This is a genomic window from Actinokineospora alba (genome assembly GCF_004362515.1).
Taxonomy (GTDB): Bacteria; Actinomycetota; Actinomycetes; order Mycobacteriales; family Pseudonocardiaceae; genus Actinokineospora; species Actinokineospora alba.
Window position 1 is genome coordinate 3770926 of record NZ_SNXU01000001.1, and the last position, 56831, is coordinate 3827756.

The window sequence follows — 56831 nt, forward strand, 5'->3', positions numbered from 1 at the left end:
TTGGCCTTCTCCAGGGCGGTCAGCATCCGGGGATGGTTCGTGCCCGGGTTCTGACCGACGACGATGATCAGGTCGGCCAGCTCGAAGTCGGCCAGCGACACCGAGCCCTTGCCGACGCCGGTGGTCTCCGACAGCGCCGCGCCGGAGGACTCGTGGCACATGTTCGAGCAGTCCGGCAGGTTGTTCGTGCCGAACGAGCGCACCAGCAGTTGGTAGAGGAACGCGGCCTCGTTGCTGGTCCGGCCGGAGGTGTAGAACACCGCCTCGTCGGGCGTGGACAGCGCGCGCAGGCGTTCGGCGACCAGGGTGAACGCGTCGTCCCAGGAGATCGGCTCGTAGTGCGTCCCGCCCTCGCGCAACACCATCGGGTGAGTCAGTCGGCCTTGCCCGCCGAGCCAGTAGTCGGTGCGCTCGGCCAGGTCCGCCACCGCGTGCTCGGCGAAGAACTCCGGCCCGACCCGCCGCTTCGTGGCCTCCTCGGCGACCGCCTTCGCGCCGTTCTCGCAGAATTCGGCGGCATGCCGGTGCCCGGGTTCCGGCCAGGCGCAGCCCGGGCAGTCGAACCCGTCGCGCTGGTTGAGCAGGCGCAACGTCTTGGCCGTGCGCACCACACCCATCTGCTCGACACTGCGCTTCAGCGAGACCGCGACACCGGGGATCCCGGCGGCCCACTGCTTCGGGGTGGTCACGGACAGGTCGGACTCGTCGACGTCTTTGTCGGGGGACTGGCGCACCATGCGCCCATCCTCTGCCCCGCGGGGTAGGGATGCCATACGGTCGGAGCGCAAGTCACGCGAGGAGGCGAACGGATGCCCACAGCCGACGACCTGGCCACCGCCCTGAGCCGCGCCCGGGAGGCGTTCGAGGCGACCACCCGTGGCGGTGGCGCCGCCTGCGGGTCCGCTGCCGACGCCTACGCCGGGTTGCGGTCGGCGCTGCTCGCCGAACTCGACGTCTGCCTCGCGGTCCTGGACGGCGACGAATGAGCGGGCCGGTGCAGCTCACGTCGCTGGTACGCAACCTCAACGACCTCGGCGCGATGCTCAACCCCGTCAAGCTCGTGACGGTCGTGGCGAGCGTGGTCAACGAGATCAAGGAACCCCCGCCCGGCGACCCGGACGCCCTGGACGTCCTGGCAGCCGCTTACCGGGTCGCAGGCGCCACACTGACCCCGCTGGGGCCCCAGGTGGCCGCGCTGGGCGCTGAGCCGCTCCCCGCGACCGGCCGTGTCCTCGACCGGGTGGCCGCGACCATGACCGCCACCGGCGACACCCTCGCCGAGCTCGCCACGTCCGTCCGTGAACACCAGCGCAGGCACGCCGAGCTCCACCAGGCCCTCGCCGCCGCCGCGCACGACGCCACCCACGTCGGCTCCGTGCCGATGCCGGACCCGGTCGGGATCGCCAAGCTCGTCGGCGTCGTCGGCGACCTGATCAGCGGGTGCGTGGCCGTCTACACCGACGCCCTGACCGCCGCCGACCGCGCCGCGGGCAGGCTCACCGACCTGCGCGGCGCCGCCCGAGCCGCCGCGGCGGTCGACGGCGGGCTGTCCCCGAAGGACGCGGTCGCGCTCGCCGACATCGGGCTTGAGTCCGCCCGCTACGACCCCGGCCTGTTCGGGCTGACCCAGCTCGCCCGGCTGGGCGCGGCGAAGTCGGCGGAGGTGGCGGAGCTGCTGGCCTCCGCGTCCTCCGACGCGGAGCGCGCGTGGCTGTTCAAGGCGGTCGGCGCGGGCCATGGCGTCGAGGTCCTGCGCGGGTTCGCTGAGGCCATCCGCGGCCGGGACGAGACCTGGCTGCGGTCGCACCTGTCGCTGGTCGACCGGGGCGACGAGGCCGCGCAGAGCCGGATGGGCGTCGCCGTGCGCCAGTACGAGGCCACGACCTGCGGCACCACGGTCCTCATCGTCGCCCGCGCGGAACACGACCCGGTCTACGCCCTGACCCTCACCCGCGACGACTTCCAACCGGCTTTCGCCGCCGAGCGCGCGGTGGTCCACAACGAGACCAACGTCGTCTACCCGCAGGCCGTGGGCACCTCACCCAAGGGCGTCGCCGCCTACCTGACCCGACACCTCGGCACCCGGTACGACTGGCGGCTGGTCGACGACACCGACCGCCGCGAGATCTCCCGCACCCTGCGTGAGGTGATGGCCGCGGTCGACCAAGGGCACCCGGTGCCGCTGCTGGTCGGCGGGATCGTCCCGCGCCACTACGTCCTGGTCGTCGGGCACGAGCGCGGTGTCCTGCTGGTCTTCGAGCCCACCGCGGGCCGCACCGTCGCGGTCCCGGAACAGGCGTTCCTCGACGGCGACCTCAAATCCGCCCTCGGCTTCGACCACGTCCAGTCCGCGATCCTGCCGAGCTAGCTCGGGCAGCCGCTCTCAGCGGGCAGCGGAGCGGTGGGGTCGAAGTACGTGTCGCGGTCGCGGCGGGGCACCCGGTGGATCTTGTCGCCGTCGCGGAACGCCGGGGCGAGGAAGCCCTTCTTGTACTCCACGCACGAGATCGAATAGCCGTAGCCGCCGACGCCGCCGTACCAGAGGCCCTGGCTGCCCGCGGTCCACCGGCCACCGGAGCGCAGCACATAGTCGACCTCGGCGCGGACCACGACGACGCTGTCCATCGGGTCGTTGGTCTTGGGGCCCTCGAAGGCGTAGGCGAACACGTAGTTGGTGTGCACCACCAGCTCACCCGGCCCACCGGCCTCGGTCCACATCCGGCCGTTGACCTTCGGCTCGACCGGCAGCAACGGGCTGCCCTTCGACACCAGGCTCACCAACGCCTGGGCCTGTGGCTCGTTGCCGGTGCCGAAAAGCGGCGCCAACTGCTTGCGCGCGTCCGGCGCGAGCAGCGCCAGGTACCGGGACGGGTCGTGCTGGACGAGCAACTGGGGGTCGAGCCTGCTCGCCACGAGGGCGTCGCGAACCAGTGCGGTGGCCGACGCGACCTGCTCCTTGGTGAACTCGCCGATCTGCATCGGCGGCGGCACGACGATCCCCGCGGCCCCGTCGACCCAACCCGAGGCGGGGGTGTGGTCGAACGGCCGGTTGGAGTCGTTGGTGAGGCGGTCGGAGATGACCGGCGGGGCCGCGGTCCCCGGCTCCTCGGTCTTGGCGAGCACCTTGTCGAACATGCCGACGCGGACCATCAGCATGAGCACGGCGACGATCGCCACGAGCACCATCGAGGTGACGAGCCAGCGCTCCACCTTGCGGCGGCGGGTGGCCCGCACCATCGCACGCACGTCGGCCCGCGCCGACGCCCGCACACGGTCGCGCCACTCGGCGTCTCGCAACGCCGCGTGATCGCCGAACTCACGTTGGTCCACCGGCCCCCCAAGGGCGCTCCAGAACCGTTCCCGGCCTGGTTCGACTGACGACTTCCTCGTGCTCACCACATCGATGTGTCAACGGGTGGTGTTAGCAACGCGCCCACCAGCGGATCGTGCGTTGCGGTGAACGGTGGTCGAAGCCAGACCAGCGGTCATCGAGGGCAGGACGACCCGGATCCGATAGGCCGATCGGGGTCGAAGAGCGCGTCCGGAAGGCCCCCTGCACCCGTCACGGCGTCGACGCCGCCACTCTGGTGGCCGCACTCGGCGGGGTAACCCTGGGTCTCGTTGAGCCAGACGCCCCGGTCGGCCTCGGGCCTGCCCTCGCCCACGACGGTGAGGTCCATGTCCAGCCGGGCGACCTGGACCCGCGGGCCATCGTCTGTGTGCAGCGGGTAGACGACCACGAACCGGGTCTTGACCAGCAGCTTTCCCGTGCCACCCGACTCGGCCCACATCCGGCCGCGCACCTTCGGCGGCACCGGCAGCAGGGTCGTGTCGGGCCCGAGCCGCACGACGAACCGGTCGACCCGCTGGGGGTCGGCCAGGACCGCGCGCAGGCTCTCCTGGTCACCCTCGGCGAACAGCCGCAGGTAGGGCTCGTAGTCCACGCCCATGATCACCGCGGGTTCCAGCATCGCCGCGGCCACCACGTCGCGGGCGCGGGCGTAGGCGTCGGCGATCGCCTCGGTCGAGTGGGTGCCGATCGCCTCGAACGGGGGGACCACGATCCCGGCGTCGCCGTCGGCCCAGTCCTGGGCCGGAGTCCCGACGAAGGGCCGCGCGGGGTCGGCGGCCACGGTCTCGCGCCGGGCGCCGTCGCCGAACCAGCCCGCCAGGTTCGTCAGGATGAACATGAAGACCATGGCGCCGGCGAGCACCACCGCGCCGACCGGAACCCTCCGCATGGCGCGGACGCTAGAACGGCCGAAAGGCGCGCCGATGACCTCGGGATGCCGTCGAGATGACGTGCGGATGTAAGTACGGCTGATCGGCGCAACGCCCGCTTCGACCGGCCGTTTCCGACCTTCGTAGACTCTTGAACGTGACTCAGACCCCAGCCATGCAGACCACCGACCTCCCGCAGGCCTGGGAGCCTGCCGCGGTAGAGGCGGAGCTGTACCAGGGCTGGGTAGACGCCGGTTACTTCACCGCCGACAGCTCGAGTGAGAAGCCGCCGTTCACCATCGTGCTGCCCCCGCCGAACGTCACCGGCAGCCTGCACATGGGCCACGCCCTCAACCACACCGTCATGGACGCGCTGACCCGCCGCAAGCGGATGCAGGGCTTCGAGGTGCTGTGGCTGCCGGGCATGGACCACGCGGGCATCGCGACGCAGAACGTCGTCGAGCGCCAACTCGCGGGCGAGGGCCTGTCCCGGCACGACCTGGGCCGCGAGAAGTTCGTCGAGCGCGTGTGGGAGTGGAAGGCCGAGTACGGCGGCAAGATCCTCGACCAGATGCGCCGCCTCGGCGACGGCATCGACTGGTCTCGCGAGCGGTTCACCATGGACGAGGGCCTGTCCCGCGCCGTGCAGACGATCTTCAAGCAGCTGTTCGAGGACGGCCTGATCTACCGCGCTGAGCGCATCATCAACTGGTGCCCGCGCTGCCGCACCGCGCTCTCGGACATCGAGGTCGACCACTCCGACGACGACGGCGAACTCATCTCGATCCGTTATGGCGACGGCGACAACGCAATCGTTGTCGCGACCACCCGCGCGGAGACGATGCTCGGCGACACGGCTGTGGCCGTGCACCCCGAGGACGAGCGGTACAAGCACCTCATCGGCACCTACGTCGTGCTGCCGCTGACCGGCCGCGAGATCCCCATCGTCGGCGACGAGCACGTCGACCCGGAGTTCGGCACCGGCGCGGTCAAGGTCACGCCCGCGCACGACCCCAACGACTTCGAGATCGGGCAGCGGCACAGCCTGCCGTCCATCACGATCATGGACGAGGCCGCGGTCATCACCGCGCACGGCCCGTTCCTGGGCCTCGACCGCTTCGAGGCGCGTCCCGCCGTCGTCGCCGCGCTGCGCGCCGAGGGCCGGATCGTCGCGGAGAAGCGGCCGTACCTGCACTCCGTCGGCCACTGCTCGCGCTGCGACACGGTGGTCGAGCCGCGGCTGTCGATGCAGTGGTGGGTCAACGTGCAGCCGCTGGCCCAGGCCGCGGGCGACGCCGTGCGCGACGGCCGCACCGAGGTGCACCCGCCGGAGCTGGCCAAGCGCTACTTCGACTGGGTCGACAACATGCACGACTGGACGATCTCGCGCCAGCTGTGGTGGGGCCACCGCATCCCGGTTTGGTACGGCCCCAACGACAAGGTCGTCTGCGTCGGCCCCGACGAGGAGCCGCCCACCGGCGACGACTGGACGCAGGACCCCGACGTCCTCGACACGTGGTTCTCCTCTGCCCTGTGGCCGATCTCCACGCTCGGCTGGCCGACGAAGACCTCGGACCTGGCCAAGTTCTATCCGACCAGCGTCCTGTCGACCGGCTACGACATCCTGTTCTTCTGGGTCGCCCGGATGATGATGTTCGGCCTGTACGCGATGGACGGCGTGCAGCCGTTCGACCACATCTACCTGCACGGACTGATCCGGGACGCGCAGGGCAAGAAGATGTCCAAGTCGCGCGGAAACGTCATCGACCCGCTCGACTGGCTCGACCGCTTCGGCGCCGACGCCACCCGCTTCACCCTGGCCCGCGGCGCGAACCCCGGCAGCGACATGGCGCTCGCCGAGGAGTGGGCGGGCGGTTCCCGCAACTTCTGCACGAAGCTGTGGAACGCCAGCCGCTTCGCCCTGATGAACGGCGCCACCACCGCGGTCGACGTGCCGGACCGAGCCGAGCTGACCGACGCCGACCGCTGGATCCTCGACCAGGCCGACGCCCTGGTGTCCGAAGTGGACACCCTGTTCGACGACTTCCAGTTCGCCAAGCTGTGCGACGCCCTCTACCACTTCACCTGGGACCTGTACTGCGACTGGTACCTGGAGCTGGCGAAGGTCCAGATCGCCGAGGGCGGCGCCCGCGCGAACGCGACCAGGGCGGTCCTCGGGCACGTGCTGGACAAGGTGCTGCGGCTGCTGCACCCGGTCATCCCGTTCGTCACCGAGGTCCTGTGGAAGTCGTTGACGGGCAAGGAATCCATCGTCATCACCGACTGGCCCACCACGTCCGGCGCCACCCCGGACCCGGATGCCACGCGCCGGGTCGAGGGCGTGCAGAAGCTGATCACCGAGATTCGTCGCTTCCGCGCGGACCAGGGATTGAAGCCGGGCCAGAAGGTCCCCGCGCGTCTGTCCGGTGTGGACGGTGCGGGCCTGTCGGCCCACGCGTCCGCCGTGACGGCGTTGGCCCGCTTGGATGCCCCCGGTGAGGCGTTCGAACCGAGCGCGTCCCTGGAGGTCCCGCTGGCGGGCGGCACGGTGACGGTGGAACTGGACCTGTCCGGCACGGTCGACCTGGTGGCGGAACGCAAGCGCCTCACCAAGGACCTGACGGCGGCGGAGAAGGAACTCGCCCAGTGCGAGGCCAAACTCGGCAACCCCAAGTTCACCGACAAGGCGCCGGCGGATGTGGTGGCGAAGATCCAGGGCCGTCGGGACGTCGCGGCCGCGGAGATCGAGCGCATCACGGCCCGGATCGCCGCCCTGCCGGCAAGCTGAGATAGGGACACCCAACTACACGAAACCGCCCCCGCGGTCGCCGTCGAGATCGGTACTGTCGATCGCACCGGACGTCGATCTTGTGGGGAGCGGACCTTGACCGAGCCAGTCTTCGGCGTCGACGCGGCAACCACCAACGCGGGCCTCGACCAGTGGGCCGCCGACATCCAAGCCAAGGCCGAACGCTATTCGGCCATGGAGCGCGAGGTCACCGCGGTCACCGCCACCGAGTCGTCCAGCGACGGCTCGATCCGGGTCACCGTCGACTCCGCGGGCGCGATCAAGGATCTCCAGTTCACCGAGGACCTCAAGCGCCTGCCCGCCACCCGGATGGCCGAGCTGGTGCTCACCACCATGCGCAAAGCCCAGGCCCGCATCTCCGACCAGGTCGCCGAGATCGTCCAGACCCGCGTCGGCGACGACCCGGAGACCACCGAGGCGGTCGTCGGCGCCTACCGTGCGCGGTTCCCCGATCCGGAGCCCGAGCAGGACGAGGCCGACGGGACCATGCGACTGGGCCAAGTCGACGAAGATGACCAACCCGGGGAACGGCCCCGCCCGCCGCGGCGTCCCAGGCCCGAGGACGACGACGATTTCGGTGGCTCGATCTTCCACTGATTCCTGGGGGTGTCATGCCGGACGACAAGTACGACGTCGTCATCGACGAGCTGCGCGCGCACGCGGCCCGACTCGATGGCTTGTCCGCGCGGCTCAACACGGCCGCCAACGCGGGCAATGAGGTGACCATGGGCACCGAGGCGTACGGGAAGATCTGCGCGTTCTTCGTGCCCATCGTCCAGTCCGTCTCCATGCCGGGGCTGGACGCGCTGGCGAGCACGGCGGGCCGGATGGCCGAGACGGCGCAAGGCGTGAAGGCCACGGCCACCGCCTACGAGGAGACCGAGCAGGGCAACACCAGCGCGCTCGGTGGTCCCCGATGACGAATCCCCTGATCGCGCAACGACAGGACTCGACCACCGCCATCAGCGGCATCGGCATCGCCGAGTCCGCCGTCGACCTGCACAACGGCATCGAGTCGAAGTCGTGGGTGGAAGCAGGCATCGGCGGTGTCGGCACCGGCCTGGAGATGCTGTCGCTGGCTCTCGACCCGGTCGGCACCCTGCTCAGCTACGCCGTGTCATGGCTGATGGAGCACGTCAAACCGCTGTCGGACGCCCTCGACTGGCTCTGCGGCGACGCCGACCAGATCGCCGCCTACGCCCAGACGTGGGCGAATGTGGCCAAGGAGACCGGAAAGGTCGCCGAGGACTTCGGCAACGAGGTCAAGAACGGCACCGCGGGCTGGGCAGGCGAGGCCGCCGACGCCTACCGCGCCTCCGCCGCCCTGCAGAACGAACAGGTCTCCGCGGCCGCGACCTGCGCGGACTCCATCGGCTCCACAGTCCAGGTCGTCGGCGTCCTGGTCGGCGCGGTCCGCGAGATCGTCCGCGACCTCGTCGCCGAGTGCGTCGCCACCCTGATCGCCCGCATCCCGCAGTGGATAGCCGAAATCGGCGGCACCCTCGGCATCGCCACCCCCCACGTCGTCGCGTCGGCCACCGCGCTGATCGCCAAGTGGGTCAACCGGATCAAGGACTTCATCAAGGCCCTCACCAAGTCCCTGGACTCCCTTTCGGGCCTGCTGAAGAAACTCGACGAGATCTGGGCGGGCATCAAGAAGTCCCTCCCCGGCACCCGCAGCCCTGACGTCACCCCCACCCGAGCATCGGACGGGGTTACCTCCCCGAACGCCTCGACCACGACGCCATCCGGCTCGACCTCGCCCAGCAGCGCCAGTCCCGACGGCTCTTCGACCAGCCCGTCCAGCACCACAACCCCAAGCGGCACAACGTCACCGGACACGTCGACCACCTCGCCGAGCAGCACCTCGCCGAGCGGCACGACCTCCCCGAACGGTTCATCGAGCACCAGCCCCAACGGCTCGCGCAGCCAGGTGGGCGACGACCCCAAGGCCAGCGCCCGGCCCGAGCCGAACCGGAAGACCTGCGGCGACCCGATCGACGTCGCGTCCGGCGAGATGCTGCTCACCCAGGACGATGTCCGCCTGGGCGGCGCTCTTCCGCTGGTGCTGTCGCGAACGCACCTGTCGACCTACCGGATCGGCACCCGGTTCGGCGCGTCCTGGGCGTCGACTCTTGATCAGCGTCTTGAGGTCGACGACGAGGGCGTCTGTTTCGTCACCGAAGACGGCATGGTGCTGGTCTACCCGCATCCAGGCGACTCGCCGGTGTTGCCTGCCGAGGGGCCCCGGTGGCCGTTGCTGCGCTCCGCGGACGGCGGATACTCGGTCACCGACCCGGAGTCCGGCCACACCAGGATGTTCGCCGCGGCGACCGGCCCCATCCGGCCGATCATTTCGATCAATGACCGCAACGGACACCGCGTCGACTTCGATCGCGGTGCGGATGGCGTGGCCACCGCGGTGCGTCACTCCGGTGGCTACCGAGTCGACGTGCGCAGCGAAGCCGGGCTGGTCACGGCACTGGTGCTGGCCGGGGCCGACGAGATCACCCTGATCCGGTACGGCTACGACGCGGCGCGCAGGCTCACCGAGGTCATCAACTCCTCTGGAGCCGCACTTCGGTTCGACTACGACTCCGCGGGCCGCATCACGCGGTGGCAGGACCGAAACGAGATGTGGTATCGCTACGGCTACGACGAGCGCGGCCGGTGCGTGCTCAACGAGGGCGCGGACGGTTACCTCTCCGGCGCTTTCGAGTACCGCGAACGGCTGACCGTGTACACGGATTCCCTCGGCCACCGCACGGAATTCCACCTGAACGACGCCTACCAGGTAGTCCGCGAGGTGGACCCGCTCGGTGGCGTGACACTGTCCGATTGGGACCGGCACGACCGGCTGCTGGCACGGACCGACCCGCTCGGTCGAGTGACGCGCTACCGCTACGACGACGACGGCAACCTCGTCGGCATCGTCCGCCCCGACGGTACGGAGTCTTCCGCGACCTACAACGCGCTGGGGTTGCCGCTGACGGTGACCGAGGTCGACGGCGCCGTGTGGCGACGCACCTACGACGACTGCGGCAACCTGCTCTCCATCACCGACCCGATGGGCGCGGTGACGACGTTCGATCTCGACGCTCATGGCAATGTCACCGCGATCACCGACCCCCTCGGCGCCGTGCGTCGGGTGGAGTCCGACCAAGCGGGTCTTCCCGTCGTGGTCACCGATCCGCTCGGTGCGAGTACCCGATACAGCCGTGACCGGTTCGGGCGCATCGCCGCCATGACAGACCCGCTCGGTGGCAGCACCCGACTGGGCTGGACGATCGAGGGCAAGCTCATCTCCCGCACCCAGGCGGACGGCGCGGTCGAGCGCTGGCGGTACGACGGCGAGGGCAATCTTGTCGAGCACATCGATCCCGCCGGGAACACCACGAGGACGGCGTACACGGGGTTCGATCAGCCCGCTTGGCAGGTCGGCGCCGACGGAGCGCGCTTGGAGTTTGGCTACGACACGAACCTGAGGCTCACGTCGGTCACCAACCCGCAGGGTCTCGTCTGGCGCTACACCTATGACGCTGTCGGCAATCTTGCCGAGGAAACCGACTTCAACGGCAGGCGGCTGACGTACTCCTACGATGCCGCGGGCCAGCTGGTGGGCCGCGCGAACGGCTTGGGCGAGCTCGTCTCCTTCGACCGTGACGTGCTCGGACGCTTGCGCGCCAAGCATTCCGGGCCCGCGACGACGTCCTACGAACACGACGCGCTCGGGCGGATGACCAGGACGACAAGTCCGGACGCCGATGTCCACTTCGAGCGGGATGTCCTGGGCCGGGTCCTCGCGGAGACCACCAATGGTCGAACTGTTCGGTCGGTGTACGACCCGCGGGGCAACCGAATCCGCCGCGAGACCCCCAGCGGCGCGGTCAGCGAATGGGAGTACGACGCGGCCGGCAACGCCGTGGCACTGTTCACCGGCGGCAGGCGGATGTCGTTCGGCTACGATGCGGCAGGTCGGGAGGTCCACCGCACGCTCGACTCCGGTACGGCGCTCGCCCAGGATTGGGATGCCAACCACCGCCTGCGGTCGCAGACACTCACCGCACGTGGCATGAACGTCCAGCGACGGGACTACCAGTACCGGCTGGACGGGTGCCTGACCGCGGTCGACGACCGGATCGCGGGCGCACGCCGCTACGACCTGGACCCGGCGGGTCGTGTCACCGCGGTGCACGGCGCCGGGTGGACCGAGCGCTACGCCTACGACGCCGCGGGCAATCTCACCCAGGCGGCGTGGCCCGGCGAGCATCCCGCTGAGGGAACACGGGAGTACACGGGAACCAGGGTCCGCCGGTCGGGCACCGTCCACTTCGAACACGATGTGCAGGGGCGGGTCCTGCTTCGGCGGCAGCGTGCTCTTTCCGGCCAGATCCGGGCGTGGACCTACACCTGGGACGCTGAAGACCGCTTGGTCGCCGTCACCACCCCGGACGGCGCCCGGTGGCGCTATCGCTACGACGGTCTGGGAAGGCGCACCGCCAAGCAGCGACTGGCCTCGACCGGCACCGAGGTGGTCGAGCAGGTCGACTTCGCCTGGGACGGTCTCGTCCTCGCCGAGCAGACCACGTCCGGAGCGGTTCTCGACGGACCCGACCCGGCGGAACGCACCACCACGTGGGAGTTCGAGCCGGGCACGTTCCGGCCGGTCGCGCAGCGGGAACGGGTTCGCACCTCACCGCAGACGTGGATCGACGCGCAGTTCTACGCCCTGATAACCGACCTGATCGGCACGCCGACGGAGATGGTCGACTCGGACGGCGCACTGGCGTGGCGTTCGCAGACCACGCTGTGGGGTGCCGCCTTGGCTGGGCTGGGTGGGGGTCCGTACTGCCCGCTGCGGTTTCCCGGTCAATACCACGACGTGGAAACCGGGCTCAACTACAACGTCCACCGCTACTACGACCCGGCCACCGGGCACTACGGTTCCGCCGACCCGCTTGGCCTGCTGGCGGGACCGAACCCGTTCGCCTACGTCGGCAACCCGACGCTTCGGTCGGACCCGTTGGGCCTCACGGATTGCGCGCGGGCCAAGAAGCTGGCGAACAAGACCAGCGAGCGCGCGCGGAACGGCAGCGTCCGGGAGGCGCCGAACTATCATGGGCGGCTTTCGCGGGAACGCGAACTCGAGATCCTGTCCAACCCGGACGGCGTCTACCACTCGACGGGTTCGGGCGGCCGGTTCATCTACCGCCAGGGCGACGACATCGTGATCACCGAAGGTCCTGGAAGCAAGGCGGGCCAGTTGGTGACCAGTTACGGGCCATCCGGTCCGCGCGGTGACAGCGGTGCGGCGATCTTCGGCGGGTCCTCGGCTGATCCTGGGATGCCTATCACCCACGACATGATCGTCAACGGGACGATCCCGACACCGGATGGCGGGACCGTTCCGCCCGCCATCCAGATCCTTCCCTAATAGGGTGGAGCCTGTGTCGGAATCCATCGGTCGGTTCGAAGTACGCCCAGGTCGCGGCCTCGCGGTCACACCACGTCTGATCATCGGAAGCCGGTCGCTGATGGTGAGCCCGTGCCAGGACGGAGCGGCCCACGAGCGGCACGTGCTGGCCACTGTGGGCAGCGGCAACTGGTACCAGTCCGAGCATGACGAGCTGCGGTTCTCGCCGTCGGAGCGGGTGCTGGAGAGTGTCTGGCTGCACATCCCCGAGGTCAACGCCGATCTCGCGGAGCCGCTGGCGCGGTGGCGGGCCCTACCGTCGACGCCGGGCACTCTCGGGTTGGTCGGATCGGACCCGTTCGACCAGGTTCCAGCGACGACGCGCATGTTCGGTGCCGACGGGACACTCGTGTGCGCCTATGGGGCCATCGCGTCCGGGGCGGAGACTCGGCTTGAGGTCGCCGAAGGCTGCTCGGTGGTGGTCGGCGATGGTGACCTGGTTGGTTGGTTCATCGAGGATGCCGAGCGGTTCGTGGTGCGGTCGTGGGAGTTTCCGGGATCGGCGGTCGAGGACCGTGAGTTCCAAACACGCATGGCGGAGTTCTTCGACCTCGTCGCGGAACCGAACCTCGAGGCCCTGGAAGACGGCGAACCGGACGTGATCGAGCGCCTCTCCGTGTTGCGCGACGGGATCGATCTCGGCGGTGGGGTTCAGGCCAGGCGGGCCGCGCTGCGGGAAACGGTCGCCGAGTTGGTCGACTTCTTCGGATGACCACAAGGTCATCGATTCGAGAGGCAGGGGATGGGCGACAGCGGACGTGCGGCCATCCTCCGCTCTGCCGGTTTCGAGGTCGTCGGCACCGTGGAGTCCGCGGGAGGCCTGCTTCCGGAGCAGGCCTGGCGCCGCGTCATCAATCTGGACGTGGTCCCCGTCGCCGAGGTCGACGACGATGACCTGGACCGCGTCGACGCCGAGTGGCGCGGGCTTGCCGACGAGAGCGGGCTGTTCGCGGACGACGGCTCGTTCCTCATCAGCCCGCCCGGTCCCGGCGCCATGCGGTTGCCCTGGGTGCGGGTCCGGTTGACGGCCGCGACAAAGCTGGCCGGGCAGCTCCACGCCAGTCCCGGTCAGCCCGAGTTCGTCACGGCGGCGTTGGACGGGCACGTGGTGCTTGGCGTCACCAGCGAAGAGCATGGAGTGTGGCTGGTCCGGGGCTAGCGGCCCAGTGGGATCTCGAAGTGCACCGTCTGGAACCCGATCGGGTCGCCGTCCCGGTTGTCGTACACCTCCGTGGCGATCGACCGCCAGAACGGCTCCGCCCCCGGCACCCGCGTGTCCGTGTGCAGGTAGAGCACCGAGTACGTCGGCTCGTTCGCCACGAACTCGGTGGCCGCCCGGACCAACTCCCGGGCCAGCCCACACCGCCGGTGCTCCGGCCGCACGTACACCCGGAACAGCTGCGCCGTCGCCCCGCCCGCGTACCGCTCAGCCAGCCACCCCGGGTGCGGCGGGCTGGCGGGGGCGACAGCGCGGACGCCGGTGGTGGCGACGATCTCGTCACCTTTCGCCGCAACGAAAAGGGCGTGTCGCGGCGGTTCCAGGTAGGCACCGCGCAGGTCGATGGCGTCGGCGTGCCATTCGGGGCGGTAGCCGTAGCCGAACTCGCGGTAGAAAGTGTCGAGCATGACGCCGCGGGCGCCGTCGAGGTCGGTTTCGCGGGCCTGGCGGATGTCGTATGGGCTCATGGGTGCGCTTCCTTGATGGTGTGGCCGAGCAGGCCGATGGTCACGGGGTGTTGCGGGTCGCTCAGGACGTCGTGGGCGTCGCCATGTTCGACGACTTTCCCCTTGTCCAGCACGACGATCCGGTCGGCCAGTCGGGACACGACGCCGAGGTCGTGGCTGATCAGGACGACCGTGCAGGGTAAGCCTGCCAGCAGGTCGAGCAGGCCTGCTTGGGTGATGGTGTCCAGCCCGGACGTGATCTCGTCGCACACCAGCACGTCCGGGCGGGCCAGCAGCGCCCGGACGAGCGCGGCCCGCTGCAGTTCGCCGCCGGACAGGCCAGCCGGGCGTCGCCTGGCTGTCTCCGCGCTGACGCCGACTTTCGCCAACTCGTCCAACGCGAGAGCGGACGCCTCAAGCTTCGAGGCGCCACGCAGGCGCACGGCGGTCCGGGAGATCTGGTCCAGCACCGTACGGTGCTCGTCGAACGAAGCGCGCGCGTCCTGGAAGACGTACTGCGCCTGCGTAAGTCGGGGCCGGACGCCGTCGACCAGAATTGAGCCGTCCCAAGTGGAGTGCAGGCCCACCACGCACCGGGCGAGGGTGGTCTTCCCACTGCCGGAACGGCCGACCACGCCGAGACATTCGCCGACGCCGGCCGCGACCGTCACCTTGTGCAGCACCTCGGCCGACCGGTGCCGGGCGCTGAGGTCCCGCACTTGCAGCCGAGGCCCTCGGTCCGCGGCGGCGGGTGGCACCTGGATCTGGGGCTGGGCCTCGATCAGCGCCCGCGTGTAGTCGTCGCGCGGCGAGGTCAGCACCTCGTCGGCCGGGCCCGCCGCGACTACCCGACCCGCCCGCAGCACGACGATCTCGTCCGCCAGCGCCCGCACCACCTCGAGGTCGTGGGTCAGGATCACCACCGCCACGCCTTGCCGGGCGACCTCCGCCAACTCGGCGACGATCTCCGCGCGGGTGATGGCGTCCTGGCCGGTCGTCGGCTCGTCGGCGATGATCACCGCCGGTTCCCGGACCAAAATCTGCGCCAGCACGACCCGCTGCTGCTGTCCGCCGGAAAGCTGATGCGGATACCGGTCGAGCAACTCCGCGGGCACCCGAGCCCGCCGCAGCGCTGTGGCGATCGCCGCTTCGTCGCCGATCTCGCGGAACACCGCGCCGATCCGCCGAACCGGGTTGAGCGCGGCCGACGGGTGCTGCGGCACGAACCCCGCGTTCCCGCGGACGGTCACGCTTCCGCTGACCCGCACCCCGGCGGCGTGCTCGCCCAGCAGCGCGAGCCCGGTGGTCGTCTTCCCGCTGCCGGACTCGCCGACCAGCGCCAACACCCGCCCGGCCGCCAACGCGAAACTCACCCCGTCGACCAGGGTCCGGGTGTCCGTCTCGGCGCGCAGACCCTCCACATGCACGACGGTCACGTCCGCGCCTCCTTCCGCAAAGCCTTGTCGAACACCAGGTTCAGCCCGATCGACAGAGCCACGATCAGCAGCGCGGGGACCACGACGGCCAGCGGCTGCAGGAACAGCCCGCCGCGGTTGCGGTCGACCATCACCGCCCAGTCCGCCGCGTCCGGCGCCACCCCGATCCCGAGGAAGCTCGCCGACGCCACCAGGTACAGCGCGCCGGTCAGCCGGACACCCACGTCCGCCGCGAGCGTGCGCGCCATGGACCGTCCGATGTAGACGATCGATTTCCGCCACCATGACTCGCCTTGCAACCGCATCGCCTCCAGTGCGGGCCGCCCGGCGATCTCCAAGGCAGCCGCCCGGGAGATCCGCGCGACATCAGGAAAGTTGATCAGCGTCACGATGCCGACGATCACCGCGATGCCCTGTCCGGCGATCGTGGCCAGCAGGATCAGCACCAGCAGCGACGGGATCGCCAACAGCAGATCCAACGGCCGCATCAGGAGCTCGTCGACCGCCCGCACCCGTGACGTCGCCGCCAGCACACCCCACGGCACACCGACGACGTACGCGCCCGCCGTGGCCAGCAGCGCCACCAGGGCCACCGACTGGCCGCCTGCCAGCACCTGGTGCCACACGTCCCGCCCGACGAAGTCGGTGCCCAGGAAGTGGTCCGGCATGAACGGCGCGCCCCGGGTCTGCGTCTCGGGCACGAACAGCGGCCCGAGCAGTGCCAACAGCAGCGGGACCGCGATCAGCAGCCCACCCACCCCGAACCGCTTCATCGGATGCCCACCGCCCGCGGCGAGAGCCGGAACGCGACGAGGTCGGCGATCAGGTTCACCGCGACCGTGGTCACCGCGAACACCACCGCGAGCCCTTGCACCACCGGGAGATCACGGCTCGCGACCGCGTCCACGAGCGTGGTGCCAAGCCCCGGGATGACGAACACCGCCTCCACCACGATCACCCCGCCGAGGAGCCAGTCCGTGGTCCGCGCGACCTGCTGGACGGCGGGCGCGAGCGCGTTCGGCAGCGCGTGCGCGAACCGGACCCGGCCGACACTGAGCCCCAGCCTGCGCGCGTGGCGCACGTAGTCCGACGACAGCGCCTCGATCATGCCCGCGCGCACCAGCCTGCTGATCGAGCAGATCGGCCGGGCCAGCAGCACGACCAGCGGCAGCACCAGCACCTCAGGGTGTCCCAGCAGGTCTCCGCCGACCCCGACAGCGGTCGGCGGGAGCCAAGCGAGCTGCACGCCGAACAGTGCGATCAGCACCACCGCCAGCGCGAACTCCGGAATCGAGTGCAGCCCCACGCTGATCGACGTCAGCACCCGGTCCAGCCTGCTGCCCTCCCGCAGCGCCGCCAGCACCCCGACCATGACCGACAGCGGAACCAGCAGCACCAGAGTCAGCACCGCGAGGACCGCCGTCGGTGCGAGACCGTTGGAGAGGAACGCCGAGACCGGTCTGCCGGAGACGATCGAGACCCCGAGGTCCAGGTGCGCCAAGCCCCACAGCCACGCGCCGAACCGTTCCAGCGGCGGCCGGTCGAGACCCATCACGGTCCGGATCTGCTCGATCCGCTCCGGGTTCGGGTCGTCCCCGGCGAGCGCCACCGCGGCGTCCCCCGGCAAGGCCTGCACCAGGAGGAACACCACGGTGGCGACGGCGATGACCTGGATGACCCCGAAGGCCAGCCGTTTCACCGCGTAGCGGCCCAGACTCACCCGAGCCACACCTTGTCGAACCTCGCCCAGTCCAGCGTGTTCGCCGGCGCGGTCGCCACACCGCTGACGTTGCGGGCGGTGCCGACGATCCAGTCCGCGAAGCCCCACATCAGGTAGCCGCCCTCGGCGTGCAGCGAGCGCTGCATCTCCGCGTACACCGCGCCGCGCGCCTTCTCGTCCGCCGTGGACACCGCCTTCTGGTACAGCGCGTCGAACTCGGGCCGGGTCCACTTGGTGACGTTGGTTCCCGACGTGCTGAGCAGCCGCTGCGCGATGTGCGTCTCGATCGGCATCGCGCCGGAGCGGAAGCTCGACATGGAGCCGTTCTTGAGCGTGTCGGCCCAGTAGGTGTCCTTGTTGCCGGTGACGACCTCGATCGTCAGCCCGGATCCCTTGACCTGGTCGGCGAAGATCGTGGCCGCCTCGACCATCCCGGCCGCGGCGGTGGACGTGTCGAGTTTGATGGTCATGCCCTCGGCGCCCGCCTTGCGGATCAGGTGCTTGGCCTTGTCCAGGTCGCGCGTGCGCTGCGGGATGTCGCCGGCGTAGTACTGCGAGCCCTTGCCGAACAGGTCGTTGCCGATCTGCCCGCTACCCGCCAGGGTCGACTCGACCAACTGCGGCCGGTCGGCCAGCAGGAACATCGCCTCGCGCAGGTCCGGGTTGTTGAAAGGCGCCCGGTCGAGCTTCATCGCAAACGCTTGCACCGCGCTGTTGGGGGAGCGGACGATCGTCATCCGGTCACTCGCGCCGTGGGCCCGGGCGGTGGTCGGGGTGAGGTCGTGGGCGTACTCGACCTGCCCGCCGAGCAGCGCGTTCGTCCGCGCCGACTCCTCGTTGGCGATCACGAACTGCAGCTCGTCGAGGTGCGGGGCACCCTCCCAGTACTGCGCGTTCTTCTTGAGCAGTACGGACTTGCCCGGCTCGAACGAGACGAAGCTGAACGGGCCTGAGCCGACCGGTTTGGTGAAGTCCTCGGTGCCCTCGGGGACGATGTAGGTGCCGAAGGCGGCGAGCGCGTTGGGGAATTCGACGAACGGCCGCTTGAGGGCGAACTCGACGGTCCGGTCGTCGATCGCCTTGCTGTTCGCCAGGTCGATCAGCGACAGGCTCGACTTGGCCCGGAAGGCGCGCTTGGGGTCGAGGATGCGGGCGTAGCTGGCGAGCACGTCCTGCGCGCGCACCGGCTTGCCGTCGTGGAACACGGCCTGGCGCAGCGTGATCCGCCAGCGGGTCAGGTCGCCGTTGGGCTCCCACTTCTCGGCCAGGCGCGGCTGCGCGGAGACGTCGGCGCCGAGGTCGGCGAGCTTGTCGAACATCGCCTTCGACCGTGCCGCCTCGACGAACAGGTTCGCCAGGTGCGGGTCGAGGACCTCCTTGGCGCCGCCGCCCGCGAACGCGGCCCGTAGTCGCCCGCCCGCTTTCGGGGCGGCCGTGGTGGCCGACGGTGTCGAGCAGCCCACGAGGCCGGCAGCGGAGAGCCCGGCGGTGATGGCGAGGAAGCCGCGGCGGCTGAGTTCGGGGAAGTGGGTCATGGGGGAGATCCCTTTCAGTGGTGCGGGCGCAGGCGCGCCACGACGTGCAGGCGGTCACCGGACAGCGAGCCCCCGAGCTCGGCGTCCGGCGTCCACGGGGTGTCCGTGCGCGGTCCCGGTTCGTCGAACAGGGCGAGCACGTCGAATCCGGCGAGGTCGAGCAGGAGGCGGAGTTCCTGGGGGAACAGCAGTCGCCACGCGGAGCGTTGGACCAGCGGCTCGGTGCGGCCGGTCCAGGTCCAGTCGCGTCGGCGGCGCAGGAGTTGGGCGGCGTGGTCGATCCACAGGGTGGTGTGGGAGGTGTAGTCGACGCCTTGCCACGTCACCGTTCGGGTGCGGGTGTCGTGGAGCAGCTCGGTGTTGCCGAGGAAGAAGGCGCCGTTGCGCATCTCGGCGACGAGCAGGCCGCCTGGGGTGAGGTGTTCGCGGCAGCGGGTGAGGAACGCGCTGAGGTCGGCGTTGGTGTGGCAGTAGAGGAAGGCGCTGTCCAGGCAGGTGATGACGTCGACCGTGCGGCCCAGCGCGAAGGAGCGCATGTCGCCGACGACGAAGTCGACCTGCTCGTGGTGGCGGCGGGCGTGCTCGACCATCGCCTCGGAGCTGTCGAGGCCGGTTGCCTGGTAGCCGTTTCGGGCCAGGTAGCCCGCGTCGCGGCCGGTCCCGCAGCCGATGTCCAGGAGCTTGTTGCCGCCGTCGAAGCGGGTGACGAGGTCGTGGACGAACCGGGCAGCGACGTGGTCCGGGTCCGGGAACTGCTGTTCGTAAAGCTCGGGGTTGTCGGTGAGCAGGTTCATCCCACGGTCTCCTTCGTCAGTGCGCCCCGCCGATGCAGCACCAGAACGGCACCGGCGCAGACCAGCCCGATGGCCACGCACACCAGTGAAGCGAGCGTGTTGCTCACCTCGCTGGCCCAGCCGATGGCCGCGTTGCCCACCGCGGCGACGACACCGGAGGCGAGGTAGAACATGCCGAAGTACGTGCCCGCCAGGTTTTCCCGGCCGAACGTCGGGATGAGTTCGTAGACGAACGGGTGCGTGATCATCACCCCGAAGGCCAGCGCGAGCGTCGCGACCAACACCCCGACGACTCCGAGATTCAGGGCTGTGGCGACGAACCCGCCGCCCATCAGCGCGAGCCCGAGCGCGATCGCCCGCCCTCTGGCCAGCTTGGCGCTGAGCAGGCGGGTGATCCGGACCTGGAACAGCAGACTGGCCACAGTGGACACCAGGAACACGGCGGCCACGCTGCTCGCGCTGCCGGTCGCGCGTTTCGCCTCCATCGGGAGGACGAGGTACAGCTGGTTCTGCAGGGCGAACATGCCGGTCAGCGCCAGGGTGAACGCGATGAACCGGCGGTTGGCCAGGCATTCGCGCCAGTCCCCGATGACCGTGCCGTCGTGTGGCTGCACGGCCCGGGCGGGCAGCACCATCGCTTGGGCGATCGTCAGGAGGGCGAAGATGCCGGCCGCCACCAGGGCGGACACCCGGAAGTCACCCCAGAGGAGCAGCACGCTCCCGAGCACCGGACCGAGGAGGGCGCCCGCCTGCGCGAACACGTTGAACAGCGCGAACGCTCCGGCCTTGTCGTCCGCCTCGACCGCGATGTAGGCGCGAACGGCGGGGTTGAACAGGGCCCCGGCCAGTCCACTGAGGACGGACGCGGCCAGCAGGATCGCCAGGGACTCACCGGCGGCGAACATCCCGAACCCGAGCGTGCGCAACGCACACCCAGAGATGATCACCCGCCGCGGCCCGAGCCGATCGGACGCGGAGCCGCCGACGAGGAACATGCCTTGCTGGCTCAGCGTGCGAACCCCGAGAACGATCCCGACCATGGCGACGGACATGCCGAGGTCGTCGGTGAGGTGCGTGGCGAGGTAAGGGATGAGCAGGTAGAAGCCGGTGTTGACGCCGAACTGGTTGATCAGCAACAACCGCACCGAGAGCGGAAAGCGCCTCACCGCGCGACCACCCCGAGGCCGGGCGTGTCGGTCAGTCGTAGGGTGCCGTCTTCGCCGCCGATGCCCTGCCACGGATCATCGGCGAGCAGCAAGTGTCCATCGAGGTCGATCCAGCGGGCCTGGCCGCTCAAGTGCACGGCCGGGGCGATCCCCAGCGAACTCGCCACCAGACAACCCAGCATGACGTCCATCCCGCCCTCACGGGCCGCGGCGATGATCTCCTGGGCCGCCCGGAGGCCGCCGCACTTGGCGAGCTTGATGTTGACCCCCGCCACCGCCCCCGCGAGCGCCCGCACGTCCGCCACCGTCGCGGCGTCCTCGTCGGCGATCACCGGCACCGAGACCCGCGAGCTGATCCAGGCCAGCGAGTCGATCTGCCCTGGCGCGATCGGCTGTTCCACCGCGGCGATCCCGTAGTCGGACAGCCGGTCCATGACCCGCACGGTGTGCTCGGGGGTCCACCCGCCGTTCGGGTCGAGAAGCAGCCGCGCGTCCGGCGCCACCGCCCGGATCGCGGACAACACCGCTTCGTCGTGCTCCGACCCCAACTTGACCTTGAGCACCTGGAAACCCCGGGCCACCAACAAAGCCGCCAGACGCGCCGCTTCCTCCGGCGCCTCGATCCCGATCGTGTAGGCCGTAGGCGTATCGACCCAATCCCGACCGACCAGTTGCCACACCGGCACCCCGAGCCGCTGTCCGATCAGGTCATGCAGGGCCGCGTCCACCGCGGCCGTGACGCCGGGAGCATCGACCGGAGGCAAAGCGGCAAGGAAGTCCGCCGGGTCGGAGAAATCAGCCGCGACGGCCTGGAACTCCTTGAGCAGCACGATGATCCGCGCGACGTCCAACCCGTAGTAAACGCTGGTCACGACCTCGCCATGCCCCACCTGCCCATCGCACGACACGACCACCCGCACCGCGTCGCGGCGGGACATGGTCGAGCGCGAGATGCGCAGGGGAGTGGTCAGCTCCAAGCCGTAGACAGTCCAGTCGAGCTTCACGCGGGCACCGCCAACCGGGCGCTGGGCACGGTCACCGACCGGCACCGCGCCCAGCCCGTGACCTCGACCGACTCCGCGTGCCCGATCTCCACCGGACGATCCGCCGCACGACCCAACAGACCCCGGTCGCGACAGAAGCCGTCATCGAAGATCGTGCCCAGATACCTGTGCGGTCCGTCCGGGAACACGGTGGCCACCACCGCGCCCGCCTCGACCCGGGCCACCCACGCCGACACCAACGCCACCGCGCCCGTGCTCCAACCGCCGGTCACAAAGCAGTCCCGCGCTAGCCGCCTGCACGCGTCGACCACCTCGGTCGGTCCGACCCAGTGCACCTCGTCGAACTGGTCATAAGCCACATTGCGCGGATAGATGCTGCTGCCCAACCCACGCATGACCCGGGCCCGCGCCGGCTGGCCGAAGATCGTCGAGCCGATCGTGTCCACGCCGACCAGCCGCACGTGCGGCCAGTGCGCGCGCAGTGACTCGATGATCCCGGCACTGTGCCCACCCGTGCCGACGCTGCACACCAGCACGTCGACCCGATCGAGCTGCTCGACCAGCTCCCGAGCGAGCGTCGCGTACCCGGCCGGGTTGTCCGCGTTGTTGTACTGGTCCGGCCAGAACGCGTCCGGCAGGTCCCGGCACACCGCGCGCAGCCGGTCCAGCCGCGCCTGCTGCCACCCTCCGGTCTGATGTGGACGGTCGACGACCTCCAGCCGTGCGCCGTGGGCGTGCAGCAGCGCGCGCATCGACGGCTCCAGCTCCGCGTCGACCACCAGCACCACCGGGTGCCCGAGCGCCTGACCCGCGAACGCCAAGCCGACGCCGAGCGTCCCGCTGGTCGACTCGACCACCGCCGCCCCCGGCCGCAGCTCACCGCGGGCCCGCGCGGCCAGCAGCATCGCCACCGCCGACCGGGCCTTCATCCCGCCCGCGCTCAGGCATTCCAGCTTCGCCCAGAAGCCGCCGTGCCCGTGCGGCAGCGGTGTGTCGATGTACGCGACCGGAGTCTTGCCTAAGAGTTCGAGCAGATGCGCGTTCGCGCGGATCACTTCGGCTCCCCGCGGTAGAGGTGGATCGTGGTCGGCCCGCCGTCGAGCCAGAAGAACGGGAACGGCTCGGCCGACACCGCCGACACCCCGCCGCCGATGAACCACGGCAGCACCGCGCTGCCGGTCTGCGCGAACAGCACGACTTGGCGGCCGAAGCCCAGCAGCCCTTCGAGGCTGCCGTTGCCCACGGTCATGCCCGACGCCAGCACGATGTCGCAGTCGCCCAAGGCGCTCGAGGCGTCGGTCGCCACCGGCTCGTCCCACTCCGTCCGACCGCCCTTGAGGTCGCAGGGGACATAAGGCAGCCCGCGTTCCCGCAGGTGGTGCAGCAGGGAGTTCACGACCCCGACGACCAGCACCCGCGAGTCGGGGGTCGCCTCGATCAGGTCGACGACAGCCGACGCGCGCGCCATCGACTTGTCCAGCGAACTGCCCGCGGGGATGGTCACCTGCTCGGCGCCGGACGTCTCGTGCGGGTGCGCGTTCATCAGGTACGCGTCGAGCGCGGCGAGGCGGATCGCGGAGTTCGCGTGGTCGAGCAACTCGGCCACGCTCGCGCCGACACAGTCGTAGACGTCGCCGTCGTCGAGGGTGCCCGGCTCGACCGCGCACGAGCCGACGGCCTGCCCGATCCGCAGGCTGACCACGCTGTTTCGGTAGGACTGGTCCCGCGAGGCATGCCGCACGCCCTGCTGGGTGCTGAACCCGACACTGATCCGCTCACCGGCCGGATCAGGTCCGAGTTTGCCCGCGCGGACGTGGTCGACCAGGTCGGCGAGTGAAGTGAAGGCCCTCACGCGGCGTCCTCGGCGTAGCGAACGTCCAGGCCGTTGACGATCTTCTCGGCGGTCGAGCGCGCGCCGAGGCCGTCGTGGTCGACCACCATCACGTGCCCGAGGTAGGTGTTGTTGCTGGTCGGCTCGCCCGCCCGGTGCCCGGGGGACTTGAGCTTGCACTCCACGACGCCGGGAGCGGCGACCTCGCCGACGATCTCGGCGACCAGCCCCGAGCGCGGCGGCAGCAGGAACGAGATCGCCGCGCTGCGCACCCCGGTCTCCGCGTGCGTCAGGTCGGGGCGCTGACCGACCGCGAGCTGCGCGTACACGGCGGGCAGGTCGATGCCGGTAACCCGGCGCACCAACTCGGTGATCTGGTTGCCCGCCGGTCGCGGGTTGACCTCGATGAGCTTGGGTCCGGCCGAGGTCAGCTTGATCTCGGTGTGCGCGACGATGTCGTCCAGGCCGAGCGCCTCGATGGCCGCCACCGCGACCTGAGCTGCGTCGGTGCCGTCGAGGTCGGCGGGGAACATGTGCCCGCTCTCGACGAACCACGGCTCCCCGGCGACGCTCTTGTCGGTCACGCCGACGACGTGCGTCACGCCGCCCACCGTCACGGTTTCGACGCTGACCTCCGGGCCGTCGAGCAGCTCTTCGAGCAGCACGGTCGGCAGCCGGGGCTGGTCGCGCGCGTTGACCGGGAAGGCCTCCAGAGCGGCGAACGCCTCGCGCAGCTCCGCCTCGCCCGCGACCTTGCGCACGAACATCCCGCCGCACAGGTCCACCGGCTTCACCACGAGCGGGTAGCCAAGCGACCGCGCCGCGTCAGCGGTCTGCGGCCAGCCCGTGGCCAGGGCGTATTTCGGCCCCGGAACGCCCGCCGCGCCGAGCGTGGTGCGGGTGCGGTCCTTGCGGTTGGCGCTCTCCACGGCCTCCGGCGTCGGCCCTGGCAGCCCGAGATGGGCGGCGACCTTGGCGACGGTCGGGAGGTAGTAGTCGCAGGAGGAGATGACGCCGTCGAACCCCAGCACGGCGTGCATACGTTCCACATAGGACAGCAGGCCGGGCACGTCGTTGGTCTCGGTGGTCAGCACATTCTCGGCCGACAGCAAGGGATGCGTGCCCTCGGTGGGCGCGGAGCGCAGGTAGTGGTGCAGGTCTCGGGTGAGGAAGGTGAAGCGATGACCGGACTCGCGGATGGCCCGGGGGAGCAGCGAACTCATCGCCCCTACCCAGCTCTCGATCATCAACAGATGTCCCACGCCACACTCCCTCGCCCCGTCGCCGGTAAACAAAGGAATGGTAATCATTTTCAGTAACTTGTCACTCCGGCAGGTAGGTGACGTGGGACACGTGGACGGTGACCGGGAGTGGTCGATATGGGCGCGCGTAGACTCGGCAGGTCAAATGTCGGCGACCTCCGAGGAGAACGCGCGTGCCCAAGCTGGACCCCGGGGCGCTGGAGGAACTGCAGCAGGTCGAGTCCGAACTGGACACCCGCTGGCCCGAGACGAAGATCGAGCCATCGCTCGACCGCATCTCCGCGCTGCTCGACGTGATCGCCCAGCCGCAGCTGGCCTACCCCGTGCTGCACATCGCCGGGACCAACGGCAAGAGCTCCACGACCCGCATGGTCGACGCGCTGCTCACCCGGATCGGCCTGCGCACCGGCCGGTTCACCAGCCCGCACCTGCAGTCGGTCACCGAGCGCATCAGCCTCGACAACGAGCCCATCAGCCCCGAGCGCTACGTCGAGGTCTACCGCGACCTCGAGCCGTACATCGCGATGGTCGACGCCAAGTCCGACATCAAGCTGAGCAAGTTCGAGATCCTCACCGCGATGGCGTTCGCCGCCTTCGCCGATGCCCCGGTCGACGCGGCGGTGGTCGAGGTCGGCCTCGGCGGCAGCTGGGACGCGACCAACGTCGCCGACGCGCGGATCGCCGTGGTGTGTCCCATCGGCATCGACCACGTCGACTACCTAGGCCCGGACATCCTCGGCATCGCGCGGGAGAAGGCGGGCATCATCAAGCCCAACTCGATCGCGCTGCTCGCCGAGCAGACCAACGAGGTCGCCCGGGTCCTGATCGAGCGCGCCACCGAGGTCGACGCGGTCGTCGCGCGGCAGGGCCTGGAGTTCGGGGTGCTGGAGCGCAGCGTCGCCATCGGCGGCCAGATGCTCAAGCTGCAGGGCCTCGGCGGCGTCTACGACGAGATCTTCCTGCCGCTGCACGGCGCCCACCAGGCCGCCAACGCGGCGCTCGCACTGGCCGCCGTCGAGGCGTTCTTCGGCGCGGGCACCGAGCGTCAACTCGACGTCGACGCCATCCGCGAAGCCTTCGCCTCGGTCGTGATCCCCGGCCGGTTGGAGCGCCTGCGCTCCTCACCCACCGTCTTCGTCGACGCCGCCCACAACCCCCACGGCGCCGCCGCGTTGGCCGCGGCCCTGGAGGACGAGTTCGGCTTCCGCAAGCTGGTCGGCGTCCTGGGAGTCATGGCGGACAAGGACGTCACCGGCATCCTGACCGCGCTGGAACCGGTGCTCACCGAGGTTGTCGTCACGGCCAACTCTTCCCCGCGAGCGATGGACCCGGAGCAGCTGGGCGCGGCCGCCATCGAGATCTTCGGCGAAGACCGCGTGATCGTCCAACACCGCCTGCTGGACGCCATCGACACCGCGGTCACCCTCGCCGAGACCACCGAGGACCCCCGCGACTCGATGTCCGGCGGGGGAGTGGTGGCCACCGGCTCGGTCGTCACCGCCGGGGATGTTCGCGCGATGTTCGGCAAGGAGCCCGCATGACCGCCCCGGACCCCATGAAGGGCTTCCGCGGCGTCATGTCCGCGATGCTCATCCTCGAAGCCATCGTGGTCATGCTGGCCCTGCTGATCATCGCGAAGATGGACGGCGGCCTGGCCACCTGGCAGGGTTGGCTCGTCGGGTCGCTTGGCCTGGCCCTGATCCTGGCGTGCGGCGTTGTCGGCAAACCGTGGGGCACGTGGGTCGCTGTCGGCCTGCAGGGCGTGATGATCCTGTGCTTCTTCGCGCTTCCGGCTCTGGGCGCTATCGGCGTGATCTTCGGGCTGGCGTGGGCGTGGATGTTGTGGCTGCGCCAGGACGTCGAGAAGCGGATGGCCGAGGGCAGGCTCACCAGCCAGCAGGAGTGATCTCTCGTGGACCACATGGCGACGGCGAATGAGCGAGTCCACCGCGGAAAAGTCCTCCAGTGGAACGAAGAGGACGGCTGGGGGATCATCGAATCGCCGACAATCGATAGTCCCATCTGGACGCACTTCTCCACTATCGATCCAGCCGATCCGAACACCTCACCGGGTGGTTATCGGCGTCTGCGCGTGAACGAGGCCGTGGATGTCACGGTCGAGCGCGCCGAGCAGGATGGATACCACTGGCGAGCCACCTGGGTGAAGGGTGCTCAGGAAACCGCGTCTTGAGTCGGGCGGATGTCAGGAACTGCGCGGGACGACCAGGCCGGATTCATAGGCGAAGACGACGAGTTGGGCGCGGTCGCGGGCGTGGAGTTTCACCATGGCGCGGTTGACGTGGGTCTTCGCGGTCAGCGGGCTGATCACCATGCGGTCGGCGATCTCGTCGTTGGACAGGCCCTGGGCGACCAGGGCGACGGCCTCGCGTTCGCGGTTGGTCAGTTCCTTCAGGCCCGTGTGGGTGCCGGTGTCGAGGGGCTGGCTGACGTAGCGGTTGATCAGTTTGCGGGTGATCGACGGCGCGAGCAGCGCGTCACCTCGGGCGGCGACGCGGACGGCGTGGAGGAAGTCCTCCGGTTCTATGTCCTTGACCAGGAAGCCTGCCGCACCGGCCCGTAGAGCGTTGAAGACGTATTCGTCCAGGCCGTAGTTGGTCAGGATGACGACGTGCATCGCGGCTAGGTCCGGGTCGGCGGCGATGCGGCGGGTCGCCTCGATGCCGTCGACAAGGGGCATTTGGATGTCGATGAGCGCTATGTCGGGGAGGTGTTTCCTGGCCAGCGCCACGCCCTCGCCGCCGTTGGCGGCTTCGGCGACCACCTCGATGTCGTCCTCCATGTCAAGGAGGGCACGGAATCCGCTGCGGATGAGCGGCTGGTCGTCGACCAGCAGGACGCGGATCACGTTCGGTCCACGGGAAGTTCGGCCTGGACGGTGAAGCCGCCCTCACCGCGCGGCGCCGCCCGCAACTGACCGCCGAGGGCGGTGACCCGTTCCCGCATCCCGAGGAGCCCGACGCCCGGTTCCGGCGCTGCGTCGGAGGTGGCCTTGCCATCGTCATCGACCTGGATGACGAGGGCGTCGGGCCGGTAGTCGATCCGGACTGACGCGGTGGCCGCGGCGGCGTGCCGGACGGTGTTGGTCAGCGACTCCTGGACGATCCGGTAAGCGGTGCGTTCCACGGCGGCGGGAACGTCGCTGCGGTGTCCCTCGATCGTCAGCTTCGCGTCCAGGCCGGTCGTCCGGGCGCGTTGGACCAGGTCCGGAACGTCGGCGAGCCCGTGCGGCGGGTGCTTGTCGTCGTCGCGCAGGGCCTCCAGGGTCGCGCGCAGTTCACGGGCAGCCTCACGGCCCGCGTCCCGGATGGCCAGGAGGGAGTCGGGCACTTCTTCGCCTCGTTTACGGGCCAGGTGGACGGCGACTTCGGCTTGCACCTTGATCACGGAGATCTGGTGCGTGAGCGAATCGTGCAACTCCCGCGCGATGTGCAGCCGCTCCTCGTCGGCACGGCGGCGCGCGGTTTCCTCGCGGGTGCGCTCGGCCTCGTCGGCGCGGCGCTCGGCTTGCCGCAGCGCTTCCCCCGCCGCGCCGGCGGCGATCAGCCAGGCGATCTCGAGGACGTTCCGGGATTGGGTGAACGCCTCACCCAGCTGCCACCCGTGGGGAGCGGCCAGGATCGCCAGGGGGAGAGCGGCCAACATGACCACCGACCCCACCACCGTGACGATGCGGTGTCCCGCCCGCACGGCGGCGTACACCGCGAACAGATACGCGACGACCGGCACGTCGAACCCGATGGCCTGATACCCCAACGCGCACAACCCGGTCACGGCCAACACGGTGACCGGAGCCCAGCGGCGCGCGGCCAGCGCCAGACCACCGGCGGCCAAGAGGGCGTAACCCAGTGGGTCGAGGGCCGTGGCGGGGTGCTGCCTGGACAGCCCGGCGAGCACCAGGGTCGCCGCCACACCGATGGCGATTCCCCAGTCTCCGAGACTAATCCGACCCCTGGTCATAAGTGGACAGTAGCCGGATATCCGCGCGGGGAACTCCTACGCACAGACCATCAACCGACTACCGCGGACGCAGTAGTTTCCCGCCCCCTGCGGCAGACACGGCAGTGCGAAGTGCCTGCGCTCGCACGACGACTGGAGGTGGGTTCGGCGGACAGGATCAGCGGTGTCCAGTTCGTCGGAGAGAAGGAGAAACCCCATGTCCGTCCGTCAGCTGCTTGCCGCGCACGTGTTGGGCCAGCCTGAGGTTGTCAGTTCCTACGCCATGACCGGGGGACGTTTCTGGTCGTTGGTGGGTGTGGCGTTGGGACTGGTGGGAGTGGTCGTGGGCGGGGTGGCCCTGTCCCGGCGCGGAGGGAGGAAGGCCATCGCGGCGTTGGTGCTAGGGCTGGCCGGCGCGGTTGTCGGAGGGCTGGTGGTGGCCGCCGCCGAGGGTGGTCCTGGCACGGGTGCCGGGATTGTCGGGGGCTTCGTGGCGTTGGTCGTGGGACTGATCGGCGCGGGCCTCGGCTGGCTGGCTCGCTCTCGGCGACCGGTCTGACCGCCAACTATAGTTGGTGTTCGCCAACTATAGTACGCTTACATGTACTATAGTTGGCAGCGGAGGGGGTGTGCATGGAGCTGGGACGACCGTTGTCAACGGTCACACCGACACTCGATGGCGACATCCTCGCGATCCTCGCCACCGTCGATTCCTCCTTCACGACCGGCCAACTGCACCGGATGTTGACGCGGCACTCGGTCGAAGGCATTCGCAAAGTGCTGAAGCGTCTGGCCGAGCAGGGGATCGTGCGGTCGAACAAGGTCGGTCAAGCCGTCGCCTACCGACTCAATCGCGATCATCTGGCAGCGGAACACATCATCGGACTTGCTCGAATCAAGGAGACCCTCCTCGCCCGCATCGAGGAACGCTTGGAGTCTTGGGCCGTACCACCGGTCTACGCCGCTGTCTTCGGCTCAGCGGCGACTGATTCGATGACGGTGGAGAGTGACTTGGATGTTCTGCTGGTCCGCCCCGATCACGTCGAGGACGGCGAGTGGGCAGAGCAGGTCGACAGGTTGGTGGCAGAGGTGACTCTCTGGACCGGCAATGATGTGCGGCCATTGGAGTTCGCCCTCCACGAGGTCGCTTCTCGCGGTCGGGACGAACCGGTCCTGCGCGATGTGTTGGACAGGGGGCTTACCGTCGCCGGCACCCGCGCGTGGTTGGTCAAACAGCTTCGGAAGAAGGACTGAAGTGCGGACACAGCCGTGTGACGGCGACATCAAGCGTGGCCGGCTCCGCAAGGCAGGGCAGTTCCTGGAAGCGGCGCAGCTAGTCCGCGAGATGGCTGATGAGAGCGACGAAGTCGCCGATGCGTACGTGACGTTGTGCGTCCACGCGGGCATCGCGGCCTCCGATGTCATTTGCTGTGTCAGAGTGGGCGAACATGCCCAAGGTGAGAGTCACGCGGACGCGGTCGGTCTGCTGGCCAGGGCGAACAAGGAAGCCGCGAAGCACCTGAGCACGTTGCTCAAGCTGAAGACGAAGTCTGGCTACAGCCACACACCCGCCACTGCGGACGAGTTCAAGCGCGCGGGCAGGGCGGCGGAGATGTTGGTGGAACAAGCTCGCCGCGACTGGGGCGGGAACTAGTCAGCCCGAGGTCGCGAGACGCTCGGGTGACCAGGCGACCGGGGCTGGCCGCCACGCTGCGTGAGCCCTGTTTCAGCCCCGGTCGTGATCGGCCGCAATTCTTTCCATGAAATCCACCGAGTCGGGGGAATCGAGTGCGATCCGCCTCAGCTGATCCACCATCTCCACATAGTCCTCGGTGTCCTCCGGCTGGTCCTCGAATCCTGAGGCGCCCTTGTTCTCCAAGTACACCAGCCGAGGCAGCTGGCGGAACTCCAGGATCGTGAAGCACGCCGATAGGTCGTAGCCGCCGTGCCGAAACGGGATCACCCGGATCGCGCAGTTGGGTTCCTTCGCCAGATCGATCAGCCACCGAATCTGGGCGGCCATGGCCTGCGAGCCACCGAACGGCCGTCGGAGCACGGCTTCATCCAGAAAGACGCGAAGGGTGGGGCGGACCGGCCGGAAGAGGATCTTCTGCCGCTCCATCCGCCGGCGCACACGGCGTTCCGCATCGGCCTCATCCAGGAGCCCGACCCGCATTACCGTGCGCGCGTAGTCGCTGGTCTGCACGAGGCCCGGGACCAAGGTGGAGGAGAACGTGATGATTGATTCGGCCTGGGCCTCGAAGTGGATGAAGGCATCGAGAAGCGCTGCCCGCGACTGTCCCCACCAGCCGGAGGTCGCCGCTTCCTCGGCCATGGCCATGATCCGCTTGCGTTCCGGCCCTGTGACGCCATAGATGGCCAGCAAGGCCGACACATCCGCCACGCTCGCCATCCGTCTGCCGGTCTCCGACCGGTTCAGGCTCGCGATCGACGTCCCCAATCGCTTCGCCGCCGCCCGGGTCGTCAACCCCGAGCGTTCCCGCAACACCTTCAACTCCGCCGCCAACGCACGCGCCCGGGCCGGAACTCGATCGTTCATGGCTCCATGAGATCAGGTGTTCCGACTACACAGCATCACTCGAATAGCTGAGCCGTTTCCCCTTGCGAAACCTCCAATCCCACCCACGTTGACCTCCGCCGCCTACAACCAGGCCATGACCCTCAACCGCCGCACCCTCCTCCGCGCCGGAGGCATCACCGCCGCCGCAGGCCTCGCCCTCCCCGGCGTCGCCATCGCGGCTCCCCAAGCCAGGCCCCTCCTGACCCACGGTGTCCAAACCGGAGACGTCACCGCCGACGGCGCCATCGTCTGGACCCGCGCCGACCGCCCCTCCCGCATGCTCGTCGAGGTCTCCAAGGACCCCGACTTCCGCAACGCCCGCCAGTTACGCGGCCCGATGCTCACCCCCGACACCGACGGCACCGGCAAGCTCCGCCTCACCGGCCTCCCACCCGGCCGCGAGATCCACTACCGCGTCCGCGCCGAAGACGACCGCGCCACCAGTGAGCCGCTGACCGGCTCCTTCCGCACCGCCCCCATGGGCCGCGAGGACGTCCGTTTCACCTGGTCCGGCGACGTCGCCGGCCAAGGCTGGGGGATCAACCCCGACATCGGCGGCATGACCGCGTTCGCCGCGATGGCCGCGTGCCGCCCGGACTTCTTCATCAACAGCGGCGACACCGTCTACGCCGACGGCCCGCTCAAGGAGTCCGTGACCCTCCCAGACGGCCGGATCTGGCGCAACCTCGTCACCCCCGAGAAGCTCAAGGTCGCCGAGACCCTCACCGAGTACCGCGGCCAGTTCGCCTACAACCTGCTCGACGACAACGTCCGCGCCTTCGCCGCGCGCACCCCGTCCGTCGTCCAATGGGACGACCATGAGGTGACCAACAACTGGTACCCCGGCGAGATCCTCACGTCCCCTCTGTACACCGAGAAGCGCGTGGACGTCCTCGCCGCCCGCGCCTTCCAGGCCTTCCACGAGTGGATGCCCGTCGACCCGCGTCGCGCCGTGGACGGTCGGATCTACCGCAGCTTCCGGTATGGCAAGCACCTTGAGGTCTTCGTCCTCGACATGCGCACCTATAAGGACGCCAACACCTCGCCCAAGACCGGCGTCGGCCACGTCCTCGGTGAAGCGCAGGCTAAATGGCTGGTGGACGGCCTGTCCGCCAGCAACGCCACCTGGAAGATCATCGCCGCCGACCTGCCCGTCGGCCTGATCGTCCCCGACGGCACCGACATCGAAGGCGTCGCCAACGGCCTGCCCGGCGCCCCCGGCGGCCGCGAGCACGAGCTCGCCTGGGTGCTGCGTTCCGTCGCCCGAAACCGGGTGCGCAACGTCGTCTGGCTGACCGCCGACGTCCACTACACCGCCGCCCACCACTACTCCCCGGACCGCGCCGCCGTGGGCGACTTCGACCCGTTCTGGGAGTTCGTCTCCGGTCCCCTCAACGCCGGAGCGTTCGGCCCGAACAAGCTCGACCCGACGTTCGGCCCCGAAGCCGTCTTCGTCCACGCCCCACCGGCCGCGAACACCTCGCCGATGGACGGTTTCCAGCACTTCGGCGACGTCGAGATCGACGGCCCGACCGGCGCGCTGACCGTCCACCTGCGCGACGGCAAGGGCACCGCACTCTGGTCCAAGACCCTCACTCCACAACGCTGACGGCACGGCAAGTACCCTCCCCGCGGACCATCTCTGGGGGGAACACCGAATGCCGAACGACTTATCCGACCACCCTGACTTCAACGACAAGGACTGGCTGAAGAAAGCCACCAAGGCGGCCGAGAAAGACATCCGCCGCCTGCGCCGCAAGGGCAAGTGGCGCGGCCGCATGGTGTCCGCTCTGCTGCTGGTCGCGATCGTCGCGGTGGGCTACGTGATGTACCAGCGCGGGCTGTTCTCACCCGGACAGCCCGCGCCGGTCGCGTCCGCGCCGTCGACGACAGTCACGTCGAAGGTGCCCGACGCGGCGGTGAACCTGAGCCAGCCCTTCGTCGGCACGCCGGCGGCGGGCTGGGCCGACGGCGAGGCGGGCATCGTCGCGCCCGTCGCGCAGCCGATCGGCAAGTACACCGCCGAGCAGGTCGCCGACGCCTACGCCAAGGTCCGCCAAGTGGTGATCGCCGCTCGGCTCGACCGCAAGGTGATCGAGGGCCACGACACCGAGCGGTTCCTCGACTTGATCGCCCCGGAGACCCGGGCGGCGATCCGCACCGAACTCGCCGATCCGAACAAGATCAGTGGTCTGATGACGCGGATCGCCGACGGTTTTCGGCTGCTTCCCGTGCCGCCCAAGGTGAACGGGACCATGTCGGCCACGGTGGGGGAGCAGGGCACACTGGTCGTCCACACTGAGTACGTCTTCGCCTACGCGTTCCACACCGACCGCCCCGACGAGCTCCGCAGCGCCATGGACATCGTCGCGATGGGCCGGTGGAAGGCCGACTACCAGGTGCTCGACGAGACCTGGCCCAAGCCCCAGCGTGGTGTCTGGTTCAGCACCTCCAGCGGCTTCACCTATTCGATGGCGTGCGGCGCCGCGGAGAAGGGCATGCTGGCGCCCTGGTACTCCGAGTACCGCCCGTCCGGTCCGACGGCGTCGCACGAGCCGGAGGTCTACTTCGACGTCACCCAGCCGGTCACCGTCGAAGACGGCTGCGCCACCTGAGTCAGGCCATGCTGAACTTCTCGGCGTGCACCTGCGTATTCGGCACGCCGATCGCTCGGAGGCTGTCCAGCACCGACGAGGTCATCGCGAGTGGGCCGCAGACGTAGATGTCGCGTTCGGTGAGGTCGGGGACGAGGGACCGGAGATTGTCCGGCTCGAACGGCCGCGCTCCATCCTTGGTCCGGCCGGTGAGCAGGTGCAGCCTGCCGCCCTGAATCAGTTGGCGAACCTCGTGGAGCAGCACCGCGTCGCGCTCGTCGCGCACCCGGTAGAGCACGACGACGTCCTCGGTCGACCGCTCCTCCAGCAAGGCGCGGATGGGGGTGATCCCGACGCCGCCCGCGATCAGCAGCGTGCCGGGCCGCGTCCGCTGCAGTGAGGTGAACGCCCCATACGGACCCTCCATGAACACACGGGTCCCGACCGGGACGTGCCGCAGGCCGGCGCTGCCGCTGCCGACCGCTTTGGCGGTCAGCCGCAGGAAACGGCCGTCGGGCGCCGCGGACAGCGAGAACGGGTTCGCCAGCCACCAGTGGTTGTGTCCGGGGAACCGCCAGATGAAGAACTGCCCGGCCTTGGCGGGCAGCCGGTCGAGGTGTCGGCCGGTGACGTACACCGACACCGTGTTGTCCGACTCCGGCACCACGGCCTGAACCCGGAACTGGTGGTAGGCGTTGCGCCACAACGGCACGGCGATCCGCCCAAAAAGCAACGAGCCGACAGCGACGATCCACAGTGTCCACCAGTAGACGACAGCGAACGTGGAGGACTTGAACGTCGTCGTCTCAAGTAGCTGATGGACGAACGCCACCGCGATCGCCAGGTACACCAGCAGGTGCAGGGCGTGCCAAGTCTCGTATTGCAACCGACGTCGGAAGTAGCGAAGAGAGGTGACCGCGATCGTGATGATGGTGGCGGCGGCGATCATGCCGAGCAGTGACGCGGGCACCCCGGCCAGGGCGAGGAAGGTGCGCGCCATCGACGCGTTGTCCAGGGTCGCGTAGCCGAGCACGATCAGCGTGGCGTGGGTGAGGACGGTCCAGAGCAGGGTGAAGCCGGTCCACCGGTGCCACACCGTCAGCCGGTCCATCCCGATGCGGCGGTCCAGCCACGGCAGCCGGGCGACCAACAGCAGCTGGAACATCATCAGCAGGGCCGCGTGCAAGCCGACGAACTTGGCGACGGTGAGGATCGAGTTCTTCCCGGTGCCGCTGGTGAAGAACAGGACCTCGACAATCCCCAGGTTGACCAGCACGAACGCCCACAGCGCCCACCGCGCCTGAACAACCGGCGGTACTGAGCGCCTGCCTTGGGGACTAGTCGCCATGGTCGCTGCCTCTCGTCGTCGCCCTTGCCGTCTCTACGCGCGGAGGCAGCGCCGGGTTCATCGGGTGACGCGCGGGCGGGGCTCAGCCCGCCCGCGCACCGAATCATCCCTTCCCGAGGCGGTACGCGCTGTCGATGGCCACGAACGCGACCAGGGTGACGCCGAAGACCGGCATCGCCCAGCCCAGCGCCGCCGCGACCACCACGACCGTCACCAGCGCCGGAGCGGGCAACTGCCGCCACACCGGTTCCGGCGCCGGAGTCAGACCGCCCGAGGTCGGTCGGCGCTGCCACCACATCCGGTAGCCCAACACCAACAGCGCCAACGCGCCGACGGCCACCAACGCCAGCGCGAGCTGGTTCGCGAAGCCGAACAGGGTGCCGCTGTGCGCTTGGACGCCCAGCGTCGTCAGCTTCGCCGGCAGCGGGAAGTCCTGCCAACCCTGCCGCGCGGTGACCTCGGCGGTGTACGGGTCGACCGCGATCGTGGTCTTGCGGACCGGCAGCCCCTCCGAGGTCTCGGCGACCTTCACCGCCTTGGCGGCCGAGGCGGGCGCGGTGATCGTCAGCTGGCCCTCCATGCCCTGCGCCCGGGCGACGGACAGCACCCGGTCCAGGCCGACCGGTTCGCCCCGCGCGATCACGTTCGGCGCGCTCAGGCTGGGCGATTTCGCGTCGAGCGCGGCGATGGCCGTGTCGAACTTTGCCCCCGCGTGGTTGGACCAGGTCAGGCCGGTCGCGCTGAGACCGAGCAGCCCCAGGGTGAGCCACAAGCCGAGCACACCGTGCCGCGACCGGGTACGCGCCCGAGCGGACCCGTTGCCCGCGGGCACCAGCAACGTGCGAAGGCGTCGCCGCTTGCCGACCCAAAGCACCAACCCGCCCAACACCAGGAACGGCAACCAGCTCGCCGCGAACTCGGCGTACAACCTGCCGACCTCGCCGAGGTGCAGCGAACTGTGCAGCTTCCGCAGCCACACCTGCGCGGGCGGCCGGTTGTTGACCGTGATCAGCTCGCCGTCGACCTTGCCGGTGTACGGGTCGACGTAGACAGTCAGCGACTCAGTCGAGAAGTGGTCGTCGCCCTTCGCCAAACCGGGCTTGTCCAGGACGACCTGTGTGGTGCGGTCCGGATCGGCGGGCACGATCACCGACGTGAGCTTGCCCTCCGGGTGCGCGGCGAGCGCGGCGCCGACCTGCTCGGTGAGTGGCCGAGCGGGTCCGCCGGGCGCGTCCACGTACAGCTTGTCGCCGTAGAGGACGTCGTTGATCTGCGGAGTGAAGGCGTAGAGCAGCCCGGTCAGCGCGAGCACGGCCAGGAACGGCGCGACCGCGAGGCCCGCCAGGAAGTGCACGCGCCGGGCCAAGGCCCATAAAGCACGGGATTCCGCCTTCTGCGGCGCGTCGGTTCTGGGCGGGTCGGGATCGAACGTGGTCATGGTGCAACTCCTGAAAGTGTGTGTGGGGCGACCGGCGGCGACACCGGAGCGCTGAGCGCGCCGGCGGCGGGTCGGGGAAGTGGGATCAGGCAGCGGTCGCGGGCGGACCGCGGGTGACCACGGTGTGCAAGAGCAGCGCCGTACGCGCGGGAAGTCCTGTCTCCAGGAACGCGGGTCGTAGACCGGCGTCCGGACAGAGAACCGGCGCGGCGACGAACAGACTCCGGACGAGCCTGCGCACCCCGGCCCACACCCGTCGCTCGCCCTGGCGGATCCACCACGCCAGCAGCACCGTGGCGACAAGGTGCGCGGCGAGCATCCCGAGCCCGGACACACCGAACTCGGTCGACAGGTGCGTCAGGTGCGAGTCGGCCGCCACGGTCAACGTCACGTGGGTGCCGAGCTGTCCGAGGGCGAGCAGCGCGGCGATCGCGGGAAGACCCCGCTCGCGCGCGGTCATCAGCCAGCACGGCAGCAGGAGCAGGGCGGCCGCGACGGCGATCGCCGAACCCGTCCAGGTGCCCCCACCGACCACGTGCCCCGCCGTGCCTGCCAGCAGGGCGGCGACGAGCGAGGTCGCGGTGCGCCTACCGCGCGCCGGAACCCGCCTGCTGTCAGCCACGACCTGTCGCCCCCCCCGTCCTCTGTCTCGTCGAGGTTAGCGAGTCCGAGCGCTCCGACCACGCGCTGCGAGGACAAGTTCACGGGACGTCAACAAGTACCGGTTCGCCGTCAAGCCCGTAAGGGGGTGCGTTCCAATGGACAGCTATCCGATGAACAGTTCGCGCGAAGCCTTGGGCCGTTCGCGCGCGCGTCCTAAGAACGATCTATGACCCGACTGCAACGACGGACCTTCCTCATCGGCGGTCTCGCAAGCGCCGGTGCCACCATCCTCACCGCCAGCTCGGCGAGCGCCGCGCTGTACCCCTTCACCCTCGGCGTCGCCTCCGGCGAGCCCAACGCCGACGGCTTCGTCTTATGGACCCGGCTCGCGCCCAGCCCGCTCAACGCCGACGGCCTCGGCGGCATGTCCAGCGCCAACGTCGCCGTGGAGTGGCAGGTCTCCACCGACCAGTACTTCACGACTCTCGCCGCGAGCGGCACCTTCACCGCGACCCAGGCCTGGGGCCACAGCGTCCACGTCGAACTGACCGGACTGCTGCCCGGCCGCGAGTACTGGTACCGCTTCCGCGCCATGGGCCACATCTCGCCGGTCGGCCGCGCCCGCACCGCGCCCGCCGTCGGGACCAGCCCGTCGATGAAGATGCTCTTCGCGTCCTGCTCGCACTACGAAGCGGGCTACTTCACCGCGTACCGCAGGATGGCCGAGGAGAACCCCGACCTGATCCTGCACCTCGGCGACTACATCTACGAGGGCGGCGCGGGCAGCGGTGTGCGCACCCACCAGCCGTCGACCGAGATCAGCACCCTGGCGACCTACCGTGTGCGGCACGCGCTCTACAAGCGCGACCCAGACCTGCAGGCCGCGCACGCCGCCGCGCCGTGGCTGGTCGTGTGGGACGACCACGAGGTCGAGAACAACTACGCCAACCTGATCCGCAACGACACCTCGCCCGCCGGCGACTTCACCGCCCGCCGGGCCGCGGCCTACAAGGCCTACTACGAGCACATGCCGCTGCGGGCCGCGCAGGCTCCGTCGGGGGCGAACCTGCAGCTCTACCGTCGGGTGCGCTGGGGAAGCCTGGCCACGTTCCACATGCTCGACACCCGCCAGTACCGCGACGACCAGGCCTGCGGCGACGGCACCAAGCTCTGCCCGGCCGCCGACGACCCGGCCCGCACGCTGACCGGCGCGACCCAGGAATCGTGGCTGCTCAACGGATTGGGCCAGAAGCTGGGCACCTGGGACCTCCTCGGCCAGCAGGTCTTCTTCGCCCAGAAGCTCGCCGCGGCGGACGGGTCGAAGAGCATGGACTCGTGGGACGGCTACACGGCGAACCGTGGTCGTATCCAGAACGGCTGGGACGCGCAGGGCAACACCAGCACCGTCGTCCTCACCGGCGATGTGCACCGCTCGTGGGCGAGCAACCTCATGCAGAACTACGGCACCCAGAACCGGATCATCGGCACCGAGCTGGTCACCACATCGATCACCTCCGGCGGCGACGGCAACGCGACCGACAACGGCCTGTCGAGCCTCAACCCGCACGTGAAGTTCTACAAGAACCTGCGTGGCTACGTCCGCACGGTCACCACGCCGACGCAGATGACCGTGGACTTCCGCGCACTCGACCGGGTGACCGTGCGCGACTACCCGGTCAAGACCATCCAGAGCTACGTGATCCAGGCGGGCAACCCCGGCCTGCAGACGCCGTGAAGGGCAGAACCATGCGCACCTCTCTGACGATCACCGCGCTGGCGCTGGCCGGAACCCTTGCGGGCACAGGCATCGCGCACGCCGACGGCACGCTCACGTGGACCGTCGCGAACAGCGTGGCCACCGGCGACCAGGACAACGCCTCGGTCGCTTCCGTCCGCACCGGGTACACCGCCGTCGTCTGGGAAGACGACCGCGACTCCACCAACCCGACAGACAACCTGCACAGCGAGATCTTCCTGCGGCTCTACCGCGACGGTGTCTCTCTCTACGAGAAGAAGCTCTCGGCGGTGGGCACCGGGAACTGGCGGCACCTCCAGCCCGATGTCGCGCTGCACGAGGACGGCAGCGCTGTCGTGGTCTGGGCCGACGACACCGACGGGAACGGGTACTACCAAATCGCCGTGCGCGCGGTGAACACCGCGGGCACCGTCACTGGGTCCGCCACCGCGAACGGCTCCTCGGCGGGACAGCAGACGTACCCGACCGTGGCCGCCGACCCGGACGGCCCGGGGTTCGCGGTCGCGTTCGAGGACAAGCAGAGCACCACCGCGCCGACCGTGCGGGTCTCCGGGTTCGCGTCCATCACCTCGAAGACCTATGAGGTGCAAGCGCACGCCACGGGCGGCACCCACCAGCGTCCCGATATCGCGATGGGCGCGGCGCAGAACGCGATCGTGGTGTGGGACGAGGACGGCGATGCGAACGCGACGTTCAACGTCGCCCGCAAGAGCTTCACCTCATCGGGTGCGGTCAAGCTCGCCCAGGCGGTGGTCAACGTGAACGCGGGCGGACAGCAGCGGCACCCGTCCGTGGCGGCGAACTTCAACGGCGACTTCGTCGTCGGCTGGGAGACCGACCACACGGGCGTCCCGCAGGTCGGCGTCCGGTCGTTCTCGGCCACCGGCACGGCAGGCTCGGCCGCCGACACGCTGGTCCCCGGTGCCGACCCCCAGGTCGGCATCGACGACCAGCGCGCCGCTGTCGTCAACTGGTCTGAGACCACGGACGTGTACGCCCAGGGCCTCAACCCCGACGGGTCCATTACCGGGCGGCTGCCCCGCCAGCGGCTCAACACGACCGTCACCGGGCGGCAGGACGAGCCCGCGGTGGCGGTCGACCCGTGGGGACTGATCACCCTGGCGTACACCGATGACAACGACGGCAACGGTTTCGACCAGGTCTACCTCGGCACCGGACTGATCAACAGCACCTGGTGAGGCGGGTGGCCCGGCCTCCCCGGCCGGGCCACCTCCGCTACAGGAACCGCGAGACGTTGTCCGCGAACCGCTGCCACACCGCGCGCGCCGCGCCACCTGACACCGTGAGCGACGCCGAGAGTGTCCACGGCCCCCAGGCCTCGACGTCGAGTTCGTAGCCGTAGCGGCCGTACTGGAAGCGGAAAGTGATGTACCGGTCGGCGCCCTCGGTGTGCCCTGGCATCGACCGGAACGTCCAGCTCGTCGGGGTCCGGTCGACCACCATCACCGGGTTCGTCGTCCCGAACAGGGGGAAGCCCGGCACCGAGTACAGCTCGCAGCGCTGGCCGACCTGCGGGAGGTACGTGCAGTTGCTGTCGAAGGGGAAGTACGCGGTCAGCCGGCTCGCGACCGTCGAGGTCAGGTGCTCGGGGTTGTAGGCGGTCTCCACCCACAGGTCGTATCTGTAGTGGTACGACAGGTCCGTGGGGTCGGCTTGCTCGGCGGACGCGGGGGCGGCGCTCACCCCGGCGAACAGGGCCACGACGAGGGCGACGATCGAGACGATACGTCGGGTAATCAACTTTGCACTCTCCGTTCGGTCCATGCGCTCACCGTGGCCTGACAGGCGGGAGTGCGGCAAGTCATGCCAGCCGACCGGGTTACCCTGCTCACACGCTCGTGCGTTCGGCACGCAGCGATCCCCATGAAGGAGTACGGAAAGCCGTGAGTGAGCGCACCCTGGTCCTGGTCAAGCCCGACGGTGTGAGCCGTGGCCTGGTCGGCGAGGTCATCTCCCGCATCGAGCGCAAGGGCCTCACGCTGGCCGCGCTCGAACTGCGCAACGTCGAGCGCGATGTCGCCGAGCAGCACTACGCCGAGCACGACGGCAAGCCGTTCTTCGAGTCACTGCTCGAGTTCATCACCTCCGGTCCGGTCGTCGCGCTCGTCGTCGAGGGCCCCCGCGCCATCGCCGCGTTCCGCCAGTTGGCGGGCGGCACCGACCCGGTCGAGAAGGCCACCCCGGGCACCATCCGCGGTGACTTCGGCCTGGAGGTGCAGTTCAACCTCGTGCACGGCTCGGACTCGGTCGAGTCCGCCGAGCGCGAGATCAAGCTGTGGTTCCCCAGCCTGTGATCATGGCGGCTGCCACCCCGTGACAGCGGGGTGGCAGCCGACTGGCGGCGGCCGTGCATGATGGCGGCGTGCAACTCAGAGAACTGGACACGCTGTTGGTGTCCCTGCTCAGCCAGGAACACCCTGAGATCTTGAGCGCCGCGGCTCTGAACAAGGAGCACTCCCGGCACAGCCGCGTCCGGGTCGAGTTCGCTTCGGGCGCGCGGGCGACCATCCAGGTCCGCACGGTCGAGGGCCCGAAGGTGCCCGGTCACAAGCCATATGAGATCCCGGCCGAGGTGATCTGATGTGGCGTGATCGTTTCATCGAACATGTCCGCACGTTGCTCACCGAGTGCGGCCATCCGGAAATCGCAGGCGTCGACACCTATCGGATCGATGACTCCGTGACGGATCTGCAAATCACCTGCACCGACGGCCGGGTGATCAAACTGAACATCGTGCGCAGTTCCCCTCCGGCTGGTGACAACTACTCGCAGCCTGAGCCGATCGTCACGAAGGCGCCGATCGACGCCTGATCACCACCTGGATTCCGTCATGGACAAGGCCGCGCGCAAGGCGATTCTTCGAGAGCTTCGAGAGCAGGAGCGCGCTCGCTGGTGGGCGACGCTGGGGCTGACGAGCGCGCAACTCGACGCTCTGCATGAGCACATCCTGGCCAACCTGATCGATTGCTGCAGCGGGGAGCTCGAGTTGTCGGAGCAGTGGGCGAACCAGGTGGGTGTCGACTGGTCCAGGCTTGAGCAGGCCCTGATGGAACTCGGCGGGTACTGCGACTGCGAGGTCGAGGCGAACGTCTGCCCGGACTAAATCCCTCGAAACTGTCGGACCCCACGTCTAGGGTTCGGCGAGTGGGTGGGAATGGCGCGCTGGTGCGCGCGGATGGGCTGACCAAGCGCTTCGGGGAGTTCGAGGCGGTCCGGGGCATCGACCTCGACGTGCGGCCGGGGGAGGCGTTCGGCTTCCTCGGGCCCAACGGCGCGGGCAAGTCCTCGACGATGCGGATGATCTCCTGCGTGTCCCCGCGCAGCGGCGGTGAGCTGACCGTCCTCGGCATGGACCCCGACCGGCAGGGACCGCAGATCCGCGCCCGCCTGGGCGTGGTGCCGCAGCTCGACAATCTCGACAACGACCTCTCGGTCCGGCAGAACCTGCACATCTACGGCCGCTATTTCGGCCTCGGTAAAGCACATCTGCGCGAGAAGGCCGCAGAACTCCTCGATTTCGCGCAGCTCACCGAGCGCGCCGACGACCCGGTTGAGCCGCTCTCCGGCGGCATGAAGCGGCGCCTGACCATCGCGCGCTCGCTGATCAACGATCCCGAGCTGCTGCTGCTCGACGAACCCACCACCGGGCTCGACCCGCAGGCGCGGCATCTGTTGTGGGACAAGCTGTTCCGGCTCAAGCAGGACGGCGTGACGCTGATCGTCACCACGCACTACATGGATGAGGCAGAGCAACTTTGCGACCGTCTCGTCGTCATGGACAACGGCCGGATCGCCGCCGAGGGCAGCCCCGGGGAGCTGATCGCCAAGCACTCCACCCGCGAGGTCCTGGAACTGCGCTTCGCCCCGGGGACGCAGCAGGACGTCGAGCCGCTCGTCACCGACCTCGCCGACCGCGTCGAAGTCCTGCCCGACCGTCTGCTGCTCTACACCGCCGACGGCGAGGCGGCCCTGGCCGCGGCGCACTCGCGCGGTGTCCAACCGGTGTCGAGCCTCGTCCGCCGCAGCACGCTGGAGGACGTCTTCCTCCGCCTCACCGGCCGGACGCTGGTGGACTGATGACCTCCGTCCTCGCCCGGCCCGCCACCGGCCGCGTCCTGAGCCCGACCCGCGCGTCGCTGCTCGTCGTCGACGGCCTGTGGACCTGGTACCGCCGCAACTGGCGGGCCTCGGTCACCTCCGGCTTCCTTCAGCCCGTGCTCTACCTGGTCGCCCTCGGGTTCGGCTTCGGCTCGCAGGTGACGGCGAGCCCGACGACCCTGGGCCTGCCGTACGTGCAGTACCTGGCGCCCGCGCTGCTCGTCGCGTCCCTGATGCAGGTCGCCGCGTTCGAGTCGACCTACCCGATCCTGTCGGCGTTCCGCTGGCAGCGCAGCTACCTCGCGATCGCGGCGACGCCGATCACCCCGAGCCAGGTCCTCGCGGGCCAACTCGGCTGGATCGCGGTTCGCCTGAGCTTTACCGCCGTCGCGTTCACGCTGGTCGCGGCCGTGCTGGGGGCGATCACCGGGCCCGGAATCATCCTGTCGATCCTGATCAGCGTGCTGACCGGGATGGCGATGAGCGCGCCGATCGTGGCGTACTCCGCGACCCTCGAGAACGAGGGCCAAGGGTTCAACGTCGTGTTCCGGTTCATCATCATCCCGATGACGCTGTTCGCGGGCACGTTCTTCCCGGTCGACCAGTTACCCGGCTGGGTCCAGCCGCTGGTGTGGATCACCCCGCTCTGGCACGGCACCGAACTCTCCCGCGACGCCGCGTTCGCCACCCTGGAGCTGTGGCCCACGCTCGGCCACCTCACCTACCTGACAGCGATGGTCGCCGTCGGCGCGTACCTCGGTCGGCGCGTGTTCATCCGAAGGCTGGCGGTGTAGATGACTCAGACCATCATGCGTCCCGAGGCCGAGCCCGCGGGCTTGATGTTCCGCATGCTGCCCACGGGGATGTACGCGGGCCGGTCGTCGGTCCTCGTCGAACGGTCCTACCTGGTCAACAAGCGGGCCTGGCTGATCATCTTCTCGGGGTTCTTCGAGACCCTGTTCTTCCTGTTCGGTCTGGGTTTCGGCTTCGGCAGGATGGTGGGGGAGGTCGCGGGCCCCGGCGGCACCCCGATCAGCTACGTCGCCTTCATCGCCCCGGCGCTGCTCGCCGCGTCCGCCATGAACGGCTCGGTCTACGACGCCACTTTCAACATCTTCTTCAAGTTCAAATACAGCCGCCTCTACGACGCCATGCTGGCGACGCCACTGGGCCCGCTGGACATCGCGATCGGCGAGATCACCTGGGCCCTGATCCGCGGCGCCCTCTACGCGGGCGGCTTCCTCGCGGTGATGCTGGGCATGGGCCTGCTGACGTCCCCCTGGGCCTTGCTGGCCCTGCCCGCCGCGATCCTGATCTCGTTCGGCTTCGCCGCGGTGGGGATGGCGTGCACGACGTTCATGCGGTCCTGGCAGGACTTCGACTACGTGCAGCTCGCGCTCATGCCGATGTTCCTGTTCTCGTCGACGTTCTTCCCACTCAGCGTCTACCCGGAGCCACTGCAGGTCGCCATCAAGTGCTTCCCGCTCTACCACGCGATCGAGATCATGCGGGGCTTGTGCACGGGCTTCGTGGACCCGTCGATGCTCGGCCACCTCGCATACTTCGCCGCCATGGTCGCCATCGGCATCACCATCTCCGCCAAACGGCTCGGCAAACTCCTGCTCTCCTGATCGCACCTACGCTGGTCGGGTGCCCACCGCCGCGCTGCGCCGCGCATTGACCGAACCCGGCCCGCGACCGCTACCCGACCGCGCCGCCGACCTGTTGACCACGCTGGACGCTCCACCCCGGCTCGCCGCGCACCTGCGGGCCGTGCACGACGTGGCCGTGCAGCTAGTCGACTGGGTGGCGCTACATCACCCCACCGTCGAGGTCGATCGCGAAGCCGCCCTCTTCGGCGCCGCCACCCACGACATCGGCAAGACCCTCCACCCCGACGAGCTGTCCGGCCCCGGCTCCGCCCACGAGCAGGCGGGCTACGAGTTGCTCCGCGCCCACGGCGTCGACGAGCGGCTCGCCCGCTTCGCCCGCGACCACGCCTCCTGGACCGGCCCGCACATCGGCTTCGACGACCTGCTGGTCAGCCTGGCGGACAAGGTCTGGAAGGCCAAACGCGTCCCCGACCTGGAGCAACGCGTGGTCGACCACCTCGCGGCCGCCGCCGGGCAGCAGCCGTGGGAGGCGTTCCTGGCACTCGACGACTTCCTCGACACGCTCGCCGCCGATGCCGACAGCAGGCTGGCCTACCAGGCGAGCCACCCCATCGCCGTCTGACCCGATTCCGAAGGGTTACCCTGGTGCGTTGTGAGCGTCGAGTCAGTCTTCCCCCAGCTTGAGCCCCTGCTCCCCAGGGTCTCCAAGCCCGTCCAATACGTCGGCGGGGAGCTCAACGCCACCGTCAAGCCGTGGGACAGCGCCAACGTCCGCTGGGCGCTGATGTACCCCGACGCCTACGAGGTGGGGCTGCCCAACCAGGGCGTCATGATCCTCTACGAGGTGCTCAACGAGCAGCCCGACGTCCTGGCCGAGCGCACTTACGCGGTCTGGCCGGACCTCGAGAAGCTGATGCGGGAGCACAACGTCCCCCAGTTCACCGTCGACGGCCACCGCCCGCTCGGCGCGTTCGACATCCTCGGCGTCAGCTTCTCCACCGAACTCGGCTACACCAACATGCTCACCGCCTTGGACCTCGCCGGCATCCCGCTGCACGCCAAGGACCGGACCGAGGACCACCCCGTCGTGCTCGCGGGCGGGCACGCGTCGTTCAACCCGGAGCCGGTCGCGGACTTCATCGACGCGGCCGTGCTGGGTGACGGCGAAGAGGCTGTCCTCGAGATCTCCAACATCATCCGGCAGTGGAAGGCCGAGGGCCGCCCCGGCGGCCGCGACGAGCTGCTGACCCGCATGGCCGAGACCGGCGGCGTCTACATCCCGCGCTTCTACGACGTCACCTACGGCGACGACGGTTCGCTCGGGCAGGCCAAGCCCAACCGCGACCGCATCCCTGAGACCATCGCCAAGCGCACCACGATGGACCTCGACGCCTGGCCGTACCCGAAGCAGCCGCTGGTGCCGCTCGCCGAGAGCGTGCACGAGCGGATGAGCGTGGAGATCTTCCGCGGCTGCACCCGCGGCTGCCGCTTCTGCCAGGCGGGCATGATCACCCGTCCGGTGCGCGAGCGCTCCATCGAGGGCATCGGCGCGATGATCCAGAAGGGGCTGGAGGCCAGCGGGTTCGAGGAAGTCGGCCTGCTCTCGCTCTCCAGCGCCGACCACAGCGAGATCGGCGAGATCACCAAGCAGCTCGCCGACCGCTACGAAGGCACCAACACCGGCCTGTCGCTGCCCAGCACCCGGGTCGACGCGTTCAACATCGACCTGGCGAACGAGCTGTCCCGCAACGGAAGGCGCTCGGGTCTGACCTTCGCGCCGGAGGGCGGCAGCGAGCGCATCCGGCGCGTCATCAACAAGATGGTGTCCGAAGAGGACCTCATCAAGACCGTCAGCGCCGCCTACGCCAACGGCTGGCGCCAGGTGAAGCTGTACTTCATGTGCGGCCTCCCCACCGAGACCGACGACGACGTCCTGCAGATCGCCGAGATGGCGAAGAACGTCATCCGCGCTGGCCGGGAAGCCAGTGGCCGCAAGGACATCCGCTGCACCATCTCCATCGGCGGGTTCGTCCCCAAGCCGCACACCCCGTTCCAGTGGGCCGCCCAGTGCGACCCGGACACTGTGGACAGCCGGTTGCGGAAACTGCGTGAGGCCGTCAACTCCGACCGCGACCGCAGCCTGGGCCGCAACATCGGCATGCGCTACCACGACGGCAAGCCCAGCCTCATCGAAGGCCTGCTCTCGCGCGGCGACCGCCGCGTCGGCCGCGTCATCGAACGAGTCTGGCGCGACGGCGGCCGCTTCGACGGCTGGAGCGAACACTTCTCCTACGAACGCTGGGTTTCCTCGGCGGCGGCGGAACTGGAACCACTGGGCGTCGACCTGGCGTGGTTCACCACCCGCGAGCGGACCGAGGCGGAAGTCCTGCCCTGGGACCACCTCGACTCGGGCCTCGACAAGGAATGGCTCTGGGACGACTGGCAGGACGCCCTCGACTCCCGCGAACAGGACGACTGCCGGTGGACCCCGTGCTTCGACTGCGGTGTCTGCCCGGCGATGGGCACGGATATCGAGATCGGCCCCACCGGGCGCAAGCTGCTGCCGATCAGCCCGGTCGGTATCGGCTCCCCCGTGCAGAACCCAGCCCTGACGTCCCCATGACCGCCCGCGGTGCCACCGACGCCGACCTGGGCGTCGGTGGCGCAGCTGCGCAGGCATAGGGCCACCGGCCGTCTTACTTCGTCATATTGAAATAGATGTCCATCATGCCGCCGCGGACCGTAGGGGCGTCGCGGTCACCTTCCACCATCGGCGAGCTTTCGTCGGATGCGGTGACGTCGGGGGTTCCGGCGACCTCGGGGGCGTCGTCTGGGATGTCCTCGGGCGTTGCCATGTGCTCCATCCAGGTCCGAGCGGTCGGTATTGCCAGTTCGATCCAACCCGTTGCGAGAGCGCAACGGCATCGCTCGATCGGGCGATGCGCGCGGGGTCGACCCCCCGAACGGCACAAAGATCAGCTGACAGCGGCCAAAGCGTCGACCATCCCGTGCCCGTGGAAGCTGTTGTACGGCGCATACCCAGAGCAGTAAGCGTCCTGCCCGCCAGCCCCATCAAGGTCATAATCCGCCGGACAAGGCACCGTCCGAGCCTGCCCCGTCAGCAACCGGCTCAACGCCTGCGGAGTCGCCCCCCGATGCGTGCTGGCCAGCAGCGCCGCGACCCCCGACACATGCGGCGTCGCCATCGAAGTCCCGCAAGACTCGGCATACCCGCCAGGCACCGTGGACAACACGCAGTCGTCGCGATCCCCACCAGGCGCGGTCACATCGACCACCCCGAGCCCATACGCGCTATACCCGGCCTTGAGCTCCGAAGGACCCACCGCCGACACCGCCACCACCCCGCGCAACCCGGCGGGCAGCACCTTGCAGCTGTCATCCAACGTCCGCCGTGATCCCTTGGCGTCCACCGTCTGCCCGTGCGGCCGGGCCAAGTCGATGTTCTCGTTCGACGCCGCCGCCACCACTAGCACGCCCCGCTTGGTCACGTAGTCGACCGCGCGGCGCACCGCTTCGGAGACCACGCGTTCGCCGTCGCGGTCGCAGGTCTGCAGCCACGGGTCGACGAAGTAGCTGTTGTTGGCCACCGCCATGCCCTGCGCCGCCGCCCACATCAGGCCGCACACCACCGCCTCCGGGAACACGAACCCGGCGTCGTCGACCACCTTCACCGACGCGAGCCGCACCCCGGGGGCGACCCCGGTGACGCCGCTGCCGTCGTCGGCGGCGGCGATGATCCCGGCGACGTGCGTGCCGTGCGGGGACTCCGTGGGCTGCCACGCCGCGGGTGTCGAGTCGGGCTTGCCGCCCAGGCACCCGGCGGACCGGGCGGGGTCGACGGCGGCCGCGAGGTCGGGGTGGGTGGAGTCGACACCGGAGTCCAACACCCCGACGGTCACGTCGGAGCTGCCCGGGTCGATCGCGCGGGCCCGGTCGGCCCCGATCATCGCCATGTTCCACTGCTCGGCGGTCCGGTCGGCCTTGGGCACCTCGTACGCCGTCCGGGTGGCCTCGACCTGCTTGGACCGACCGACCGCGCTCTGCGCGCTGAACACCCGGTCACGGCCCATCAGCGCCGGGAACCGACGATCACTGGACGTGACGACGCCCACGCCGATCTGGGGGTAGTAGGCCACCGTGGACCCGCACTTCGAGGACGCTTCCGCGGCGGCGTCACCGGCGCTGGTCCACGGCTCGTAGAGGACGACGTACCGCACGTCGAGATGGTGGTCCCCGCAGGTGACGACACTCGGCTCCATGGGCGCGGCGAACGCGGGCTCGGTGCTCACGAGCACCGTCGCGACCGCCGCGACACTGACCACTGCCGCCTGGGTTCGGCGCAGCAGAGGCACGGGCGACCTCCAGTACTGGCCTGCCGGATTCCTCGGGTCGTGCTGACCACTCGCTGCGGACGGTAGCCACGACCCGCCCGGGAAACAACCTGGACGGCGGAATTGGCCGCGGCTGGGCCCCGAGTGCTGCCAACCGGAGTAATTCAGTCGGCGAATCGCGCCACGGTACGGTTCTCCCTGCAGGCAGAAGCACCGTCGGACACATCCCCTAGGAGTAATCCTGAGTCGCCAGGATCAGCCCAACCCGTCGGCCGCGCCGGTGCAGAAGCTGCGCCTGCGCTACGCCAAACGGGGAAGGCTCCGCTTCACCTCACACCGCGACGTGGCCCGCACGTTCGAGCGCGCGCTGCGCCGGGCGGGTGTGCCGATGGCCTATTCCCAGGGATTCAGCCCGCACCCGAAGATCTCGTGGATCGGCGCGGCGCCGACCGGGGTGGCCAGTGAGGCCGAGTACGTGGAGATCTCGGTCGTCGAGGCGGTCGACCCGGCCAGGCTGGCGGCCGCGCTCGACGAGGCGCTCCCGCCGGGCATCGACGTGCTGGAGTCGGTCGTGGCCGGTCCGGGCGGGCTCGCGGAGCGGATGGAGGCCAGCCGCTGGCGCATCGAGCTGCCGGGTGTGCCGGTCGACGAGCTGCGCGGCGCGGTGGCGAAGCTCCTCGCCGAGGAACACGTCGAAGTGGAGCGGCTCACCAAGGACGGCAGGCGGCTGATCGACGCCCGACCTGCGGTTATTCGTGCCGACGTGCTCGACTCCGCCGACCCGGAGTCCGGTGTGGGCATCGACATGCCAGTGGATTCGCCCCCGTATGGGATACTGGTCGCGGTCGTTCGGCAGACAACACCAGCCGTTCGGCCCGACGACGTACTGAGCGCGTTGCGCGTCGTCGCCGCTCTGGAACCGCCCGTGCCCGCGAAGGCGACGCGGATGGCCCAGGGACGGCTTGACGACGATGGCGTTCTGTCCGACCCGCTGGCCCTCGATCGGGCGGCGACAGCCGGATAGTCCGCCTGGGAGACGCAGTGCCTCACCGTGGTCGAACGACCTGCCGTCAGCCGGTGTCGGTCCCATGACCGGCATCGAGACGGCGAGAGGCGAGGATTCCCGCCGCCTTGCGCGGTGGAAACACAACTAGGCCCCTGAGCGGCCGCGTCTGCAGGGACGCGCCCGGGGGCGGAGGAGTTACATGTCGGATATGTCGAACCCTGCCGGAAGCACCGGCGGGGCTACCACCACAACTACCCATGCGGCGCTGGCGGATCTTCCCGCCAAGGTTCGGGTGCACGCCCTCGCGAAGCTGCTGGAAGTCAGCAGCAAGGACGTCATCAGCGCCCTCACCGACCTCGGTGAAGAGGTGCGCGGCGCGCAGTCCAGCGTCAGCCGCGACGTCGCCATCAAGGTCGCCGAGGCCCTGACCAGCGACGACACTGGCCTCGACACTGTCGACAGGGCGAGTGAGCCCGTCGAGGCGCCGGTCGAGCCGGAGCCCGTGGCCCCGCGCAAGGCCCGGATACCGCCGACGCCGGTGTTCGCCTCCGCGTCGCCGCTGTTCCTCCCGCCCGAGCCGGTCGCGGCCCCCGCCCCGGTCAAGCGGCGCGAGGAGCGCGACGAGGAGCCGGTCGAGGAGATCGCCCCCAAGGCAGCCGCCGCTCCCAAGGCCGCCGAACCGGCCGACGAGTCGCACGCCGACGATGACGACGAGGACGGTGGCGCCAGCCGTCGCCGTCGCCGTGGTCGCCGCGGCCGCGGGCGCGGCAAGGGCGTCAACGACGAGCCGGAGTCGACCGACACCCGGACGGACGCCGACGACACCGCCGAGGCCGAAGAGCCCGCGCAGGACGAGCCGTCCACCCAGGACGACGAGACCGGCGACGCCGCCAGCCGTCGTCGCCGCCGCCGTCGTCGCCGCAAGGGCGGGGACGACGGTGACTACTCGGCCACCGAGTCCACCCCGGACGACCCGCCGAACACCGTGGTCCACGTCCGCGAGGTGCGCGACGAGAAGACCGAGGCCGCCGACGCCCGCAACGAGGTGCGCAGCGTGCGCGGCTCCACCCGGCTCGAGGCCAAGCGCCAGCGTCGCCGCGACGGCCGCGAGGCAGGCCGCAGGCGCGCCCCGATCCTGTCCGAGGCCGAGTTCCTGGCCCGCCGTGAGGCTGTCGACCGCGCGATGATCGTGCGGGAGAACCCGGACCGCACGCAGATCGCGGTCCTGGAGGACGGTGTGCTCGTCGAGCACTTCGTCACCTCGACCGGCACCGGCTCCCTGGTCGGCAACGTCTACCTGGGCCGTGTCCAGAACGTGCTGCCCAGCATGGAAGCCGCCTTCGTCGACATCGGCCGCGGCCGCAACGCCGTGCTCTACGCCGGTGAGGTCGACTGGGACGCCGCGGGCCTGGAAGGCAAGGCCCGCAAGATCGAGCAGGCCCTGTCCACCGGCGACAGCGTGCTCGTGCAGGTCACCAAGGACCCGATCGGCCACAAGGGCGCCCGGCTCACCACCCAGATCTCGCTGCCCGGCCGCTTCCTGGTCTACGTGCCCGGCGGCGGCGCCACCGGCATCTCCCGCAAGCTGCCGGAGAACGAGCGGCGCAGGCTCAAGGACGTCCTCAAGCGGATCGTCCCCGAGGACGCGGGCGTCATCATCCGCACCGCCTCGGAGGGCATCAGCGAGGAAGAGCTGGGCCGCGACGTCCGCCGTCTGCAGGCGCAGTGGCAGGTCATCAAGGACAAGTCCGAAGGCACCAACGGCGTCAAGAAGGCCGGCTCTCCCTCGCTGCTCTACGAGGAGCCGGATCTGCTGGTGAAGGTCGTCCGCGACCTGTTCACCGAGGACTTCTCGACGCTCGCGGTCCAGGGTGAGACGGCGTGGGAGACAATCGACTCCTACGTCCGCCACGTGGCCCCCGAGCTGCTCGACCGGGTCCGCCGCCACGTGGGCCCGAAGGACGTCTTCGCGGAGACGCGGGTCGACGAACAGCTGCTCAAGGCGCTCGACCGCAAGGTCTGGCTGCCCTCGGGCGGCTACCTGATCATCGACCGCACCGAGGCGATGACGGTCATCGACGTCAACACGGGCAAGTTCACCGGATCCGGTGGCAACCTCGAGGAGACGGTGACCCGCAACAACCTGGAGTCGGCCGAGGAGATCGTCCGCCAGCTCCGGCTGCGCGACATCGGCGGCATCATCGTCATCGACTTCATCGACATGGTGCTCGAGTCCAACCGGGACCTGGTCCTGCGCAGGCTCACCGAGTGCCTTGGCCGCGACCGCACGCGCCACCAGGTCGCCGAGGTCACCTCGCTGGGTCTCGTGCAGATGACCCGCAAGCGGGTCGGCACGGGCCTGCTGGAGGCCTTCAGCAACACGTGTGAGCACTGCAAGGGCCGTGGCGTGGTGGTCAGCACCGAGACCGCCAAGGCCGCTCCCGTGCCGCAGCAACAGCAGCAGCAGCAGCCCGCTCCGCAGAAGGAGAAGGAGCCGGAGCAGACCGGCGGCGGCAGGCGCCGCGGCCGGGACCGCGACCGGGACAAGGGCAAGGACCAGCAGCAGCCGGTCGTCAAGGACGAGCCGGTGCGCGACGACGTGAAGAACGCCGTCGCCACCATCGCCAAGGCGACGGTCAAGCACGCCGACGACGGTCACCACGACGCCGAACCGGTGGCTGCTGAGCCCGTCAAGGCCGCAGAGCCCGCCAAGGCTCCTGAACCCGTCAAGGCCCCTGAACCCGCCGTCGAGGCCCCCGTGGCCCAGGCGTTGGGTGACGTGTCCGGCGACGGTCACGCGGAGCACGACAACGTCAGCAACGGCCGCGCGCCCGAGCCCGTCGTGGAGGCTCCGGCAGCCCCCGCGGCACCCGTGGCGGCACCCGCCGTCTCGGCCCCCCGCAGGCGCAGCCGTCGGACCGCCTCGCGGCCCGCCGGCCCGCCGGTCAACGCAGGTCAGGAGGGCTGATGGCGAGCATCACCATCACCATTGGCCACCCCGGTTTGACCTCGATTCCCACGGCCACGTAACCTGTGACACGGCCCGCCGTTCGGTGGGCCGTGTCGTGAGAAGCCCAGCTCGGTGTGGTTCTTTCCGGAGCCAGGGCACCCATGACCCCCATTGTCTAGTAAGCAGGAGCCTTCCCGATGTACGCGATCGTCAAGACCGGCGGCAAGCAGTACAAGGTGGCTGTCGGCGACGTCGTCGAGGTCGAGAAGCTTGTCGGCACGCCCGGCACCGAGCTGAGCCTCGCCGCGGTGCTCGTTGTCGACGGCACCGACGTCACCACCGACGCGGACGCCCTGGCGAAGGTTTCGGTGACCGGCAAGGTCGTCGAGCAGACCAAGGGCCCCAAGATTCGTATCCACAAGTTCAAGAACAAGACCGGCTACCACAAGCGTCAGGGTCACCGTCAGAAGTTGACCCGCGTCGAGGTCACCGGCATCACGGTTAAGTGAGGACCTGAGCAGCCATGGCACACAAAAAGGGTGCATCCAGCTCGCGTAACGGGCGTGACTCCAACGCCCAGTACCTCGGCGTGAAGCGCTACGGCGGCCAGGTCGTCAAGTCCGGCGAAATCCTGCTCCGTCAGCGCGGCACCAAGTTCCACCCCGGTGTGAACGTCGGCCGCGGTAAGGACGACACGCTGTTCGCCCTGGCCGCGGGCGCGGTCCAGTTCGGCGAGAAGCGCGGTCGCAAGACCGTCAACATCGTCCCCGTCGAAACGGCTGCGTAAGTCGTTCGACTGCAAGACTCCGACGAGGGGTGGGCTGGATCGCATCCGGCTCACCCCTCGTCTTTTGTTCGTTCTTGAGAGGAAATTCCAGTGTCCCGATTCGTCGACCGAGTGGTCATCCATGTTGCCGCGGGCAGCGGCGGCAACGGCTGTTCGTCGGTGCACCGGGAGAAGTTCAAGCCTCTCGGCGGCCCCGACGGCGGCAACGGCGGCAACGGCGGTGACGTCGTCCTCGTCGTGGACAGCAACGTCCACACGCTGCTCGACTTCCACTTCCGCCCGCACGCCGACGCGGGCAGCGGCAAGCAGGGCGGCGGTGCGAACCGCGACGGCGCCACCGGCGAGACCGTGGAGTGGAAGGTGCCCGACGGCACCGTCGTGCTCACGCCGGAAGGCGAGATCGTCGTCGACCTGGTCGGCCACGGCACCCGCTTCGTCGCCGCGCAAGGCGGCCGGGGTGGTCTCGGCAACGCCGCGCTGGCCTCCAAGGCCCGCCGCGCGCCCGGGTTCGCCCTGCTCGGCGAGCCGGGGGAGACCCGCGACCTGGTCCTGGAGCTGCGCTCGGTCGCCGACGCGGGCCTGCTGGGCTTCCCGTCCGCGGGCAAGTCGTCGCTCATCGCGGTGATGTCCTCGGCCAAGCCGAAGATCGCCGACTACCCGTTCACCACCCTGGTCCCGAACCTCGGCGTGGTCACGGCGGGGGAGTCGGTCTACACGATCGCCGACGTCCCGGGCCTGATCCCGGGGGCGAGCCAGGGCAAGGGCCTCGGCCTGGACTTCCTGCGCCACATCGAGCGCTGCTCGGTGCTGGTCCACGTGGTCGACTGCGCGACCTACGAGGCCGACCGCGACCCGCTCTCCGACATCGACGCCCTCGAGCAGGAGCTGTCGCTCTACACCCCGTCGCTCGGCGGCGACCTCAACGACCGGCCGCGGATCGTGGTGCTGAACAAGATCGACGTGCCGGAGGCGCGCGAGCTTGCCGAGCTGGTCCGGCCCGAGATCGAGGCGCGCGGACTGCCAGTGTTCGAGGTCTCGACCGCCACCCGCGAAGGTCTGCGTGAGCTGAGCTTCGCGCTGGCGAAGGTCATCGAGGAGGACCGGGCGAGCAAGCCCGCGCCCGAGGCCACCCGGACCGTCCTGCGGCCCACCGCGGTCGACGACGCCGGTTTCCGCATCGAGGCGGACCCGGACGAAGAGGGCGGCTTCATCGTCCACGGCGAGCGCCCGCAGCGGTGGGTGCGCCAGACCGACTTCACCAACACCGAGGCCGTCGGCTACCTCGGCGACCGCCTCGCGCGGCTGGGTGTCGAGGAGGCCCTGGCCAGGGCGGGCGCACGCCCCGGCTGCCCGGTCACCATCGGCACGCACACGTTCGACTGGGAGCCGTCGACCCCGGCCGGTGTCGCGATGATGATGCACGGCCGCGGCAGCGACCCCCGGCTCGACCAGCCCGAACGCATCGGTGCCGCCGAGCGCAAGGTCGCCAAGCAGGCGCGCCGCACCCGCAAGGACGAGGACGACGACGAGTGACCCTGCGCTCGGCCACCCGCGAGGCGGTGACCTCGGCGCGGCTCATCGTGGTGAAGGTCGGCTCGTCGTCGCTGACGACGGCCGAAGGCGGGCTGGACCCGGCCCGCCTCGACGCCTTGGTCGACGCCGTCGCCGCCCGGCGGGCGGCGGGCAGCCAGGTCGTCCTGGTGTCCTCAGGTGCCATCGCCGCGGGTCTCGCCCCGATGGGCATCCCGCGGCGGCCGCGTGACCTGGCGACCCAGCAGGCGGCCGCGAGCGTCGGGCAGTTGGTGCTCGGGCACGCTTACGTCGCCTCCTTCGCGCGCTATTCGCTGACGGTCGGGCAGGTTCTGCTCACCGCCGACGATGTGGTCCGTCGCTCCCACTACCGCAACGCTCAGCGGACCCTGTCCCGGTTGCTGGCGTTGGGGATCGTCCCGGTGGTGAACGAGAACGACACCGTGGCCACCGAGGAAATCCGCTTCGGCGACAACGACCGCCTGGCGGCCTTGGTGGCCCACCTCATCGGCGCCGACGCGCTGGTACTGCTGTCCGATGTGGACGCTTTGTACGACGGCGACCCCCGGCGAGGTGCCGCACGTCGCATCGACGAGGTGGCCGACGCGTCCGATGTGGACGGAGTGGTTGCAGGCGCGACCGGCGCCTCCGGCCTCGGAACCGGTGGTATGGCATCGAAACTCGCCGCCGCCCGCCTCGCCTCGGCGGCAGGTATCCCGGTGCTGTTGGCTTCCTCGGCGCACGCCCCCGAAGCGTTGACCTCGGCAGGCGTGGGCACCGCGTTCGCCTCCGCCGGGCGCAGGCTCTCAGCCCGCCGCTTCTGGCTCGCCTACGCGGCCGAGTCCGCGGGCCGCTTGGTTCTCGACGACGGCGCCGTCGCGGCGGTTGTCGTTCGCCGCCGCTCACTGCTGGCCGCGGGCATCACCTCTACTTCCGGCGACTTCGGCCTCGGCGACGTCGTCGAACTCGCCGACTCCACGGGCAAGGTCGTCGCCCGGGGGGTCGTGAACTTCGACTCGACGGAGCTACCGGCCCTGATCGGCCACTCCACCCACCACCTCCCCAACGACCAACGCCGCGAGGTCGTGCACGCGGACGACCTCGTCCCCTTGCGCCATCACTAGTCCGCCTCCCGGAATCCATCAGCGCCAGGGCCCGCCCTGGGCCGGCTAGGTTGTTGTGGCGAGGGTGAACGGGAGGACGCCGTCCGCGCCCGCGTCGCGTAGGGCCGCGGCGGCTACGGTCATAGTCCAGCCTGAGTCGATCTTGTCGTCCACCACC

57 protein-coding genes (2 of these 57 only partly in view) are annotated in these 56831 nt (G+C 69.6%); 33 read left to right on the forward strand and 24 right to left on the reverse strand.

What is annotated here, in order from left to right:
- Positions 1 to 737: the beginning of an FdhF/YdeP family oxidoreductase gene (locus tag C8E96_RS17260; protein WP_091372629.1), read on the reverse strand. Its footprint begins 1570 nt before the window's first position; only the first 737 of its 2307 coding nucleotides appear in the window; its start codon is at positions 735 to 737; its stop codon lies beyond the left edge, outside the window.
- A 72-nt stretch (positions 738 to 809) separates the two neighbouring features.
- Here C8E96_RS17260 and C8E96_RS33335 point away from each other — a divergent pair, with 72 nt between their 5' ends.
- Both C8E96_RS33335 and C8E96_RS17265 read left to right on the forward strand, forming a co-directional pair.
- Complete coding sequence (locus C8E96_RS33335) at positions 810 to 986, forward strand: hypothetical protein (RefSeq protein ID WP_166658031.1); 177 nt, start codon at positions 810 to 812, stop codon at positions 984 to 986.
- 8 nt (positions 987 to 994) lie between these two features.
- Entirely contained in the window at positions 995 to 2368 is a 1374-nt protein-coding gene (locus C8E96_RS17265; protein WP_091574696.1) for a hypothetical protein, read from the forward strand.
- Here the strand turns inward: C8E96_RS17265 and C8E96_RS17270 are convergent.
- Both C8E96_RS17270 and C8E96_RS17275 read right to left on the reverse strand, forming a co-directional pair.
- A complete protein-coding gene (locus tag C8E96_RS17270) occupies positions 2365 to 3330 on the reverse strand; it encodes a hypothetical protein (protein WP_091372618.1) in 966 nt (321 codons plus the stop codon). The two genes, C8E96_RS17265 and C8E96_RS17270, sit on opposite strands and share 4 nt — an antisense overlap.
- A 155-nt stretch (positions 3331 to 3485) precedes the next feature.
- Entirely contained in the window at positions 3486 to 4241 is a 756-nt protein-coding gene (locus C8E96_RS17275; RefSeq protein ID WP_091372614.1) for a hypothetical protein, read from the reverse strand.
- 155 nt (positions 4242 to 4396) lie between these two features.
- Between C8E96_RS17275 and C8E96_RS17280 the strand changes: the two genes are divergently transcribed.
- The 6 genes from C8E96_RS17280 (at position 4397) to C8E96_RS17305 (ending at position 13662) form a co-directional block, all read left to right on the forward strand.
- Positions 4397 to 7009 (forward strand): valine--tRNA ligase, encoded by a 2613-nt coding sequence (locus C8E96_RS17280; protein ID WP_091372610.1) that lies wholly within the window; start codon positions 4397 to 4399, stop codon positions 7007 to 7009.
- A 96-nt stretch (positions 7010 to 7105) separates the two neighbouring features.
- Entirely contained in the window at positions 7106 to 7627 is a 522-nt protein-coding gene (locus tag C8E96_RS17285) for a YbaB/EbfC family nucleoid-associated protein (protein WP_091372606.1), read from the forward strand.
- A gap of 14 nt (positions 7628 to 7641) precedes the next feature.
- Positions 7642 to 7950 carry a type VII secretion target gene (locus C8E96_RS17290; protein WP_091372600.1) on the forward strand — a complete coding sequence of 103 codons (309 nt, stop codon included), beginning with the start codon at positions 7642 to 7644 and terminating at the stop codon, positions 7948 to 7950.
- On the forward strand, positions 7947 to 12464 hold the full coding sequence (locus C8E96_RS17295) for a DUF6531 domain-containing protein (protein ID WP_091372596.1): 4518 nt from the start codon (positions 7947 to 7949) through the stop codon (positions 12462 to 12464). The genes C8E96_RS17290 and C8E96_RS17295 overlap by 4 nt, the downstream gene beginning before the upstream one ends.
- Before the next feature lie 13 nt (positions 12465 to 12477).
- On the forward strand, positions 12478 to 13215 hold the full coding sequence (locus C8E96_RS17300) for a hypothetical protein (RefSeq protein WP_091372591.1): 738 nt from the start codon (positions 12478 to 12480) through the stop codon (positions 13213 to 13215).
- A gap of 30 nt (positions 13216 to 13245) precedes the next feature.
- Positions 13246 to 13662 (forward strand): hypothetical protein, encoded by a 417-nt coding sequence (locus C8E96_RS17305; RefSeq protein WP_091372587.1) that lies wholly within the window; start codon positions 13246 to 13248, stop codon positions 13660 to 13662.
- Here the strand turns inward: C8E96_RS17305 and C8E96_RS17310 are convergent.
- The 11 genes from C8E96_RS17310 to C8E96_RS17360 are packed head-to-tail and all read right to left on the reverse strand — an operon-like array spanning position 13659 to position 24916.
- Positions 13659 to 14189, reverse strand: a complete 531-nt coding sequence (locus C8E96_RS17310; protein WP_091372583.1) for a GNAT family N-acetyltransferase — start codon at positions 14187 to 14189, stop codon at positions 13659 to 13661. The genes C8E96_RS17305 and C8E96_RS17310 overlap by 4 nt on opposite strands.
- Positions 14186 to 15604, reverse strand: coding sequence for an ABC transporter ATP-binding protein (locus tag C8E96_RS17315; protein WP_091372579.1), 1419 nt, complete (start codon positions 15602 to 15604; stop codon positions 14186 to 14188). The genes C8E96_RS17310 and C8E96_RS17315 overlap by 4 nt, the downstream gene beginning before the upstream one ends.
- Positions 15601 to 16377 carry an ABC transporter permease gene (locus tag C8E96_RS17320; RefSeq protein WP_091372574.1) on the reverse strand — a complete coding sequence of 259 codons (777 nt, stop codon included), beginning with the start codon at positions 16375 to 16377 and terminating at the stop codon, positions 15601 to 15603. The genes C8E96_RS17315 and C8E96_RS17320 overlap by 4 nt, the downstream gene beginning before the upstream one ends.
- Complete coding sequence (locus tag C8E96_RS17325; RefSeq protein WP_091372571.1) at positions 16374 to 17324, reverse strand: ABC transporter permease; 951 nt, start codon at positions 17322 to 17324, stop codon at positions 16374 to 16376. The genes C8E96_RS17320 and C8E96_RS17325 overlap by 4 nt, the downstream gene beginning before the upstream one ends.
- Positions 17321 to 18859, reverse strand: coding sequence for an ABC transporter substrate-binding protein (locus C8E96_RS17330; protein ID WP_091372566.1), 1539 nt, complete (start codon positions 18857 to 18859; stop codon positions 17321 to 17323). The genes C8E96_RS17325 and C8E96_RS17330 overlap by 4 nt, the downstream gene beginning before the upstream one ends.
- Positions 18860 to 18873: 14 nt before the next feature.
- On the reverse strand, positions 18874 to 19653 hold the full coding sequence (locus tag C8E96_RS17335) for a class I SAM-dependent methyltransferase (RefSeq protein ID WP_091372562.1): 780 nt from the start codon (positions 19651 to 19653) through the stop codon (positions 18874 to 18876).
- On the reverse strand, positions 19650 to 20819 hold the full coding sequence (locus tag C8E96_RS17340) for an MFS transporter (RefSeq protein ID WP_091372557.1): 1170 nt from the start codon (positions 20817 to 20819) through the stop codon (positions 19650 to 19652). The genes C8E96_RS17335 and C8E96_RS17340 overlap by 4 nt, the downstream gene beginning before the upstream one ends.
- Positions 20816 to 21823, reverse strand: a complete 1008-nt coding sequence (locus C8E96_RS17345; RefSeq protein WP_228769766.1) for a dipeptide epimerase — start codon at positions 21821 to 21823, stop codon at positions 20816 to 20818. The genes C8E96_RS17340 and C8E96_RS17345 overlap by 4 nt, the downstream gene beginning before the upstream one ends.
- Positions 21820 to 22878, reverse strand: a complete 1059-nt coding sequence (locus C8E96_RS17350) for a PLP-dependent cysteine synthase family protein (protein ID WP_228769765.1) — start codon at positions 22876 to 22878, stop codon at positions 21820 to 21822. The genes C8E96_RS17345 and C8E96_RS17350 overlap by 4 nt, the downstream gene beginning before the upstream one ends.
- On the reverse strand, positions 22875 to 23675 hold the full coding sequence (locus tag C8E96_RS17355) for a Rossmann-like domain-containing protein (RefSeq protein ID WP_091372553.1): 801 nt from the start codon (positions 23673 to 23675) through the stop codon (positions 22875 to 22877). The genes C8E96_RS17350 and C8E96_RS17355 overlap by 4 nt, the downstream gene beginning before the upstream one ends.
- Positions 23672 to 24916: an ATP-grasp domain-containing protein gene (locus C8E96_RS17360; RefSeq protein WP_091372549.1), complete on the reverse strand. Its 1245-nt coding sequence runs from the start codon at positions 24914 to 24916 to the stop codon at positions 23672 to 23674. The genes C8E96_RS17355 and C8E96_RS17360 overlap by 4 nt, the downstream gene beginning before the upstream one ends.
- A 173-nt stretch (positions 24917 to 25089) precedes the next feature.
- On the opposite strand from C8E96_RS17360, the gene folC reads away from it, so the two are divergent.
- Genes folC through C8E96_RS17375 form a run of 3 tightly spaced genes read left to right on the forward strand, consistent with a single transcriptional unit; the run spans position 25090 to position 27107 of the window.
- Positions 25090 to 26457 carry a bifunctional tetrahydrofolate synthase/dihydrofolate synthase gene (gene folC / locus C8E96_RS17365; protein ID WP_091372546.1) on the forward strand — a complete coding sequence of 456 codons (1368 nt, stop codon included), beginning with the start codon at positions 25090 to 25092 and terminating at the stop codon, positions 26455 to 26457.
- The gene (locus C8E96_RS17370) at positions 26454 to 26822 is read left to right on the forward strand and encodes a DUF4233 domain-containing protein (protein WP_091372542.1); all 369 of its coding nucleotides are present in this window, start codon (positions 26454 to 26456) and stop codon (positions 26820 to 26822) included. Before folC ends, C8E96_RS17370 begins: the two co-directional genes overlap by 4 nt.
- 15 nt (positions 26823 to 26837) lie before the next feature.
- Positions 26838 to 27107: a cold-shock protein gene (locus C8E96_RS17375; RefSeq protein WP_091372539.1), complete on the forward strand. Its 270-nt coding sequence runs from the start codon at positions 26838 to 26840 to the stop codon at positions 27105 to 27107.
- Between the two features lie 12 nt (positions 27108 to 27119).
- Here C8E96_RS17375 and C8E96_RS17380 read toward each other — a convergent pair whose 3' ends face one another.
- A complete protein-coding gene (locus C8E96_RS17380; RefSeq protein WP_091372535.1) occupies positions 27120 to 27782 on the reverse strand; it encodes a response regulator in 663 nt (220 codons plus the stop codon).
- Positions 27779 to 28894 (reverse strand): sensor histidine kinase, encoded by a 1116-nt coding sequence (locus tag C8E96_RS17385; protein ID WP_091372531.1) that lies wholly within the window; start codon positions 28892 to 28894, stop codon positions 27779 to 27781. The genes C8E96_RS17380 and C8E96_RS17385 overlap by 4 nt, the downstream gene beginning before the upstream one ends.
- 196 nt (positions 28895 to 29090) lie before the next feature.
- On the opposite strand from C8E96_RS17385, the gene C8E96_RS17390 reads away from it, so the two are divergent.
- The 3 genes from C8E96_RS17390 (at position 29091) to C8E96_RS17400 (ending at position 30527) form a co-directional block, all read left to right on the forward strand.
- Entirely contained in the window at positions 29091 to 29432 is a 342-nt protein-coding gene (locus C8E96_RS17390) for a DUF6223 family protein (protein ID WP_091372528.1), read from the forward strand.
- Positions 29433 to 29506: 74 nt separating this feature from the next.
- Positions 29507 to 30127, forward strand: coding sequence for a nucleotidyltransferase domain-containing protein (locus C8E96_RS17395; RefSeq protein WP_091372525.1), 621 nt, complete (start codon positions 29507 to 29509; stop codon positions 30125 to 30127).
- A gap of 1 nt (position 30128) precedes the next feature.
- Positions 30129 to 30527: a hypothetical protein gene (locus C8E96_RS17400; protein ID WP_166658032.1), complete on the forward strand. Its 399-nt coding sequence runs from the start codon at positions 30129 to 30131 to the stop codon at positions 30525 to 30527.
- A 72-nt stretch (positions 30528 to 30599) separates the two neighbouring features.
- On the opposite strand, the gene C8E96_RS17405 is transcribed toward C8E96_RS17400, so the two are convergent.
- Positions 30600 to 31433, reverse strand: coding sequence for a helix-turn-helix domain-containing protein (locus C8E96_RS17405; protein WP_091372520.1), 834 nt, complete (start codon positions 31431 to 31433; stop codon positions 30600 to 30602).
- A gap of 115 nt (positions 31434 to 31548) precedes the next feature.
- Here C8E96_RS17405 and C8E96_RS17410 point away from each other — a divergent pair, with 115 nt between their 5' ends.
- Both C8E96_RS17410 and C8E96_RS17415 read left to right on the forward strand, forming a co-directional pair.
- Positions 31549 to 33063, forward strand: a complete 1515-nt coding sequence (locus C8E96_RS17410; protein ID WP_091372970.1) for an alkaline phosphatase D family protein — start codon at positions 31549 to 31551, stop codon at positions 33061 to 33063.
- A 49-nt stretch (positions 33064 to 33112) separates the two neighbouring features.
- The gene (locus C8E96_RS17415; RefSeq protein ID WP_091372516.1) at positions 33113 to 34069 is read left to right on the forward strand and encodes a hypothetical protein; all 957 of its coding nucleotides are present in this window, start codon (positions 33113 to 33115) and stop codon (positions 34067 to 34069) included.
- 1 nt (position 34070) lies between these two features.
- Here C8E96_RS17415 and C8E96_RS17420 read toward each other — a convergent pair whose 3' ends face one another.
- The 3 genes from C8E96_RS17420 to C8E96_RS17430 form a co-directional block, all read right to left on the reverse strand.
- Positions 34071 to 35396 carry a ferredoxin reductase family protein gene (locus C8E96_RS17420; RefSeq protein WP_091372510.1) on the reverse strand — a complete coding sequence of 442 codons (1326 nt, stop codon included), beginning with the start codon at positions 35394 to 35396 and terminating at the stop codon, positions 34071 to 34073.
- 103 nt (positions 35397 to 35499) lie between these two features.
- Positions 35500 to 36834, reverse strand: a complete 1335-nt coding sequence (locus tag C8E96_RS17425) for a PepSY-associated TM helix domain-containing protein (protein WP_091372507.1) — start codon at positions 36832 to 36834, stop codon at positions 35500 to 35502.
- A gap of 85 nt (positions 36835 to 36919) precedes the next feature.
- Entirely contained in the window at positions 36920 to 37456 is a 537-nt protein-coding gene (locus C8E96_RS17430; protein ID WP_091372502.1) for a hypothetical protein, read from the reverse strand.
- A 207-nt stretch (positions 37457 to 37663) separates the two neighbouring features.
- Between C8E96_RS17430 and C8E96_RS17435 the strand changes: the two genes are divergently transcribed.
- Complete coding sequence (locus tag C8E96_RS17435) at positions 37664 to 39172, forward strand: alkaline phosphatase D family protein (RefSeq protein ID WP_091372499.1); 1509 nt, start codon at positions 37664 to 37666, stop codon at positions 39170 to 39172.
- An 11-nt stretch (positions 39173 to 39183) separates the two neighbouring features.
- Positions 39184 to 40392 (forward strand): hypothetical protein, encoded by a 1209-nt coding sequence (locus tag C8E96_RS17440; RefSeq protein WP_091372495.1) that lies wholly within the window; start codon positions 39184 to 39186, stop codon positions 40390 to 40392.
- A gap of 37 nt (positions 40393 to 40429) precedes the next feature.
- On the opposite strand, the gene C8E96_RS17445 is transcribed toward C8E96_RS17440, so the two are convergent.
- Positions 40430 to 40954 (reverse strand): hypothetical protein, encoded by a 525-nt coding sequence (locus C8E96_RS17445; RefSeq protein WP_133794544.1) that lies wholly within the window; start codon positions 40952 to 40954, stop codon positions 40430 to 40432.
- Positions 40955 to 41097: 143 nt separating this feature from the next.
- On the opposite strand from C8E96_RS17445, the gene ndk reads away from it, so the two are divergent.
- The 9 genes from ndk (at position 41098) to C8E96_RS17490 (ending at position 47548) form a co-directional block, all read left to right on the forward strand.
- Entirely contained in the window at positions 41098 to 41508 is a 411-nt protein-coding gene (ndk, locus tag C8E96_RS17450) for a nucleoside-diphosphate kinase (RefSeq protein WP_091372484.1), read from the forward strand.
- 68 nt (positions 41509 to 41576) lie between these two features.
- Entirely contained in the window at positions 41577 to 41795 is a 219-nt protein-coding gene (locus C8E96_RS17455) for a hypothetical protein (protein WP_091372478.1), read from the forward strand.
- Positions 41795 to 42025: a hypothetical protein gene (locus C8E96_RS17460; protein WP_091372473.1), complete on the forward strand. Its 231-nt coding sequence runs from the start codon at positions 41795 to 41797 to the stop codon at positions 42023 to 42025. The genes C8E96_RS17455 and C8E96_RS17460 overlap by 1 nt, the downstream gene beginning before the upstream one ends.
- A 19-nt stretch (positions 42026 to 42044) precedes the next feature.
- A complete protein-coding gene (locus C8E96_RS17465) occupies positions 42045 to 42317 on the forward strand; it encodes a DUF2695 domain-containing protein (RefSeq protein ID WP_091372468.1) in 273 nt (90 codons plus the stop codon).
- A gap of 41 nt (positions 42318 to 42358) precedes the next feature.
- Positions 42359 to 43291 (forward strand): ABC transporter ATP-binding protein, encoded by a 933-nt coding sequence (locus C8E96_RS17470; RefSeq protein ID WP_091372464.1) that lies wholly within the window; start codon positions 42359 to 42361, stop codon positions 43289 to 43291.
- Positions 43291 to 44106 carry an ABC transporter permease gene (locus tag C8E96_RS17475; protein ID WP_091372458.1) on the forward strand — a complete coding sequence of 272 codons (816 nt, stop codon included), beginning with the start codon at positions 43291 to 43293 and terminating at the stop codon, positions 44104 to 44106. Before C8E96_RS17470 ends, C8E96_RS17475 begins: the two co-directional genes overlap by 1 nt.
- Complete coding sequence (locus C8E96_RS17480) at positions 44107 to 44943, forward strand: ABC transporter permease (protein WP_091372453.1); 837 nt, start codon at positions 44107 to 44109, stop codon at positions 44941 to 44943.
- 19 nt (positions 44944 to 44962) lie between these two features.
- Complete coding sequence (locus C8E96_RS17485) at positions 44963 to 45547, forward strand: HD domain-containing protein (RefSeq protein WP_091372448.1); 585 nt, start codon at positions 44963 to 44965, stop codon at positions 45545 to 45547.
- Positions 45548 to 45577: 30 nt separating this feature from the next.
- A complete protein-coding gene (locus C8E96_RS17490) occupies positions 45578 to 47548 on the forward strand; it encodes a TIGR03960 family B12-binding radical SAM protein (protein ID WP_091372443.1) in 1971 nt (656 codons plus the stop codon).
- Positions 47549 to 47621: 73 nt separating this feature from the next.
- On the opposite strand, the gene C8E96_RS33340 is transcribed toward C8E96_RS17490, so the two are convergent.
- Complete coding sequence (locus C8E96_RS33340; RefSeq protein ID WP_166658033.1) at positions 47622 to 47780, reverse strand: hypothetical protein; 159 nt, start codon at positions 47778 to 47780, stop codon at positions 47622 to 47624.
- 120 nt (positions 47781 to 47900) lie between these two features.
- On the reverse strand, positions 47901 to 49298 hold the full coding sequence (locus tag C8E96_RS17495) for a S8 family peptidase (protein ID WP_176926743.1): 1398 nt from the start codon (positions 49296 to 49298) through the stop codon (positions 47901 to 47903).
- 259 nt (positions 49299 to 49557) lie between these two features.
- Here C8E96_RS17495 and C8E96_RS17500 point away from each other — a divergent pair, with 259 nt between their 5' ends.
- The 6 genes from C8E96_RS17500 (at position 49558) to proB (ending at position 56674) form a co-directional block, all read left to right on the forward strand.
- Positions 49558 to 50301 carry a TIGR03936 family radical SAM-associated protein gene (locus C8E96_RS17500; protein WP_091372439.1) on the forward strand — a complete coding sequence of 248 codons (744 nt, stop codon included), beginning with the start codon at positions 49558 to 49560 and terminating at the stop codon, positions 50299 to 50301.
- A 181-nt stretch (positions 50302 to 50482) separates the two neighbouring features.
- Positions 50483 to 53251 (forward strand): translation initiation factor IF-2 N-terminal domain-containing protein, encoded by a 2769-nt coding sequence (locus C8E96_RS17505; RefSeq protein WP_091372435.1) that lies wholly within the window; start codon positions 50483 to 50485, stop codon positions 53249 to 53251.
- Positions 53252 to 53430: 179 nt separating this feature from the next.
- Positions 53431 to 53742, forward strand: coding sequence for a 50S ribosomal protein L21 (gene rplU, locus C8E96_RS17510; protein WP_091372430.1), 312 nt, complete (start codon positions 53431 to 53433; stop codon positions 53740 to 53742).
- Between the two features lie 14 nt (positions 53743 to 53756).
- Positions 53757 to 54020: a 50S ribosomal protein L27 gene (gene rpmA / locus C8E96_RS17515; protein ID WP_091372427.1), complete on the forward strand. Its 264-nt coding sequence runs from the start codon at positions 53757 to 53759 to the stop codon at positions 54018 to 54020.
- Positions 54021 to 54110: 90 nt separating this feature from the next.
- Positions 54111 to 55553, forward strand: a complete 1443-nt coding sequence (obgE, locus tag C8E96_RS17520; protein ID WP_091372423.1) for a GTPase ObgE — start codon at positions 54111 to 54113, stop codon at positions 55551 to 55553.
- Entirely contained in the window at positions 55550 to 56674 is a 1125-nt protein-coding gene (gene proB / locus C8E96_RS17525; protein WP_091372418.1) for a glutamate 5-kinase, read from the forward strand. Before obgE ends, proB begins: the two co-directional genes overlap by 4 nt.
- 45 nt (positions 56675 to 56719) lie before the next feature.
- On the opposite strand, the gene C8E96_RS17530 is transcribed toward proB, so the two are convergent.
- A protein-coding gene (locus tag C8E96_RS17530; protein WP_091372415.1) for a RecQ family ATP-dependent DNA helicase crosses the window boundary here: on the reverse strand, positions 56720 to 56831 show its final stretch. 1979 nt of this gene lie beyond the right edge of the window; 112 of the gene's 2091 nt are visible here — the last part of the coding sequence; its start codon lies beyond the right edge, outside the window; its stop codon occupies positions 56720 to 56722.

Bases quoted from the DNA above. Each gene is read 5' to 3' on its own strand.
- C8E96_RS33335 (WP_166658031.1), top strand. From the start codon at position 810: ATGCCCACAGCCGACGACCTGGCCACCGCCCTGAGCCGCGCCCGGGAG.
- C8E96_RS17275 (WP_091372614.1), bottom strand. From the start codon at position 4,241: ATGCGGAGGGTTCCGGTCGGCGCGGTGGTGCTCGCCGGCGCCATGGTC.
- C8E96_RS17280 (WP_091372610.1), top strand. From the start codon at position 4,397: ATGCAGACCACCGACCTCCCGCAGGCCTGGGAGCCTGCCGCGGTAGAG.
- C8E96_RS17290 (WP_091372600.1), top strand. From the start codon at position 7,642: ATGCCGGACGACAAGTACGACGTCGTCATCGACGAGCTGCGCGCGCAC.
- C8E96_RS17295 (WP_091372596.1), top strand. From the start codon at position 7,947: ATGACGAATCCCCTGATCGCGCAACGACAGGACTCGACCACCGCCATC.
- C8E96_RS17305 (WP_091372587.1), top strand. From the start codon at position 13,246: ATGGGCGACAGCGGACGTGCGGCCATCCTCCGCTCTGCCGGTTTCGAG.
- C8E96_RS17310 (WP_091372583.1), bottom strand. From the start codon at position 14,189: ATGAGCCCATACGACATCCGCCAGGCCCGCGAAACCGACCTCGACGGC.
- C8E96_RS17320 (WP_091372574.1), bottom strand. From the start codon at position 16,377: ATGAAGCGGTTCGGGGTGGGTGGGCTGCTGATCGCGGTCCCGCTGCTG.
- C8E96_RS17330 (WP_091372566.1), bottom strand. From the start codon at position 18,859: ATGACCCACTTCCCCGAACTCAGCCGCCGCGGCTTCCTCGCCATCACC.
- C8E96_RS17335 (WP_091372562.1), bottom strand. From the start codon at position 19,653: ATGAACCTGCTCACCGACAACCCCGAGCTTTACGAACAGCAGTTCCCG.
- C8E96_RS17370 (WP_091372542.1), top strand. From the start codon at position 26,454: ATGACCGCCCCGGACCCCATGAAGGGCTTCCGCGGCGTCATGTCCGCG.
- C8E96_RS17375 (WP_091372539.1), top strand. From the start codon at position 26,838: ATGGCGACGGCGAATGAGCGAGTCCACCGCGGAAAAGTCCTCCAGTGG.
- C8E96_RS17385 (WP_091372531.1), bottom strand. From the start codon at position 28,894: ATGACCAGGGGTCGGATTAGTCTCGGAGACTGGGGAATCGCCATCGGT.
- C8E96_RS17390 (WP_091372528.1), top strand. From the start codon at position 29,091: ATGTCCGTCCGTCAGCTGCTTGCCGCGCACGTGTTGGGCCAGCCTGAG.
- C8E96_RS17395 (WP_091372525.1), top strand. From the start codon at position 29,507: ATGGAGCTGGGACGACCGTTGTCAACGGTCACACCGACACTCGATGGC.
- C8E96_RS17405 (WP_091372520.1), bottom strand. From the start codon at position 31,433: ATGAACGATCGAGTTCCGGCCCGGGCGCGTGCGTTGGCGGCGGAGTTG.
- C8E96_RS17410 (WP_091372970.1), top strand. From the start codon at position 31,549: ATGACCCTCAACCGCCGCACCCTCCTCCGCGCCGGAGGCATCACCGCC.
- C8E96_RS17415 (WP_091372516.1), top strand. From the start codon at position 33,113: ATGCCGAACGACTTATCCGACCACCCTGACTTCAACGACAAGGACTGG.
- C8E96_RS17420 (WP_091372510.1), bottom strand. From the start codon at position 35,396: ATGGCGACTAGTCCCCAAGGCAGGCGCTCAGTACCGCCGGTTGTTCAG.
- C8E96_RS17425 (WP_091372507.1), bottom strand. From the start codon at position 36,834: ATGACCACGTTCGATCCCGACCCGCCCAGAACCGACGCGCCGCAGAAG.
- C8E96_RS17435 (WP_091372499.1), top strand. From the start codon at position 37,664: ATGACCCGACTGCAACGACGGACCTTCCTCATCGGCGGTCTCGCAAGC.
- C8E96_RS17440 (WP_091372495.1), top strand. From the start codon at position 39,184: ATGCGCACCTCTCTGACGATCACCGCGCTGGCGCTGGCCGGAACCCTT.
- C8E96_RS17460 (WP_091372473.1), top strand. From the start codon at position 41,795: ATGTGGCGTGATCGTTTCATCGAACATGTCCGCACGTTGCTCACCGAG.
- C8E96_RS17465 (WP_091372468.1), top strand. From the start codon at position 42,045: ATGGACAAGGCCGCGCGCAAGGCGATTCTTCGAGAGCTTCGAGAGCAG.
- C8E96_RS17475 (WP_091372458.1), top strand. From the start codon at position 43,291: ATGACCTCCGTCCTCGCCCGGCCCGCCACCGGCCGCGTCCTGAGCCCG.
- C8E96_RS17480 (WP_091372453.1), top strand. From the start codon at position 44,107: ATGACTCAGACCATCATGCGTCCCGAGGCCGAGCCCGCGGGCTTGATG.
- C8E96_RS33340 (WP_166658033.1), bottom strand. From the start codon at position 47,780: ATGGCAACGCCCGAGGACATCCCAGACGACGCCCCCGAGGTCGCCGGA.
- C8E96_RS17505 (WP_091372435.1), top strand. From the start codon at position 50,483: ATGTCGGATATGTCGAACCCTGCCGGAAGCACCGGCGGGGCTACCACC.
- rplU (WP_091372430.1), top strand. From the start codon at position 53,431: ATGTACGCGATCGTCAAGACCGGCGGCAAGCAGTACAAGGTGGCTGTC.
- rpmA (WP_091372427.1), top strand. From the start codon at position 53,757: ATGGCACACAAAAAGGGTGCATCCAGCTCGCGTAACGGGCGTGACTCC.